Origin of the sequence: Bifidobacterium pullorum DSM 20433, from assembly GCF_000771405.1 — a bacterium.
In the GTDB taxonomy this organism is placed as follows: domain Bacteria; phylum Actinomycetota; class Actinomycetes; order Actinomycetales; family Bifidobacteriaceae; genus Bifidobacterium; species Bifidobacterium pullorum.
In genome coordinates this window covers 1-55,670 of record NZ_JDUI01000014.1, presented here as the reverse complement: position 1 = coordinate 55,670, position 55,670 = coordinate 1, and the positions used below count along the sequence as shown (strand labels likewise).

Genomic DNA, 55,670 nt, shown 5'->3' with positions numbered 1-55,670 from the left:
GCTCCGGCCGCTCCCGCGGCCCCCGCCGGCGCCCCGTCCGGCGCCGCCGTCGCGGACATCCCGTTCAAGGCCTCCGACGCGATCGCGACCCTGCTGGCCTACTCGGCCAAGGTCCGCCCCGATCAGATCGGCGACAACGACACCACCGACACCCTGACCAACGGCGTCTCCTCGCGCCGCAACCAGCTGCTCATGGACATCAGCTCCGAGCTGGGAGTCGCGAGCGTCGACGGCGCCGCCGAGGCCTCGATCTCCGCGCTGAGCGCCCTGGTCGACAAGGTGGCCCCGAACTACAAGGCCTTCGGCCCGGTGCTGGCCGACATCGTGCGCGACCGTGTGCGCGGCATGTTCGGCGCGGCCGGACTCAAGATGGCCGGCATCGAGAAGCGCGTGACCGACGTCTGGCAGCTCGGCGCGGGCTGGGCCGCCAACGTGGTGGCCACGCTCGTGCTCGAGACCCGCGAGGGCGCCTCCGCCCGCGGCGGCGATCTGGCCGGCATCGGCAGCGAGCCCGCGTCCAACGCGGCCGCCGCCAACGCCATGATCGACGCGGCCGTGCAGAAGGTCGCCGCCAACCACGGCGTCTCCGTCGCCATGCCGTCCGCGGGCGGTGCGGCCGGCGGCGGCGTGGTCGACTCAGCCGCGCTCGACGCCTACGCCTCCAAGGTCACCGGTGCGGACGGCGTGCTCGCTTCCACCGCACGCTTCGTGCTGAACCAGCTGGGCCTCAACGCGCCCGTGGCCGCCGAGGAATCCGACGACAACGCCGCGGTCGTGGCCGCGGTCGAAGCCGAGCTCGGCTCCGACTGGCCCAAGCAGGTCGAGCCGCGCTTCGACGCGAACAAGGCCATCCTGTTCGACGACCGCTGGGCCTCCGCCCGCGAGGACCTGGCCCGCGCGTTCTACAACGGCGACGAGTCCGTGCTGGACTCCAGCTTCAAGGGTCTGGGCAAGACCATCGCCGACGAGGCCTCCTGGTTCGCCGCCAAGGCCAAGGAATCCGGCAAGGACGCGGCTGCGTACGAGCGGATCGCGCGCGAGGCCATGGAATCCGTGGCCGACGACGCCGCAGCCTCCCGCTTCGCGGGCGACGTGGCCGTCGTCACCGGTGTGGCCCCGAACTCGATCGCCGCGCAGGTCGTCAACGGCCTGCTCGCCGGCGGAGCGACCGTCATCGCCACCTCGCACAGCTTCCGCCCCTCCGTCAAGGCGTGGGCCAAGCAGACCTACCGCGAGCACGCGGCCGGCGACGCCCGGCTGTGGCTCGTCCCGGCCAACCTGTCGAGCTACCGCGACGTGGACGCCCTCGTCGAGTGGATCGGCAACGTGCAGAAGAAGACCACCGGCGCGACCACCACGATCTTGAAGCCGGCCTACCAGCCCGACCTGTTCTTCCCGTTCGCGGCCCCGCCGGTGCGCGGATCGCTGGCCGACTCGGGCGAGCTGTTCGAATCGCAGGCCCGCCTGATGCTGTGGGGCGTGGAGCGCGCGATCGCCGGCCTGTCCGCCATCGGTGCGGACACCGACGTGGCGCACAAGCTGCACGTCGTCCTGCCGGGTTCCCCGAACCGCGGCATCTTCGGCGGCGACGGCGCGTACGGCGAGGTCAAGAGCGCGTTCGACGCGATCGTCAACCGCGCCCGCGCCGAGAAGGTGTGGTCCAGCCACGTGACCTTCGCCCACCCGAAGATCGGTTGGGTGCGCGGCACCGGCCTGATGGGCGGCAACGACCCGCTGGTCGAGGTCGTCGAGCGCCATGGCCTGAAGACCTACTCCACCGCCGAGATCGCGGTCAAGCTGCTCGAGCTGTCCGACAAGTCCGCCCGCGAGCAGGCCATCAAGGCCCCGCTCGACGTGGACCTGACCGGAGGCCTGGGCTCCGAGCCGATCGACATCAAGGCGTTGCGCGCCGAGGCGATGGCCGACGCCGCCGCCAAGGCCGAGGCCGGGACTCCGGCCGGCGAGCCGACCGAACCGGTCGCCACGATCAAGGCGCTGCCGACGCCGCATGTGCCGCGTCAGGCCGAGATCGACCTCGATCAGTGGCAGGGCGTGACCGCCCGCCCGGAGGATGAGGTCGTCATCGTCTCGATCGGCGAGCTGGGCCCGTGGGGCTCCGGCCGCACCCGCTTCGAGGCCGAGCTGGGCATCCACTCGGACGGCACGGTGGACCTGTCCGCCGGCGCCGTGCTCGAGCTGGCCTGGAACATGGGCCTGCTGACCTGGCAGGATTCCCCGAAGCCGGGCTGGTACGACGTGGACGGCAACCTGGTGCCCGAGGAGGACATCGCCGAACGCTACCATGACGAGGTCGTGGCCCGCTCCGGCATCCGTCCGTTCGACGAGGGCATGGGCAACGACTACAAGGACGGCGCCGACGAGGAGGAGGCCGAGGTGTTCCTCGACCACGACGTCGAGTTCTCGGTGCCTGCCCGCGACATCGCCGAGGAGTACGTCAAGCTCGACGAGGCCCACACCTCGGTGCGCGCCGACGAGGAGTCCGGCGAGTGGATCGTGACCCGTCACGCCGGATCGATGATCCGCGTGCCGCGCCGCGCCACGATGACCCGTACCGTCGGCGGCCAGTTCCCGAAGGGCTTCGACCCGCTCAAGTGGGGCATCCCGGCCTCGATGGTCGGCGCGGTCGACCCGATCGCGCAGTGGAACATCGTCACCACCGTGGACGCGTACCTCAACGCCGGCTTCACCCCGGCCGAGATCCTGCAGGCCGTGCACCCCTCCAAGGTCGCCAGCACGCAGGGCACCGGCTTCGGCGGCATGCAGTCGATGCGCAAGCTGTACCTCGACCGGTTCCTCAACCACGAGATCCCGACCGACATCCTGCAGGAGGCGCTGCCGAACGTGGTCGCCGCGCATGTGATGCAGTCCTACATCGGCGGCTACGGCAACATGATCCAGCCGGTCTCCGCCTGCGCCACCGCCGCGGTGTCGCTGGAGGAGGGCTTCGACAAGATCGCCCTGGGCAAGGCCGACTTCGTGGTCACCGGCGCGATCGATGACATCGGCGTGGAATCCGTGATCGGCTTCGGCAACATGAACGCCACCGCGAACTCCCAGGAAATGTACGACAAGGGCATCGACGCGCGCTTCTTCTCGCGTGCGAACGATCGTCGTCGTGGCGGCTTCCTCGAGTCCCAGGGCGGCGGCACGATCCTGCTGACCCGTGGCGACATCGCCTTGAAGCTTGGTCTGCCGGTCGCCGGCGTGGTGGGCTACATCCACTCCTTCGCCGACGGCGCGCACACCTCCATCCCGGCCCCGGGCCTCGGCGCCCTGGCCGCGGGCCTCGGCGGACGCGAGTCCAAGCTGGTCAAGGACCTGGCCGCGCTCGGCGTGACCGCGGACGACATCGCCGTGGTCTCCAAGCACGACACCTCCACCAACGCGAACGACCCGAACGAGTCCGAGCTGCACAACACGCTGGCCCACGCGATCGGCCGTACGGACGGCAACCCGCTGTTCGTCATCAGCCAGAAGACCGTGACCGGCCATGCGAAGGGCGGCGCCTGCATCTTCCAGGTCAACGGCCTGACGCAGCTGTTCAAGTCCGGCGTGATCCCGGCGAACGCGGCGCTGGACTGCGTGGACCCGAAGCTGGAGCGTGACGACCACATGGTGTGGCTGACCAAGCCGCTGCACGTCGGCGCCGTCAAGGCGGGTCTGGTGACCTCGCTGGGCTTCGGCCATGTCTCCGGATTCGGCGCGATCGTGAGCCCGGGTGCCTTCGAGGCCGCCGTGGCGCACACCGCGGGCGTCGAGGCGCTGGAGGAATGGCGTCATCGTGCCAACGAGCGCCTGGCCGCCGGCCAGCGCCGTCTCGAGGAGGGCATGATGGGCCATGAGGCGCTGTACGAGCCGATTGACAACCGCCGCTTCCATGAGACCCGCCGCGGCTACGACGCGCACGAGGTCGAGAAGGCCATGCTGCTCGATCCCGACGCCCGTCTGGGTGGGTCCGGCTACTACGAGATCTGATCGGTCCACTGACCGGGCCGTGACCGCATGATGAGGTCCCCGTCGTCCTGAGGATGGCGGGGACCTCATCGTTCTCAGGTGAGTGTGTCTTGGGCGAGGCGTGGCGGCGGCGTTGCCGGGCGTGGTACGACACGCCATCATGGTGGCAAACCTCCCCCAAAAGTTTTGCCGAGAATGGCGGAAACAAGCCAATCCCGGCAAACTTTCGGGGTAGGTTTGCCACCACCTCGGCGTGTCGCGGGGCGGGATGCCGTCGGCGCGGGCCGCCATTTTGCGTCGAACCGGTTTGAGACGGCGGTTGTTCGGCGTTACACTATGGGTGGAAGCGAATAAACGAAGGAGTTTCACCATGGTTTCCGCTGCAATCGACAGCACATTCGGCAATCGCCTGGCCCGGCACCATGACGAATTGGACCAGCTGTTCATGAGTCTGTACGATGACCGCGCCGCGCTCGAGGACCTCGAACAGGCGATGGCCGCCGCCTACGAGGCCCGCCCCGACGATCTGAAGCAACTCGACAAACAGCGTGAGTCCGACCCCGACTGGTACAAGCGCGGTTCGATGTTCGGCATGACCATGTACACCGACCTGTTCGCCGGCAGCCTGCGCAAGCTCGCCAACCGCATCCCCTACCTGGAGGAGCAGCACCTGAGCTACCTGCACCTGATGCCGCTGCTCAAGATGCCGCACCCGCAGAACGACGGCGGCTACGCGGTCGAGGACTTCAACACCGTGGACCCCTCGCTCGGCACCAACGCCGACCTGGCCTCCCTGACCAAGAAACTGCGCAAGGCCGGCATCAGCCTGTGCCTCGACTTCGTGATGAACCACACCGCCTCCACCCACGAGTGGGCCATGAAGGCCAAGGCCGGCGACCCCGAATACCAGGACTACTACTTCTGCTACAACGACCGCACGATCCCCGACGAATACGAGAAGACCACCCCGCAGGTCTTCCCGAACACGGCGCCCGGCAACTTCAGCTGGTGCGACGAGATGCACAAGTGGGTGCTCACCTCGTTCTACCCGTTCCAGTGGGATCTCAACTACCGCAACCCCAAGGTGCTGGTGGCCATGCTGACCAGCGCGCTGAACCTGGCGAACCTGGGCGTGGAGGTGCTGCGCATCGACGCCGTGCCCTACATCTGGAAGCAGCTGGGCACCACCAGCCGCAACCTGCCGCAGGTGCATACCATCGTCCGCATGCTGCGCATCGCCCTCGAATGCGTCTGCCCGGCCGTGGTGCTCAAGGGCGAGGTGGTCATGGCCCCCAAGGAGCTCGCCGCCTACTTCGGCACCCCGGAACACCCCGAATGCCACATGCTGTACAACGTCTCGACGATGGTCAACCTGTGGAGCGCGCTCGCCAACGGCGACACCCGCCTGCTCAAGGCCCAGATCGATGCGCTGGACGCCCTGCCCGAGAACTGCTGGTTCGTCAACTACCTGCGCTGCCATGACGACATCGGCTGGGGTCTGGACGAGCCGCAGGAGTGGAAGCTCGGCATCGATCCGTTCCGTCACAAGGAATTCCTGTATCACTTCTACGAAGGGTCCGTCCCCGGCAGCTGGTCGATGGGCGAGCTGTACAACTACGACGCGGCCAGCGGCGACGCCCGCAGCTGCGGCACCACCGCCAGCCTGTGCGGCATCGAGAAGGCGCTGTACACGCATGACAAGCCCTCGCTGGAGCGCGGCATCGACCGCGACCTGCTCATGCACAAGGCCATGGCCTTCCTTCGCGGCTTCCCGATGCTCAACTGCGGCGACGAGATCGCCCAGCTCAACGGCTGGGATTACAAGGATGACCCGGACCGCGTGGAGGACAGCCGCAACCTGCATCGCAGCAAGTTCAATTGGCGTGCCGCCGAAAAGCGCCACGAACCCGGCACGCTGCAAAACCGCCTGTGGGAGGGAATGGCCGAACTGCGTACGATGCGCGATGATCCCTGCTTCGCCCCGGACGCCTGGGTGACGACTTGGGATACCTGCAACCAGTCCGTACTGGCCATCGTGCGCAAGTCTGGGGACGCCGTGCTGCTGGGGCTGTTCAACTTCTCGCAGGCCGACCAGACCGTCCACCTTGACAGCATCGAAGGCGTGGCGCTGCCTGCCAGCGAAACCCTCAAGCCGTACGAGGCCCGCATCATCCACTGCTGAGCGTTGGACTCGGCGGCATGCGGTAGCGTGGCGGTATGGATACTGAACGGATCGCGGGAATGCTGCCGCCGAGGTCGAACATCATCGGCGTGGGGCATGATGTGGTGGAGGTCTCGTCCTTCGCCGCGCAGCTGGCCGAGCCCGGCACCCGGATGCTCGCGCTGTTCTCCGTTCGCGAGCGGCGGCAGTGCGCGGCGCGCGCGCAAGCCAAGCATGACGCCCAATCCACGCACCTGGCCGCCCGCTGGGCCGGCAAGGAGGCGGTGCTCAAGGCGTGGTGCGACGCGTTGGGGGAGCGGCCTGCCCCCTATACGGTGGATACGTTCCCGTGGGCGTGCATCGAGATCCTCGACGATTCCCAAGGCCGACCGCATGTCGTGCTCGCCCCCGACGTAAGGGATCGGTTGGCTCAATCCTTAGGGCTGACCGGCCCCACCGATGCCGGTCGGATCGCATGTTCCGGCCATGGCGACGGCACGTCGTCCGCCGGCGCGCCGCACGATGCCGCCGAATCGACGGGACGGGGGCGGTCGCCCCGGGAACGGCCGACCTGGCATATCTCCCTGAGCCATGATGGTCCGGTGGCCTCGGCGGTCGTGTTGCTTGCCAAAGACGCATAGTCATGTATAATGGCTCACGTTGTCTCGCAAGAGGCGGCACGCGGACGTAGCTCAATGGTAGAGCCTCAGTCTTCCAAACTGATTACGCGGGTTCGATTCCCGTCGTCCGCTCCACTCGAAAGGCCTCGGATTGTGTCCGCGGCCTTTTCCTTTTCATACGGTGCGGCCGGGCCGGCACAGCGCGCCCCGGCTGCCGATGTGTCGCGGTAAGGTGGAGTGCGACGACCACAAGCCGACAAGACATCGAGGACTGGAAATGGGCGAGGATCGCAGCACGCGCGACAGGCGGGGACGTACCGACGGCAATGGCGGGGAGGGCGTCGACCCGGCGGCCGACGGCGTGTCCAGGCATCCCGTCGCCTCCATTCCCACCGCCGACCTGTCCTTTGCGGACATCGAGCGCAGCCGGTCCCATCCGGTGCGTTGGGTGTGCGCCATCGTCGCCGTGTTGGTGGCGATCGTCGCCCCGTATTGGCTGGGCCGCATGATCGCTTCGGAGCATACCGAGTGGCTGGTCGCGCATCTGAGCGCCTTCGAGCCGCGTGGCGTGGCGTTGGTGTCCTGGTCGGTCACGGTGCTGGCGCTGGCCGGGTTGGGGATGATCATTGTGGAGTCCCATAACTGGCTGGGGCGGATCATCTTCTTCCTGGGATTGGTGGCCGAACAGTTCATCGCGGGTCTGTGCCTGCTGCGGCTCGACTTCTGGTATGCGACCTATGTGGTGTACGGCGACAATGCCGCGGTGCCGAACGCCGCGAACCTCGGCATCATCGCGGCGGGCGCGGCCGTGGCGGTGTATGCGGTGGTGTTCGTGGGACTGCTGGTGGTGATCCGCAAGGATTCGCCGCTGAACGTGCTCACCCGCAGCTGGGCCTCGTTCATCCTGTTCTTCGCGATAGAGGCGGTCGCGTTGCTGATCGTGCTGTTCGGCGGTCTGCTGACGGCGATGTGAGTTGGTCGCCCCCTCCTGTATACTGTTCATTTGGCGTGTTTCGCCCGCGGATCGAGAGCGCCGCGACATTGGGTCGCCGGCACCGCGCAACGAGAACATAAGGAGGATGCCGTGGCACTTACGGCTGAACAGAAGCAGCAGATCATCACCGAGTACGCGACGCACGAGGGTGACACGGGCTCCCCGGAGGTCCAGGTCGCGCTGCTGAGCAAGCGCATCGCCGACCTGACCGAGCACCTGAAGCAGCACAAGCATGATCACCACTCCCGTCGTGGTCTGCTGCTGATGGTCGGTGACCGTCGCCGTCTGCTCGATTACCTCAAGCGCGTGGACATCAACCGTTACCGCTCGCTGATCGAGCGGCTGGGTCTGCGCCGATAATTGAATTCTTCCGCCCGGGCACGTGTGCTCGGGCGTTTTGCATGTCGTCTTTCTGACGAGGGATAACAGCAGCTGCAGGCCCCGGAGCGGGCACGTATGATGATGAGGAATCTGACACGAGGAACGCGCGGCCAGGTACGCCGCGCACGGCATGCACAATGTGAAGGCAAGACAAGCAGCAAGTAGGAATTAGACAACGAAGGAGAAACCCTTGGAGGGTCCCGAAATCAAGGCCGTTGAGGCCGTAATCGACAATGGTTCGTTTGGCAAGCGCACGCTGCGCTTCGAGACCGGCCGCCTCGCCCAGCAGGCCGATGGCGCCGTGGCCGCGTATCTGGATGATGACTCGATGGTGCTGTCCACCACCACCGCTGGTTCCAGCCCGAAGGAGAACTACGACTTCTTCCCGCTGACTGTGGACGTTGAAGAGAAGATGTACGCCGCCGGCAAGATCCCGGGCTCGTTCTTCCGTCGTGAGGGCCGCCCGAGCTCCGAGGCGATCCTGGCCTGCCGCATCATCGACCGCCCGCTGCGCCCGCTGTTCCCGCACACGCTGCGCAATGAGGTGCAGGTCGTCGAGACGATCCTGGCCGTCAACCCGGATGACGCGTATGACGTGATCGCGCTGAACGCCGCTTCGGCGTCGACGATGATTTCCGGCCTGCCGTTCGAGGGCCCGGTCTCCGGCGTCCGTCTGGCCCTGATCGATGGCCAGTGGGTCGCGTTCCCGCGTTGGAGCGAGCGCGAGCGCGCCGTGTTCGAGATCGTGGTCGCCGGCCGTGTGGTGGAGAACGGCGACGTCGCGATCGCCATGATCGAGGCCGGTGCCGGCAAGAACGCCTGGACCCTGATCTATGACGAGGGCCAGATCAAGCCGGACGAGGAGGTCGTCGCCGGCGGTCTGGAAGCCGCCAAGCCGTTCATCAAGGTCATCTGCGAGGCCCAGGCCGAGCTCAAGCGCATCGCCGCCAAGGAGACCAAGGAGTTCCAGCTCTTCCCGGAGTACACCAACGAGCTGTACGCCCGCATCGACGAGATCGCGCACGCCGACCTCGACGAGGCGCTCTCGATCGCCGAGAAGCTGCCGCGTCAGGATCGCATCGCCGAGATCAAGCAGCACGTCAAGGATGTGCTGGCCGGCGAGTTCACCGACATGGACGAGGCCGAGAAGGAGAAGGAACTCGGCAACGCGTTCAAGGAGCTGCAGCGCCAGATCGTGCGCCGCCGCATCCTGACCCAGGATTACCGCATCGACGGCCGTGGCCTGCGTGACATCCGCACCCTGTCCGCCGAGGTCGACATCGTCCCGCGCGTGCACGGCTCCGCCCTGTTCCAGCGCGGCGAAACCCAGATCCTGGGCGTCACCACGCTGAACATGCTCAAGATGGAGCAGCAGATCGACGCGCTGTCCGGCCCGCAGTCCAAGCGCTACATGCACAACTATGAGATGCCGCCGTATTCGACCGGCGAGACCGGCCGCGTCGGCTCCCCGAAGCGCCGCGAGATCGGCCACGGCGCCCTCGCCGAGAAGGCCATCGTGCCGGTGCTGCCGGGTCGTGAGGAGTTCCCGTACGCCATCCGTCAGGTCTCCGAGGCCATCGGCTCCAACGGTTCGACCTCGATGGGCTCCGTGTGCGCCTCGACCCTGAGCCTGCTCGCCGCCGGCGTGCCGCTGAAGGCTCCGGTGGCCGGCATCGCGATGGGCCTGGTCTCCGGCGACGTGGACGGCCAGCACATCTACAAGACCCTGACCGACATCCTGGGCGCCGAGGACGCGTTCGGCGACATGGACTTCAAGGTGGCCGGCACCTCCGAGTTCATCACCGCACTGCAGCTCGACACCAAGCTCGACGGCATCCCCGCCGACATCCTGGCCGCCGCCCTGCAGCAGGCCAAGGAGGCCCGCACCACGATCCTCGAGGTCATCAACGAGTGCATCGATGGTCCTGCCGAGATGAGCCCGTATGCGCCGCGCATCATCACCACCACCGTCCCGGTCGATAAGATCGGCGAGGTCATCGGCCCGAAGGGCAAGATGATCAACCAGATCCAGGAGGACACCGGCGCCGAGATCTCCATCGAGGACGACGGCACCGTCTACATCGCCTCCGAGGGTGGCGAGGCCGCCGAGAAGGCCAAGCAGATCATCGACCAGATCGCCAACCCGCATGTGCCGGAGGCCGGCGAGACCTACAACGGCAAGGTCGTCAAGACCACCAGCTTCGGCGCGTTCGTGAACCTGACTCCGGGCACCGACGGCCTGCTGCACATCTCGCAGATCCGCAACCTGGCCAACGGCGAGCGCATCGACGCCGTCGAGGACGTGCTCAAGGAAGGCGACACCGTCGAGGTGATCGTGCAGGGCGTCGACGACCGCGGCAAGATCAGCCTGGCGATTCCGGGCTTCGAGGATCAGGAGTCCTCGGCCCCGCGCCGTGAGCGTGGCGACCGTGAGGACCGCCGCGGTGGCCGTGGCCGCCGTGACGATCGTCGTTCCGACCGCGACGACCGCCGTTCCGACCGTGACGACCGTGGCTACCGTTCGCGCCGCGACTATGACGACGATCGTGATTATGACGATCGTCCGCGTCGTCGCCGCGACCGTGACGACCGCTACGATGATCGTGATTATGACGATCGTCCGCGCCGTCGCCGCGACTATGACCGTGACGATCGCGACGACCGCCGCGATGATCGTGATGATCGCCGCAACTATCGTTCGCGCCGTGACGACCGTAACCCGCGGTACGCCGCCGACGAGAACTACGACGAGTACCGCGCCGATCGCGAGGAGCGTTCCGAGCGTCCGCGCCGCCGTGTCCGCCGCGACTTCGATCTGTTCGAGGACTGATTCCGCGATTGCTGTGACTGGATTTATCCAGGAACGGATTTCACGACACCACTGTGTCTGTGATCCATCTGGGAATGGATCACAGACACGGCAAGGCCGATCCCATTGGCCTGAACGTGTGACGGGAGCCCGCCGGTTACCAGCCGGCGGGCTCCCGTCGTATCAGTGGTGCGGGTTGTGCCTTATGGGCGGACAGCCCATATAGGCGTTGTAGGTTGCAGGATGCTCGCTGAGGGTGGCGTGCGCGGCTGTTGCCAAGGTGGTCTTCACAGGGTTTGCGTATCGCCCTGCATGATTCCAAAAACCCATCAATAATCTTCAAAATGCACAACGCCAATGGTCGATATGTGATAATTCTGAGACTTCTCGGCGTGTTTTCTGCAGAAAACTGCAGACGAGCTTGACGGATGACGGCGGATTGTGGAACCTATAACAAGTTTGGGATAGGGGAAGGCTGGACAGGGGAACGGAAGGCATCGCAGCGCCGCGCGCGGGAGGGCGCCGCGTCACTCGGTGGGCATGATTGTCGCCAATGTCCAATTGCGTCCGTGCTCTTCGACCTGCCAGGTGCCGCCCGCCTCGGTGATGCGCCTGCGCAGCCGGGCCAATCCCGTGTTCATGCCCGGCGTCGAATGCTCGGCATGGCAATCGGTGACGGCGATATGCAGCTGCGAAGGGGTGGCGGCGATCGTCATCGTGTAGCCGGCGGCGGGGTCGGCGTGCTGGACGATGTTGGAGAACATCTCCCGGACCAGGCTCAGCGCGAGTGTGGCCTGGGCCTGCGAACAGTGCGCGAACGGGTGCTCGCCGATCAGCACCGATCCCTGATATCCGTAAGTGTCCAGAAGCGTGCGCTGCTCCTCCGCCACGGCGAACAGCTGCTGTTCCAGATCGGATGCCGTGGGCTGGTACATGGTGTGCTCGTCGGCGTCATCGTCATGTTCCAGCGCGGCGATGGCCAGACGCGTCTGCTTGAGCGCGTCCTTCGCCAGGCCGCGGACGCGTTCCAGTGTGTCCGGCGCGGGGCTGTCCGGCTGGGTGAGCGCCAGGTCGGTCAGCATGAGGATGTTGTTCAGGTCGTTGGTGGTGTAATCATGCAGGTATTGGGCGATGGCCATGTCATGTTCCAGCCGTTCGGCGCGCCGGGCCCGCCGTTGCGCATCGTCCCACTGGCGCATCAGCCATCCGCCGGTGCAGGCGATGAGGCAGAAGACGCCCAGGGAGAGCGCCCCACCGCTGGCCATGGCGGAATCGTGATACAGGATGCCGGATATGACGCTGGCCGCCACCATGACGACCACGGCGGCGATGCCTTCCGCCGTCCGCCGGAACGTCAGGATATTGATGGCGAGTATGACGGCGAACAGCATGGAGAAGGTCGCCGCCGTGGGGATAAGCATCGAGGCCACCGCAAGGATCACGGTGAGTGCCGCGCCGAGACGCGCCTTGCGGAGCATCACCGCCGTGGCGCCGATCTGCGCCACGGTGAGCGCCGCGGTCGTGGCGATCGACGTGTCGTCCTTCGCGATGACGGCCAATCCTATCAGTTCCGCGATCGCGGAGATGACGATGATGACGCAGATCGAGATCAGCCACCATCGGTGGATGGAGGATACGCGCCGCACCGGCGCGGAGGCGGGTGCGCTATCGGGGGTTACAGGATGTGCAGTGTACGGCATCGTTCGATGACCTCATGCCATTCGTTGACGGCGAGTTTGCGTTTGATGTTGCGTCTGTGCGAGAACACGGTGTCGACGGATACGCCCAGTTCGTCGGCGATCTGCCGTGAGGTGAGATGTCCCATGCTGAGGGCGAGGATGCGCTGCTCGGCCGCGGTCAGATGGATGCCCGCCGGATTCGGCGCGTCGGCGGAGGTCGACACGTCCGGGAACATGTCGTCCTGCGGATAGTGGCGGCCCGCGGCTGCCGCCGTAATCGCGTCGGCCAGCGTGGTTCGAAGCGAGCTTTTGTCGAGCAGGGCCTGCGCCCCAGCCTCGGCCAGCGACTTGCGATACGCGTCCGGGGTGTACGAGGTGATGCCGATGATGCCCGTGCCGGGCGAGATCTTGCGGATCTCCGCCGCCACCTGCGCCCCGGTCAGCCCGTTGAGCGCCATGTCGATGATGACGACGTCGGTGTGCTGTCCGAACCGGCACTCCTGGATCGCCTGGGTGGGTCTGCTGTAGGACCATATGTCGGCCGTGCAGATGTCCGTTCCCGAAAGCTGCCTGAGGATGGCCACGATGCATTCCAGCGCGCAGGGGTCGTTGTCCAGTACGCCGATGCGCAGGCGGCGTTTGCCGGTGTCGAGTGAATCATTCATCCGGTGCCCCCTTCCTGACTTCGACTATAGCCCACGGGGCGAAGGACCGCCGTCGCCGGTGTCTCACCTGGTGCGGCGCGCATGTCCGCGCGCATCCCTACCTGTTGAGAGAATGGGGGCATCATACTACGGAAAGGATTCCCATGATCGTCGCTATCGTCATCGCAGTCATTGCGGTCCTGCTCATCCTGTGGGCGGTCGGCGCGTACAACTCCCTGGTGTCGCTGCGCAACCGCGTGGCGAACGGCTGGGCGCAGATCGACGTGCAGCTCAAGCAGCGCGCGGATCTGGTGCCGAACCTGGTGGAAACTGTCAAGGGCTACGCCGCGCACGAATCCGAGGTGTTCACCCAGGTCACCGAGGCCCGCGCCGGAGCGCTCGCCGCGGCGGCCGATCCCAAGGCTGGCGCCGCCGAGCGTGCCGCGGCCGAGAACAAGCTGAGCCGCGCCCTGGTCAACCTGCAGGCCACCGCGGAGGCCTACCCGCAGCTGCAGGCGAACCAGAACTTCATGGATCTGCAGAACCAGCTGAGCCAGCTGGAGCAGAAGATCGCCTACGCGCGCCAGTTCTACAACGATGTGGTGATGAAGTTCAACACCGCCATCGAAACGGTGCCGTCCAACATCATCGCCGGCTTGTTCCATTTCACCCAGGCCCAGTACTTCGAGGCGGACGAGCAGTCGCGCCAGGTGCCGCAGGTCAGCTTCTCCAAGTGAGTGGCCGGTGCCGGCGGCGTCGCACCGGCTGAAAGGGGATGACAATGTCCGGGAAGCATGCATTCGGTGCCGCCGCGGCCGCGGCGGTGATCACGGCGATTGCGGCCCTGCTCGCCACGTTCATCATCGTGTTCGGCGATGACGATGCCGCCATGAGCTACCGTTCGCTCGATTACGAGGTCACGGTGCAGCCCGACGGCGATCTGGAGATCACCCAGCATGTGGATTTGCGGCTCAACGAGCGCGAGGACGATGACGACAACACGGTGCCGTGGAAGCAGCTGTACCAGCAGTACCGTCTCAACCCCGACAACCTGACCGCCATCACCGGCGTCAGCGTCACCGACGCCTCCACCGGCGAAACCTACGCGCAGACCGACCCGCGCACCCCGTCCGGCATCGGCGACGACGAGTGGAACACGTCGTACGCGCGGCACTGGTACATCGCCGACGTGACCGATGGCGCGGACGACCCGCAACCCTATACGCCGGACGGCGACATCCGCGAGGAACGCGTGGTGGAGATCGGCTGGAACATCCCCGTCACCGTGGAAGCCGACAGCATACGCTTCGACATCACGATGACGTTCGAGGGTGTGACGACCGCGTACGACGACGTCGCCACGTTCCAGTGGGAGCCGTTCGGGCCGTCCAACCAGATGCCGATCGGCACCGTGACCGGCACGGTCCGGTTGCCGGACGGCGGCGACGGGAGCCTGACACGCGCCTGGCTGCACTTCTCCGGCACGTCGGAAACCTCGCGCAGCAACAACGTGCTGCAGTTCACCGCATACGACGTGCGCGCCGGCCAGCATCTCGACCTGGTCGCCATGGTCGACGTGAACGCCACCGACGGCGTCGTCCGCACCGCATCGGAGCGGGCCGCGGACCGCATCATCGACGACGAGAGCCGGCAGGAGCGCCAATGGCGCGAATCGCAGCAAGCTGCAGCCATCCGTCGGGTGGTGATTTGGGCGGTGCTGGCCGTGGTCGGCGTCGCGCTGATCATCTGGGGCGTGATCGCCTCAATCCGCAGCAACCGTGAGGCCGACTCCCGTGGCGGCATCGAATACTGGCGGGATCCGCCCGAGATCAGCCCCGCTTCGGCGGCGCGGCTGCTGTCGATCGTGCAGCCCGATGCCGCAGGGGATCTGCAAACCCGGCAGATGTCCTCCAGCGTGCTGTCGTTGGCGGACAAACACGTGATCGGCGTGCGTCCGGGCCCCGCCGACCTGTACGATGGCAGCGCCGCTGGCGACCGGTCGGCCGCGATATCCGCCGCGCAACGGTTCCCCGCGTTCTCGCAGACGGGCGGGAAACTCGACGACACCGCCACCATCACGCTCGATCCGGCGGTCGCATCCGGCGGAGTTCCGGAGGCGGATCTCAGCCAGTCCGAGGAGGCGGCGCTGAGCATGCTACAGGCCGCATCCAAACGCTGCGGGTCCGCGACGTTCGACCTGGAACGGATGAACGCGGCGTTCGAGGACGATGAGGACGGCTACGAGCTGCAGGAGGCGTTCGACACGGCCTGCGCCAACGAGTTCGCGCTGCTGGGCGCCACGCGCGCTGTGGGCGGACAGGCGCTGACGGCGGGCATCCTCGGCGTTGCCGTGGCGTTGGCCACGTTCCTGTTCAGTGGCGCCGAACAGCAATTGGCCGTGGCCCTGGTGCTGGGATGCCCGCTGCTGTTCGGGTCGGCGTTCGTGCTGTGCAGCATGCGCCGCACCGGGCTGACCGAGGAAGGCCGGCGGTTGGCCGGACAGGTGGTCGGTCTGAAACGGTATCTGGAGGATTTCAGCGATTTCTCCGACCGCGGCGTGGCCGATCTGACCCTATGGGACCGCTATCTGGTCTATGCAGCCGCCTTCGGCATCAGCGACACGGTGCTGCGGCAGCTGGCCGAAGCCTATCCGGAACTCTGCGACCCGAGCTGGCTGGACTCGTACGCCGCGGGACATGTGGTGTACTGGGCCTACCGACCCTACTGGTATGCCCACACGTGGAGCGCTGGAGCCGCGGCCCCCGTGACCGACATCGCCTCGTTCAGCGCCAACGTGGGCAACATCGGCGCCCACCTCGACGCCGGGTTCGCCGATATCGCGAGCACGTTCCAGGCCGCCGCGCCGGGGTCGTCCGGCGTCTCCGGCGGCTCGTTCTCCGGCGGCGGCTTCGGCGGATCCTCCGGCGGTTCCGGCGGCGGATCGTTCGGAGGACGATGACCGCGGATTCCGCGCCGGCAAGGGTAATCTGGACGAGGACGATCATCTATCGACGAAGGAGCAACCATCATGGTGATGCATCGCAATCTGGGGCCGTTCGACACCACGGCCATCGGTCTGGGCGAGATGCCCCTGACCATCGAGAACAACCTCGGCTGGGCCAAGGGCATCGAGACCATCCACGCCGCGCTGGACGCCGGCTGCCGTCACATCGACACCGCCTGGTCCTACTACTGCTCGGGCGGCGAGGAGCAGACCGGCGAGAAGCTGGTGCGCGAGGCGATGGACAGCTGGAAGGGCCCGAAGGACGAGGTGCTGATCGCTACCAAGGTCGGCCATTATCGCAACTTCACCGACGGCGTGCCCACCTGGGGCAAGGACGGCAAGCCCGAACACCTGATCCGCTACGCCAAGCAGTCCGCGCAGACGCTCGGCGTGGACACCATCGACCTGCTGTACTTCCACCGTCCCGACCCCGAAGTGCCGTACAACGAGTCCTGCGAGGCCATCAAGCAGTTGCTCGACGAGGGCGTGGCCCGCTGGGCGGGCATCTCGAACGCGTCGGTCGAACAGATCGACATCGCGCGCGGCATCCTCGGCGACAGGTTCGTGGCCGTGCAGAACCAGTATTCGCCGATCTACCTGGATACGCAGGATACGCTTGAGCACTGCGCGAAGCTCGGCATCGCCTTCGTGTGCTGGAGCCCGCTCGGCGGTTTCCGCAAGGCCAAGGACGAAACCAAGTTCGACCCGTTCCGCGAGGTGGCGGCCGCCCACGGTGTCAGCTACCAGCAGGTGGTGCTCGCCTGGGAGCTCGCCAAGGGCGACCATATGTTCGTCATCCCCGGCGCTCACCGGCCCGAGACGATTCTCGACAGCCTGAACGCCGGCGACCTCGAACTGACCGACGAGGAGCTCGCCAAGCTCGGCTGACGGCAGGGGAGAGCCCAACCCGTGGTACGCAACCGTATGGTTTAGGATTGCCTGCGCCATCGCCTACACTGGGATGCGCTATGAACGAGGAACACGTGATGCGCACCCGCAACAAGCCTGAAGTACTGGCCCCCGCCGGCAACCTGCGCGGCCTGAAGACCGCCGTGGACTACGGGGCGGACGCCGTATACTGCGGCGGCAAGGCGTTCGGCATGCGTTCGGCGCCGAAGAACCTGAGCCTGGAGGATTTCGAGGAGGGCTCGCGGTACGCCCATGAGCGCGGCGCGCGCGTGTACGTGACCTGCAACGTGCTGCCCCGCAACGCCGAGGTCGAGGAGCTCAAGGATTACTTGGGCCAGCTCAAGGACACCGGCGTGGACGCGCTGATTGTCACCGACATCGGCGTGATGATGGCCGCGCGCCGCATCGCCCCGAACCTGGAGATCCACATCTCCACGCAGGCCGGCGTCACCAACTATCTGGCCGCCAACGCCCTGTACGAGCTGGGCGCCAAGCGCGTCGTGCTCGCCCGTGAGATGGACCTGCAGGCCGTGCGCGACATCCGCGCGAACATCCCCGAGGACATGGACATCGAATGCTTCGTGCACGGCGCGATGTGCATGGCGTTCTCCGGGCGCTGCCTGTTCTCCAACTACCTGACCGGCCGCGACGGCAACCACGGCGAATGCGCCCAGCCCTGCCGCTGGAAATACTCGATCGTGGAGGAGAAACGCCCCGGCCGCTACTTCCCGATCGAACAGACCCAGGACGGCGCCTACCTGTTCAACTCGCAGGACATGAACATGCTCGAGCACCTCGACGACCTGATCGACGCGGGCGCCACCAGCCTCAAGATCGAGGGCCGCTCCAAGAGCGCCTACTACATCGCCGCCATGACGAACGCCTACAAGAGCGCCGTCAACGAGTACATGGTCCAGCGCGGCTTCGAGGACGAGGACGGCAACGAACTCGCCCCGTTCCACGATCGCGTGCGTCGCACGGCGCCGGGGGAGAGCCCCCGCGTCGGCGAGGCTGCCATCGAAACGGCCACCCCGGCGCCCGCCCCGGTCGACCTGCCGCAGTGGCTGCGCGAGGAGCCGTACAAGGTCGCCCATCGCGACTACAGCACCGGCTTCTACTATCCCGAACACCCCGTCACCCAGAACACCGACCGCAGCCACTACTTCCGGGAGTGGCTGGTCGTCGGCGAGACGCTCGGGTGGTCCCCGGAGGAGGGCGGCCGCCTGACCATCATGAGCCGCAACAAGATCGAAGCCGGCCAGTTGGTGGAATTCGTGCTGCCCGGCCGCGCCCCCTACGCCTACACGGTGCCGGAGGGCGGTTTCCGCGACGAGCACGGCATGTGGGTGCAGGAGATCAACAACCCCGCCCACGTGTTCTCCATGCCCTGCCCCGAACCGGTGCCGGTGAACGCCGCCATGCGCTCGCGCACCAGGCAGGCCACGATGAAGGCCGCATGAGCCGCCGCCACGCCTGCCGGACGCACGTCGAACGCGAGTCCCACGGCATGGCGCGGCCGGCCGACGGACGTCAGACCCATTCACGATAAGGAGCAACCGATGACCCAGTCCGAGTACGCGGACGAAATCCTGGACAGCAACGCGATCAGCCCCACCGACAAGGACGGCCGCCCGATTCCGGTGACCATCCCCGTCATGCTGGCCCCCGGCGTCAAGGTGGTCTACACCACGCGACTGGGCGGCGTGAGCCAGGGCGACGCCGCCGGACTCAACCTTGGCGGCAAGAACGGCGACGATCCGGCTCATGTGGCCGCCAACCGCGCCGCGCTCGCCGACGAGATCGACGCCCGGCTGTCGCTGGTCAGCCAGATTCACTCCGGCGTCGCCGTCGATGTGGACGAGACGTATGCGGACAACCGTGCGTATGGGTTCGACGCCACCGGCGGCACCGTGCCGGAGGATGAGGACGGCGAGGTGACGGTCGTCGAGGCGGACGCGCAGGTGACGACCCGACGCGGCGTCGCCCTGGGCGTGTTCGCCGCCGACTGTCTGCCGGTGCTGCTCGCCGACGCCGAGTCCGGTGTGGTCGGCGTCGCCCACTGCGGCCGACGTGGCCTGCAGCAGGGCGTGATCGGCGAAACCGTGCGGATGATGACCGCCAAGGGCGCGCGGGCCGACCGCATCGTGGCCACGCTCGGCCCGTGCATCTGCGGGGACTGCTATGAGGTGGGCGAGGCGATCGCCTCCGAATTCGACGCCCAGTTCCCCGGCACCGCCACCACTACGCGGTTCGGCGGCCCCGGCATCGACATCGCCGCGGCCGCGTTGCGGGAACTCGCCGCCGCTGGCATCGCAGGCGATCGCATCGTCGAATCCCGCCCGCGCGTGGCCGCCGCCACCCAGTACCTGTCCGAGGACGGGGAACTGGCTGAGCTGTGCCGCACGGACGGGGAGGGCGCGACCGAGCTGGCCGAGCGCATCGACGGCGTGCGCCACAGCCTGTGCACGCTCGAGAACCCGCTGTGGTATTCGCATCGCCGCGCCTCGCTGGCGAACAAGAACGGCGAGGGGCGCATGCTCGCCCTCATCGTGATGGAGTAGCGTGAGCGGCGCAGTGCGGTCGCGTGCCGGCACATTGAAGCCGGTCGCGCTGTGAACGGGACGCGGTCCCACTGTGCAGTCGGGCCGCATGGATTTGGTGCAGAAGCTGTCCGGCGATGTGACCGGGCGGCGGACAAGGCCTTACGGTGGTGGATATGAGTCAGAGAGAGCAGAGCGCGGTGCCCGTGGTGGCCGTGGTGTTGGCGGCGGGGTTCGGCACGCGGTTCGATCCGAACAATCCCAAGCAGCTGGTGTCGGTCGGCGGCAAGCCGATCGTGTGCTGGAGCATCGAGGCGTTCGAGACGAATCCGCGGATCACGGATATCGTGGTGGTGGTCAACCCGCAGGTGCGTGACGCCGTGGAACGGCTGATCGACGAGGCCGGATACCCGAAGGTGCGGATGATCCTCAACGGCGGCGCGGAACGTGCCGACAGCACCGCGGCCGCGTTGGAGGCGCTCGCCGCGGCCGGCATCCCCGGGGATGCGAAGATCCTGATCCATGATGCGGTGCGGCCGTTCGTCGCGCAATCCTCGATCGACGGGTGCGTGGCGGCGCTCGACCGGTTCACTGCGGCCACGGTGGCGTTTGCCTCCACCGATACGGTGCTGCTCACCCGCGATCTGGGCGACGTCAAGGTCGTCCGGTCGGTGCCGGAGCGCCCCCAGACGTTCCGGGCGCAGACCCCGCAGGCCTTCCGGTTCGCCACCATCCGCCGCGCCTACGCGCTGGCCGCCGGCGATCCGGATTTCCACCCGACCGACGACACCCGCGTGGTCGTCGACTACCTGCCGGACGAGCCTGTGGCGATCGTGGCCGGTAGCGAGACCAATCTCAAGGTCACCACGCTGGCCGACATGCCCACGGCCGAGCGCATCGCGGCGGGGATTCTCACCCAGCGCCGGTAGACTGGTCGGTATGCAGCAGTTCAGTGTGGTGATCTCCGGTTTCGACCATTACGAAGGCATCGACATCAACCCGTCGGCCGAGGCGCCCAGACTGTTGGCCGAACAGGGGCTCGGCATCTCAGCGGACATCGACGACCCGTTGTCGGGCGTGTCGGTGGACATCCATACGGTCGGGCTGCCGATCAGCTTCACCGACGCATGGCCCGAGCTCGAGCGGGTGCTGGACGCCGTCGAACCGGACATCGTCATCGCCACGGGACTCAAGCGTTCGGCGCGCGGCATCGCATTGGAACGGTGCGCGACGAACCTGATGGACGCTTCCGGGCGGGATGACGACGGCGTGGAGACGCGCCGCACCCCGATCGACCCCGACGGTCCCGCCGCCTATTGGACGCGCCTGCCGTTGCGCGCGATCCTGCGGGACTTCACCGCCGCGGACATCCCCGCCACCCTGAGCTCGGACGCCGGCACCTACGTGTGCAATTCGCTGTTCTACCACCTGATGCATTGGAATGCGGGACGGCGGCGTGTGCTGTCCGGATTCGTCAGCTTCCCCAAGGTCGCGCAGTCGGCCCATTCCCAGCAGGGACTGACGTTGGAGTGCCAGGTGGCGGCCTGCCGTTCCGTGGTGCGTGAGACGATCCGATACCATCTGAGCCCTTCGTCGGAGGAGATTCTGCTGGACTGAACGGCACGTCTGCGATTCTTGCGCGCCCTGTAAGAATATGGGCGTTTGCGGCGGTTGTACGGGCCGATTCCGCTAAAGTACACACCGGAACCCGTCCGAGGGGCGGGGCGGTGTGGAAAGGATACAACGATGGCGGAACGGTTCCCGGTCACATTGCGCGGTTACGACAAGGAACGGGTCGACGAGGCGTTCGACACGGCGCAACGGACGATTGCCCGGCTTCGCGAACAGGTCGAGGCCAGCGACAAGACGATTCTGCAACTGCAGGCGCGTCTGCAGGAGGAACGCAACAAGAACGAGGGACGGTCGGGCAGCTACGCGTCGCTGGGGGCGAGCGCGCAGCAGGTCCTGGCCTCAGCCGAACGGACCAGCACCGACCTGTTGGACAGGGCGAAGCGTGAGGCCGCGTCCACCAAGGCCGCGGCGCAGGAGCAGGCGTCGACGCTGCTGAACAACGCCCAGATGGATGCCCGTCGCGTGCTGGACGAGGCCAACGCCAAGGCCGCCACCCTGCTGGCCAACGCACGCAACGAGGCCGAGACCACCATCACCTCCGCGCAGGAGGACGCCGGGCAGCTGCGCGCGCAGACGGCCAAGCTGGTGAGCGAGCAGCGCCAGGCGATCGATCTGGAACTGACGAACACGCGCGAGGAGCAGGAGAAGCAGCTGGCTTCGACGCGCGCCACGCAGGAGCGCGAGATCGCCGACATGCGCGCCGAAGCCACCCAGCAGATCGCCGACCAGCGCAAGGCCGCGAACGAGGAGATCACTCGGCTGAAAAGCGAGAACAACGATCAGATCGAATCCGCGCTCTCGGAGGCGAACAGGAAGCTGGCCGAGGTGCGCGAACAGGTGACCAAGCTGATCGCGGACGCCCAGCGCAAGGCTTCGGAGATCGTGGATGAGGCCAAGGCCAAGGCGCAGGAGATCACCGACGATGCCGAGGTGCAGCGCACCAGGACGATGAGCCAGGTCACCGCCGAGGTCGAGCAGATCCGCGCGGATATCGCATCGCAGCAGGAGGGTGCCACCTCCAAGGTTCAGGAGCTGCTGGCCAGTCTGGAGGAGCGGCGCGAGCAGGCTCGGAAGGAATCCGAGGAACTGATCGCCCAGGCCAAGACCGCGCGCGACCAGGCCGATGCATACGCCGCCTCCAAGCGTGAGGAAGCCGACGCGCAGGCGTTCGCCATCCTGAGCAAGGCGGAGGAGCAGGCCGACTCCGACGTGGAGGAACGCCGCCGTGCCGCGCAGTCCGAGCTGGACGGCATGCAGGCGCGTATCGCCGAGATGCAGGAGCAGGAGTCCACCATCGCGCAGCGTGTGGATGAGCTGCGGGCGCTGTTCTCGAACGCGTTCAGCGGTTTCGGGGGCGAGGCGCAGGCGCCGGACGTGCCGGTGGTCAACGCCGTGGCCGGCGAGCCCGGCGCCGCCGACGGCGAGGACGTCCCCGCCGGGGGCGCCGACGAGACGGCGGTGTCCGAGAACCCCTCGGATGGCGGCGGCATGCAGTGACGACACCACGTCGGCCGGTCCTGTCGTTTCTCGACGAGTGAGGCTAGACTCGTAGCGACTGTTGCATCGCGGCATCATGCCTCCCGAAGGCGGGTGCCGCGAAACCATGTGTCGTGGCCGGGTCACGCCGGTCCGTCATATCTCTAGGAAAGGAACGACATGGCTGAACTCACGCCGCTGAGCGCCGAGACTCTCGGCGAACTGTGCGCTGATTTCGATTCCAACGCTGCGAACCGTCTGGCGATGAACGCCGTCACCGCCGCGGGCATCGACAAGGTGGCCCGCAACTATGACCGCGCCCGTCTGCTGCAGCGTCGATTCTCCGTGACCGTGGACAACGGCACGGTGACGCATCAGGATCGTTCCGGCCGCTGCTGGCTGTTCAGCTCCCTGAACGTGGCCCGTTTCGTCGCCAAGAAGAACATGGGCCTCAAGGAGTTCGAGTTCTCGCAGAACTACGCGATGTACTTCGACAAGCTCGAGCGCATCAACTACTTCCTCAAGGACATGGCCGCGCTGGTCGAGGCCGGCGAACCCGCCGACTCCCGTCTGGTGCAGCACCTGCTCGCCGATGTGATGGGTGACGGCGGCCAGTGGACGATGGCGATGAACATCTACAAGAAGTACGGCGCCGTACCCAAGGACCTGTTCCCGGAGACCGAGTCCTCCAAGAACACCGGCCCGATGAACACCCAGCTGCGTTCGATGCTGCACACCGAGGTGGCGCGCATGTTCGCCGACCCGTCGAAGATCGACGAGATCGTGGCCGAGGGCGTGGCCGCCGGCCACCGCATCCTGACGATCCACCTGGGCGAGCCGCCGAAGAGCTTCGACTGGGAGTGGACCGACGAGCAGGGCGAGTTCCATCGCGACGGCGAGATCACGCCCGTCGAGTTCTGGAACAAGTACGTGGACGCCGGTCTGGAGGACTACGTGTGCCTGGTCGACGATCCGCGCACCGAGCATCCGAAGGGCAAGAAGATCGCCATCGAGCATCTGGGCAACGTGGCGGGTGGCGACCCGACCGAGTACCTCAACGTGCCGAACCAGTTCATGAAGGACTGCGTGCGCCGCATCCTGTCCGAGCAGGGCATCCCGGTGTGGTTCGGCGCCGACTGCGGCCCGATGATGGATCGCGAATCCGGCGCCTGGGCCACGGACCTGTTCGAGTACGGCCATGTCTACGGCTTCGACTTCGACCTGGACAAGGAGCAGCGCGTGCGCTTCGGCGACTCCGCGATGAACCATGCCATGGCCTTCGTCGGCGTGGACGTTGACGACGACGGCACCACCACCCGCCGCTGGCGCGTGGAGAACTCCTGGGGCGACAAGATCGCCGACAAGGGCTACTTCACGATGAGCGACGACTGGTTCACCGAGTTCGTCTACGAGGTGGCCGTGCCCAAGAGCATGCTCCCCGAGGAGTATCAGAAGGCCCTCGAAGAACCCGCCATCGCCCTGCCCGCTTGGGACCCGATGGGCGCGCTCGCCTGAAGGCGAGCACGCCTGAGCCGACGCGCCGTGAAGCGGACGCCCCAGTGGGGCGTCCGTAGGCGCGGCCCACGATCGTGAGATCGTGGGGAACGGCGAAGGTCGGATTGAGCCCGGCCGTAGGCCGGTCCATAATTGCAGGGGCCGGAGGCCACTTGCGTGAAACGCCAGACCGCCTGAGCCTTTTGACCCGCCGGTTGCATCCCACGATGCAGTCGGCGGGTTTCCGTATTCCGGGCCCATCTATTATGGTGGGGTGTTCAGTATGACCGTAGGCGGTGCGTCGCGTCGCCATGATGAAGAGAGGTGAAGGATGGCGGGTCTGCGTGGTCCGGACAGTTCCGAGGACGAGCATCGTTTGGATGAGCGCGCCGTCTTTCCCGAGACGGTCGACGTCAACATCCGCCAATTGGATCCGATCCCCGCGCCGCGTGCGTTCCTGCGTGAACTGCCGCTGACCGACGAGATGGGCGATCTGGTGCTGCGCTCCCGTCAGGAGATCCGTGACGTGCTGCACGGCCGGGACGACCGCCTGCTGGCGATCGTGGGCCCCTGTTCGATCCATGATCCGAAGGCGGCGCACGAGTACGCCGAACGGCTCGCCGCCGTGAACCGGGAGCTCAATGACCGTCTGGTCATCGTCATGCGCACGTATTTCGAGAAGCCGCGTACCACGATCGGATGGAAGGGGCTGATCAACGATCCCGATCTCGACGGCCGGTTCAACATCCGCAAGGGCATGTGGCTGGCGCGCAAGGTGCTGACCGATGTGCTGTCGATGGGCCTGCCCACCGCCATCGAATGGCTGGACCCGATCACCCCGCAGTACCTGTGCGACCTGATCTGCTGGGGAGCGATCGGCGCGCGGAACACGGAAAGCCAGGTGCACCGCGAGCTGGCCAGCGGCCTGTCGATGCCGATCGGCTTCAAGAACTCCACCGACGGCTCCATCAAGGCGGCCGCCGACTCCTGCTACACCTCGGCGTTCGAGCATCATTTCCTGTCCATCAATCTGGACGGCCGCGTCATCTCCGCGGAGACCAAGGGCAATCCCGACTGCCATCTGGTGTTGCGCGGCTCCTCCCACGGTCCGAACTACGATCCGGAATCGGTCGCCGCGGCCCTCGAGGCGCTGAAGGCGTCCAAGGCGTCCGGGCCGAGCGAACACGGTCTGGTCATCGACGCCGCGCACGGCAACTGCGGCAAGGACGAGAACCGTGAGGCCGAGGTGGTCGAGGAGATCGCCGCCCGCATCGCCCAAGGCGAGCAGGGCATCCTCGGCGTGATGATGGAAAGTTTCTTGAAGGGCGGCCACCAGAAGCCGGCCCCGCTGGACCAGCTGGTCTACGGCCAGTCGATCACCGACGCCTGCGTGCCGTGGGAGCGCACCGAGCAGCTGCTGCGCACCCTGGCCGATGCCGTCACCGCCCGCCGCGCCCTGGCCTAGGTCCCGTCCCCGTCCGTGTTGTCGCCTTCGTGTGACAACTCGGCGATATGGGTGTTGCCTGGTGTCCGTGTTGTCGTCTTCGTGCGACAACACGCGCATGGGACGCGGGTTGTGGCGAATGGTGTGACCTCAGGCGGAAGGCCAGTGGGCTTGTATTGGGGCTGCTATTGTGGTGGCAGATGCAAGGAAGAGGGTGTGCATGCAGCAGGAACCGCAGCCGTTGAACAGTCCTGAGGACGTCGAGGCGATCCGTAAAGTCATCCGCGAGGGCGGCAATCCGCTGATCGAGACCGACGTGCCGCGTTGGGAGGATCAGGTCGGCGTCAGCCGTATCGTCAACCGCCGTGTGGTGGAGATCGAGCCATTGCCCACACCCGCCCAGGTGCTTGCCGATATGCCGCTGTCCGAGGACGCGCAGCGCGTGGTGGTCGAATCCCGCGACGCGATCCGTGACGTGCTGCACGGCCGCGACGACCGTCTGCTGGTGATCGTCGGCCCATGCTCGGTCCATGACCCGAAGGCCGCACTCGACTATGCGCGCCGACTGGCCGCGTTACATGGCGAACTTAAGGACGAGCTGCTCATCGTCATGCGCGTCTATTTCGAGAAGCCGCGCACCACGGTTGGTTGGAAGGGTCTGATCAACGATCCGGACATCGACGGCAGCCACAACATCCGCAAGGGACTGCTGCTCGCCCGCCGCGTGCTACTGAGCGTGCTGGACGAGGGCGTGCCCGCCGCCACCGAGTTCCTGGAGCCCACCAGTCCGCAGTACATCGCCGATGCGGTGAGCTGGGGCGCGATCGGCGCCCGCAACACGGAAAGCCAGATTCACCGTCAGCTGGCCAGCGGCCTGTCGATGCCGATCGGCTTCAAGAACGCTACCGACGGTTCGGTCAAGGCCGCGATCAACGGCTGCTACGCCGCCTCGCAGCAGCACGGGTTCTTCGGCGTGGACCATTTGGGTCGCGCCTGCGTGGTCGAAACATTGGGCAATCCCGACTGCCATGTGGTGCTGCGCGGGTCGAGCCATGGCCCGAACTATGACGCCGGTTCGATCGCGGCGGCGATGACCGAGGCGCGCGCCGAGATGCCGGAGGGTGCGGCCGCCGTCTGCGGCCTGGTGGTGGACTGCTCGCATGGCAACTCCGGCAAGGACGAGCACCGGCAGGCCGAGGTCGTGCGTGAGCTGGCCGCCCGCATCGCGGCGGGGGAGCCGGACATCGCCGGCCTGATGATGGAGAGTTTCATCGAAGGCGGCAGTCAGCCCGCCGGTCCGCTGGACACACTGATCTACGGCCGGTCGATCACCGACCGCTGCATCTCCTGGCCCGACACCGAGGCTCTGCTGCGCGAATTGGCGCAGGCGGTCAAGACCCGCCGCGGCTGACGTGGCACTGAACAATCAAAAACCGATATACGCCCGTTCCGTACCGCGGGCAACTCGCGCGCCAGGCTCCGGTGTAGGCTGAACGCAGCGAAACCCTACCAACCGAGAACAGGAGCCACCATGACCACCGTCGCCATCATCGGTGCTTTGGAGGAGGAAGTCGCGCATATCGCCGACTCCCTCGAGGACGCCACTCACATCGCCGCCGCCAGCCTGGACGTGGTCCGCGGCACGCTGACCGCTGAGGACGGCGGAACAATCAATGTCGCCGCCACCGTCGGCGGCATGGGCCTGGTCAACGCGGCGGCCACCACGCAGTACCTCATCGACCTGTGCCATCCCGACGCGGTGATCTTTTCCGGCATCGCCGGCAACCTCAACAAGGCGTTGCACATCAACGACGTGGTCCTCGGCGGCACGCTGCGCTACCTGGATACCGACATGCGTCTGGTCGGCCAGTGGAAGCCCGGCACCCCGGACCGGCAGGTCACCGAGTTCCACTCCGACCCGCGCCTGCTCGCCGTGGCCGGTGCCGCGCTCGAACGGATGGGCATCACCCACATCGCCGGCACCATCGCCTCCGGCAACTACTTCGTCGACACCCCGGAACAGGTGAACGCCGTCATCGAAGCCACCGGCGCCGACGCGGTGGAGATGGAAGGCGCCGCAGTGGCGCACGTGGCCGCCCGCAACGACGTGCCCGCACTGGTCATCCGCGCGCTGAGCGACAACGCCGACACCGACTACGAGGAGTTCCGCACCTTCGACATCTCCGCCTACGCCGACACAGCCGCCAAGCTGACCGTCGACATCCTGCGTCACCTGTGATTCGCCCGTACCATCGCCTGCGGGGTTCGCGCCAACGGCATGGTGTGGCCGTGATGCAATCCATCCGCGTGTCCGGGGCGGGTATGGCCGTCGGTAGGTGAACTTTCGGCAAACCGACGGTGGATATTCGGTACCGCGCTCGCACCCGGTCCCGCACCCCGCTACGCTGGTCTCAAGACTACGTAGTGCATCGGGGAAGGCTCATCGACGATGGAGAACTGGCAGATCGCGCTGCTGATCGCGGCCATGGTGGCCGTGGTCCTGCTCGCCGCGGCCGTGGCGTACGGTCGCGGGCGCGAACGAGGCGAGCTGGACGCGCGTCCGGCGGCGGGAAACGGCGGACACAGCCTGTTCGACTCGGACACCTCGGCATCGCAGACCGAACGACGGTTCGTCGAGGTGATGCCGGACGCGCTGATCGTCGCCGACGCCGGTGGGTCGGCGGCCTATGTCAGCGACAAGGCCGCGGCGTTGAATCTGGTGCGTCAGGGCCGGCTGGTGTCCGAGGATATCGGCGAGGTGCTGGCGTTGGTCGCCGCCGACGGCCGTGTGCGCGAACGCGAGATGCGGATCACGCTGCCGGGCGTCGGAACACGCGGCGAGGCGGACGGTCGGGGCCTGCGCGCCGGCGAGACGGTGCCGACGGACACCCTGTATCTGCGGGTGCGCATCGGCGCCATCTCGGACGGTATGTATGCGATCTTCCTGCGGGATATGGGCGAGCAGCGGCGGTTCGAGGTGATGCGTCGCGATTTCGTGACGAACGTCTCCCACGAGTTGAAGACCCCGTCCGGAGCGATCTCGCTACTGGCCGAGACGATCGGCGACGCCGCCGACGATCCCGACGCCGTGCGGTACTTCGCGGGGCGGATCGAGAAGGAATCGCATCGTCTGACCGAGCTTGTGCACAAGCTGATCGAGCTGCAGCGCGCGCAGGACGCCTCGGCGATGGCGGACGCCAGGCCGCAATCGGTTATCGCGATGGTGCGCGAGTCGATTGCCGCGAACGAGGTGCAGGCCGAAGCCAAGCACATCGGCATCGTGTTGTCGCTGAACGGGCGTGTGCTGCCGCTCGATACGGCGGAGAGCCCGACGGACGACGTGACGGTGGTGGTCGGACACGAGCCGTTCACCACGGCCATCAAGAACCTGGTCGAGAACGCGATCCACTACTCGCCGGAACACACGACGGTGAGCGTGGGCGTCGACGTCTCCGATGGCAAGGTACGCATCCGCGTGGTCGATCAGGGCATCGGCATCCCCGCGCATTCGCTGGACCGCATTTTCGAGCGGTTCTATCGGGTCGATCCGGCGCGCTCGCGCGAAACCGGAGGCTCCGGGCTGGGGTTGGCGATCACCCGGCATTGCGTGCAGGAGTGCGGCGGCACGATCGCCGTATGGTCGCGCGAGGGGGAGGGGTCCACCTTCACCGTGGAACTGCCGGTGGCACCGAATCCGGGACAGGCCGAACAAGCCGAACGGACCGAGCAAGGGGAGACGCCCGAACAGGCCGAACAGCCCGAAAGGACCGAACGGGTTGGGCAAGTCGAACAGACCGAACGGGCTGAACGGGTTGGACAGGCCGAACAACCTGCGGGCGGCGATTCGCCCACCGCGTAGCCCGGGCCGAAAATTACGTAGTTCGCGGAACGATGGATACCGCGCCGCAACGGCCGGTACGATGACACATATAAGACAGGCATTACAGCAACTATCGAGGGACAATACATGACGCGCATCCTGATCGTGGAAGACGAGGAATCCTATCGCGAGCCGCTGGTCTACCAGCTCACGCGCGAAGGGTATGGCGTCTCGGCGGCGGCGACCGGTGAGGAGGGCTTGGAGCTGTTCACCAAGGGCGGCATCGACCTGGTGCTGCTCGACCTCATGCTGCCGGGCATCGACGGCATCGCGCTGTGCCGGCGCATCCGCGAACAGAGCCGCGTGCCGATCATCATGCTCACCGCCAAGAGCGCGGAGATCGACAAGGTGGTCGGCTTGGAGATCGGCGCCGACGACTATGTGACCAAGCCGTACTCGTTCCGCGAACTGCTGGCCCGCATCCGTGCCGTGCTGCGCCGCAACCAGCTCGCCGGCGAGGGGGCGGGGGCCGCGGATGACGACGTGCCGCTGGTCTGTGGCGACGTCTCGATGCTGGTGGGGCAGCATCAGGTCACCGTGCGCGGCGAGAACGTGTTCTTCCCGCTCAAGGAGTTCGAACTGCTCGAATACCTGATGCAGAACAAGGGGCGCGTGATGACGCGCCACCAGCTCATCGACCGCATCTGGGGCTCGGATTACGTGGGCGATACCAAGACGCTCGACGTGCACGTCAAGCGCGTGCGCGCCAAGATCGAGGAGGATCCGGCGCATCCGAAGTATCTGACCACCGTGCGTGGCCTCGGCTACAAGATCGCCGATCCCGAGTAGTCCCGTGAAGCCAATCGTGCGTGACGGCCCCTCATCATCATCGGGTGAGGGGCCGTCACGCGTATGGGGGGATGACGTGCAATCCGGACGGTCGCGCTGCCGTGGCGGCGTCGGCGTAGCCGCGGGCGGTACCGGAGCATCGGAACGACGCCATTGCGCGCCTCCGTGTGTAGCCTTGCCGGACGGCTACGTCATTCCCGGCGGCCGAGCTTGTCTAACTGTTCATCTTCCGTTCACCGATTTCGGTCATCGACTCGCGAAAACGCCCATAGGCTGGATAGTGCCATGAAGAAAAGCGCCGCGGCCGAGGGCCGCAGGCAAGAATCTGATAAGAGGGAACACATCATGCGCAAGAATCTTCTGACCCGCTCCATCGCCGTGCTCTCCGGCGTGGCCATGCTGACCGCCCTGGCCGCCTGCGGCGACAACACCGCCGCTCCGACCGGCGACAACGCGAGCAGCACCACCTCCGGCGAGGCCATCTCCGGCGAGTTCAAGGGTGCGGGCGCCTCCTCGCAGCAGGCCGCCGTTGAGGCTTGGGTCGCCGGCTTCCAGGGCACCAATCCGGATGCCAAGATCGGCTACGATCCGTCCGGCTCCGGCGCGGGCGTGAGCACCTTCCTGACCGGTGCCACCGCGTGGGCCGGCTCCGACGCCGCGTTGAGCGCCGACCAGATCGAGCAGTCCAAGAGCGTGTGCGCCAGCGGCACCGCGTTCGATATCCCGGTTTACATCTCCCCGATCGCCGTGGTGTTCAACCTGAAGGGTGTCTCGGACGAGGGCAAGCACGTGAACATGGACGCCGAGACGATCGCCAAGATCTTCGACGGCAAGATCACCACTTGGAACGATCCGGCCATTCAGGACCAGAACCCGGATCTCGAACTGCCGGCCACCCCGATCACCGTGGTGCACCGCTCCGACAAGTCCGGCACCACCCAGAACTTCGTCAGCTACTTCATCGACACCGTGCCGGACGCTTGGCCGTATGAGCTGAGCGAGAACTGGCCGAACGAGGTCGGTCAGGGCGCCAAGGGCACCTCGGGCGTGATCTCCACCGTGCAGCAGGCCGATGGCACCATCGGCTACGCCGATTTCTCCCAGGTCGGCGATCTGGGTACCGTGGCCGTCAAGGTCGGCGAGGAATATGTGGAGATCTCCGCCGAGGCCGGTTCCAAGGTCATCGACGACTCCGAGCTTGATTCCTCCGCCGAGGGCGAGAACCGCGTCGTGGTCAAGCTGAACCACAACACCTCCGCCGAAGGCGCCTACCCGATCGTGCTGGTCTCCTACGACATCGCCTGCCCGGCGTACGAGGATGCCGACACCGCCAAGTTCGTCAAGTCCTGGCTGACCTATGTGGTCAGCGAGGAAGGCCAGCAGACCGCCTCCCAGAACGCCGGCTCCGCGCCGCTGCCGGACTCGCTGCGCGAGACCGTGATGCAGTCCATCGACGCGATCGAAACCGAGTGACATAAGAATGGTTGCCGCTATGGTTAGACCCAGGTGACAACCATTCGCTTCAGCCCAGGGCCGCAGTCGCTATCGGCGGCTGCGGCTCGAAGCGAGTCAAACCACAATGCGGCGCGGGCCGCCGATATGTCCGGAGCCCGCCGCAGATTGAAGGAGAACCTGTGAGTTCACAAGTCAAATCGGCCGAACCGGCCGGTGGCAAGACCGCGGATAAGGTGTTCAAGGGCGTCGCCTACGCCTGCGGCATCCTGATTCTCGTGGTGCTCGCCGCCGTCGCCGTGTTCCTGCTGTTCCGCGCCTGGCCGCTGATCGGCGGCGACCAGCAGGCCAACAGCGAAACCATCTCCAACTTCACCGGCGGCAAGGCCAGCAACTTCTGGACCTACGTGGGTCCGCTGCTGTTCGGCACCGTGCTCGTCTCCGCGCTGTCGCTGATCATCGCGTTCTTCATCTCGATCGGCATCGCGCTGTTCATCTCCCATTACGCCCCCAAGAACCTGGCCACCGTGCTGAGCTACGTGGTCGACCTGCTCGCCGCCATCCCCTCCGTCATCTACGGTCTGTGGGGCGGCCTGGTGCTGGTCCCCGCCATCTTCCCGTTCTGGAATTGGGTGGCCACCTATCTGGGATGGATCCCGCTGTTCGCCGGCCCTGCCGCGAACCCGTCGCGCACCGTGGCCACCGTGTCGGTGGTGCTTGCCGTCATGATCCTGCCGATCATCACCTCGTTGTCGCGCGACATCTTCCTGCAGACCCCGCGTCTCCAGGAGGAGGCCGCCCTGGCCCTCGGCGCCACCCGCTGGGAGATGATCAAGCTCGCCGTCCTGCCGTTCGGCGCCTCCGGCATCGTCTCCGCCTCCATGCTCGGCCTGGGTCGCGCCCTCGGCGAGACCATGGCCGTGCTGATGATCCTGTCGCCGGGACTCAACTACTCGTTCAAGATCCTGCAGGCCTCGCAGAACCAGACGATCGCCGCCAACATCGCGGCCCAGTACCCCGAAGCCAACGACCTCGGCGTGTCCGTACTCATCGGCACCGGCCTGGTGCTGTTCGTGATCACCTTCGTGGTCAACTACGTGGGCCGTAAGATCACCGAGAAAGCGAGCGCATGATGACCGCAGCACAGAACACCCCCATGGATAAGGCCCCCGTCATCGACTTCGACAAGTTTAAGCCGACCCGCTCGTTCATCGCCGCGCGCAAGCGCAAGGACATGGCGATGCGCGTGCTCATCGCGCTGGCCTTCATCATCGCGCTGATCCCGCTGGTCTCGGTGCTGTGGACCACGATCGCCAACGGCATCAAGCGGTTCAACCTCGACTTCCTGAGCCACAACATGACCGGCGTGGTCGGCGGCAACCCGACCCCGTCCGGCGGCTACGGCGGCGTGCTCCACGCCATCATCGGCACGCTGGAGATCACGCTGGGCGCCATGGTCATCTCGATTCCGATCGGCCTGATGTGCGCCGTGTACTTGGTCGAGTACTCCAACCGCGGCAAGCTCGCCAAGTCGATCTCCCTGCTCGTCGACGTCATGAGCGGCATCCCGTCCATCGTGGCCGGTCTGTTCGCGTTCTCGATGTTCACGATCCTCATCGGCCCCGGCTCCACCAGCGGCTTCCAGGGCTCCGTGGCCCTCTCGCTGCTGATGCTGCCGACCGTGGTCAAATCCTGCGAGGAGATGCTCAAGATCGTCCCCGGCGATCTGCGCGAGGCCTCCTACGCGCTGGGTGTCACCAAGCAGCGTACGATCACCAAGATCGTGCTGCGCACCGCCCTGCCGGGCATCGTCTCCGGCGCCATCCTGGCCATCGCCCGCGTGGTCGGCGAGACCGCCCCGCTGCTGATGACCGCCGGCTACATCGTGAACACGAACTTCAACCTGTTCGGCGGACAGATGACCACCCTACCGGTGTACGTCTACCAGGAGTACAGCAAGCTCAACGCGAACTGCCCGGCCAGCGCCGACGCCAGCTGCGTGACCACCATCCCGATGGAACGCTCCTGGGCCGCAGCCCTGGCCCTGATCCTCATCGTGCTGATCCTGAACCTGATCGGCCGCATCGTGGCGAAGGTCTTCGCCGTCAAGACGGAACGGTAAGCCGTAACAAGCTGCCCTAGGAAATAAGGAAAAACAATGGGACAACGCATTGATGTCAACCATCTGAACATCTATTACGGCGACTTCCTGGCCGTCGAGGATGTCAACCTGAACATCGAGCCGAACAAGGTCACCGCCTTCATCGGCCCGTCCGGCTGCGGCAAGTCGACTGTGCTGCGCACGCTCGACCGCATGCACGAGATCATCCCCGGCGCCCACGTCAAGGGCGAGGTGCTGCTCGAAGGCCGCAACCTGTACGCCAAGGACGTCGACCCGGTCGAGGTCCGCCGCGACGTCGGCATGGTCTTCCAGCGCCCGAACCCGTTCCCGACGATGTCCATCCGCGAGAACGTGCTCGCCGGCGTGCGCCTGAACAACCGCAAGATCTCCAAGTCCGACGCCGACGATCTGGTCGAGTGGGCCCTGCGCGGCGCCAACCTGTGGAACGAGGTCAAGGACCGTCTCGACAACCCGGGCATCGGCCTGTCCGGCGGCCAGCAGCAGCGTCTGTGCATCGCCCGCGCCGTGGCCGTGCACCCGCAGGTCCTGCTGATGGACGAGCCCTGCTCCGCTCTGGACCCGATCTCCACGCTGGCCGTGGAGGACCTGATCAACGAGCTGAAGAACGAGTACACGATCGTCATCGTGACCCACAACATGCAGCAGGCCGCCCGCATCGCCGACTACACCGGCTTCTTCAACCTGAAGGCCGTCGGCCAGCCGGGCCACCTGGAGTACTTCACCGATACCGCCACCATGTTCAACAACCCGCAGAACGAAGAGGCCGAGCGCTACGTCTCCGGCCGTTTCGGCTGATCGGCGCCCGCAACCAGGCTTGGGCGGCCGCATGGCCGTCCATGTTTGCCCAAACCGCCCTGTTCCCGCAGGGCGGTTTTTCTGTGTTATACCGCCTGACCCCGCCCGGTGCTATGGTGAAGCTCGTCCCGGGACGGTTCCCGGGGTGAGTCGCAGCAACCTCACGCGGGCTGGCTGCCCGCTCAAATCCAAGGAATCACAAGAAGAAGAGAGCACAATGGAGAAGTTCTTCCATTTGAAGGAGAACGGCACGACGGTCTCGACCGAAATCCTGGCCGGCCTGACCACGTTCTTCGCCATGGCGTACATCATCGTCGTCAACCCCCAGATCCTGAGCCAGACCGGCATGCCGTGGGGCGGCGTGTTCCTCGCCACCATCATCGCGGCGATCATCGGCACCCTGGTCATGGGCCTGTTCGCCAATGTTCCGTATGCCCAGGCCGCCGGCATGGGCCTGAACGCGTTCTTCACCTACACCGTCTGCTTCGGCCTGGGCTTCACCTGGCAGCAGACGCTGTGCATGGTGTTCCTGTGCGGCATCATCAACATCATCATCACGGTCACCAAGATCCGCAAGATGATCATCAAGTCCATCCCGCCGATGCTCCAGCATGCGATCGGCGGCGGCATCGGCCTGTTCGTGGCCTATGTCGGTATGCTGAACGTGGACCTCATCACCTTCACCCCGGACGCCGAGACCACTTCCGCCGTCGGCGCCACCCCGGGCCTGGCCACCTTCAACAACCCGGTGCTGTGGGTGTTCCTCATCGGCCTAGTGCTCGCCATCGCCTTCACCGTGCTCAAGGTCAAGGGCGGCCTGCTGCTGGCCATCGCCATCACCACCGTGGTCGGCATCCCGTTCGGCGTGACCTCGATGGCCGACTCCGTGTCGATCTCCGACACCTTCTCCCAGCTGCCGCAGACCTTCGGCGCGATCTTCTCCGCCGAAGGCTTCCCGGCTCTGTTCTCCGACCCGGCCAAGCTCCCGCTCGTGCTCGTGACGATCTTCGCGTTCTCGATGTCCGACACCTTCGACACCATCGGCACGTTCATCGGCACCGGCCGCCGCACCGGCATCTTCTCCGAGGAGGACGAGCAGTCGCTCGAGTCCGGCCACGGCTTCAGCTCCAAGATGGACAAGGCCCTGTTCGCCGACTCGATCGCCACCTCCATCGGCGCGATCTGCGGCACCTCGAACACCACCACCTACGTCGAGTCCGCCGCCGGCATCGGCGCGGGCGGCCGCACCGGTCTAACCTCCGTGGTCGTGGCGGCCTGCTTCGCGATCTCCGCGTTCCTGTCCCCGGTGATCTCCGCCGTGCCGTCCGCCGCCACCGCCGGTGTGCTGGTGATCGTCGGCTGCATGATGGCCTCGAGCCTCAAGGAGATCGACTGGTCGGAAATCTCCGAGGCGATCCCGGCGTTCTTCGCCGCCGTGTTCATGGCCTTCTCCTACTCGATCAGCTACGGCATCGCCGGCGGCTTCATCACCTACTGCATCGTGATGAGCTGCAAGGGCAAGGCCAAGGATGTGCACCCGGTGATCTGGACGGTCGCCGTGCTGTTCGTCCTCGACTTCATCCTGCAGGCCGTGCTCGTCTGAGCCCGGCATGCCTGTGGCCCCGTGGCGGGAATCGTCCCGTTGCGGGGCCTTTGCGTTGTGGCTGCGCTGGCCTTCGCGTGATGATGGGCAAAGGGTGGCGCGGGTGCCGTCTGGCGTCGTCACAACCGCAACCAGAACATGTCGCAGTGCCGCCCCCCAGCGGGCGCGACACGCCCGGGTTGCGCGCTGTCGCCGCTCCCGGGTACATTAACAGACTTGTAAACCACAGACCGTTGGTTGGAGTGCGCGCAAGCGGATTCCCGAAGTTTGGTTCGCCAAGCCAGCGCAGGTTGAGAGATATCGGCCCGCAAGGGTCACGCAAGTGAGCTTGCGGATGGTTATTGCTCTGCCTGTGCGCAGGGCTTTTTTGTTGCCTGAACGGCACAAGCCCCGGCAAATGCGTTCCGGACCGGACAAGTCAACGGCCGACTTAGGAAGGAACGCCATGAAGAGGCCCGAAAAGGAAGCGGTGGTCGCGCAGCTTACGGAGCAGTTCCGTAACGCTGACGCCGTCTACCTGACCGAGTACCGCGGGCTTACCGTTCCGCAGATCTCCGATCTGCGCGAAAAGCTAGGCCGCGATACTTCCTACACCGTGGCTAAGAACACGCTGGCTCGCATCGCCGCCAAGGAAGCAGGCATCGAGGGCCTCGACGAGATTCTCGCCGGCCCGACCGCCATCACCTTCGTGAAGGGTGACTTCATTGAGGCTGCGAAGATCATCCGTGACTTCGCCAAGGAAAACAAGGCCCTGGTCATCAAGGGTGCCGCCGCTGACGGCACTGTCTACGATGCCGAGGGTGCTGTGAAGCTGGCGGATCTCAAGTCCCGCCCGCAGCTGCTCGCCGAGTTCGCCGGCGACGTCAAGGCTACGATGGCCAAGGCCGCGTACCTGTTCAACGCCCTGCCGACCAAGGCCGTGCGTACGATCGACGCGCTTCGCGAGAAGCAGGAGAAGGCTGCCTGATTCACCTGCGGCTCGCCGCATGAATCACCACGCTTCAACAACTGAAAAACAACAAGGTTTATTCGGTGGCGGGTTCCACTTCACCGCCGCCAAGTATTGAAAGGAAGCCATTATGGCTAAGTACACCAATGAAGAGCTGCTCGAGGCTTTCGGTGAGATGACCCTGGTCGAGCTCTCCGAGTTCGTCAAGGCCTTCGAGGAGAAGTTCGACGTCGAGGCTGCCGCTCCGGCCGCCGTCGCCGTTGCCGCCGCTCCGGGCGCCGCTGCCCCGGCCGAGGAGGAGAAGGATGAGTTCGACGTCATCCTGTCCGCCGTCGGCGACAAGAAGATCCAGGTCATCAAGGCCGTGCGTGCCATCACCTCCCTGGGCCTGGCCGAGGCCAAGGCTCTCGTGGACGGCGCTCCGAAGCCGGTTCTCGAGAAGGCCAAGAAGGAAGACGCCGAGAAGGCCAAGGCTCAGCTGGAAGAGGCTGGCGCCACCGTCGAGCTCAAGTGATTTGCGCGGTCGCAGACCGCAACATTTCACATGGTGTGACCCCGTTCGCATGCTGTATGCGGCGGGGTCCGCTCGTATCCGGGCCGGGCGCGCCGCACGCGCGGATGGAACCGTCCGCTTGGGGTATCTACAATGGACGGAAGTTGTTAATGATGGGCCGATAATCCGCCACGGCGCGGTGAAGCATGACACAATGGCAGATAGTGTGGCCACGTGTGTCTTGGCGAAAGGAAGGCGAACCGGTGAACGACGGAACGATGCAGCAGTGGGTGATCAGCGTCAATGGCGCCGAAGTCGGGCACCTCGAATGCTCGCAGAGCGTGGAGATCGGACGCAAGCCCCTGCGTCCCCTCGCCGACGATGGCATGTCCCGGTTGGAGATACCGGACGACACCCGGTCGATGTCCAAGCGTCACGCGGTGTTCAGCGTGTCCGAGAACGGTTCCGCGAGTCTGCGCGACCTCGGTTCCACGAACGGTACATACGTGGTGCGTGAGGATGGCGAGCTGATGCGCCTGCCGGAGAACGTGGAGTTCCTGCTGCCCGGTTCGCCGGCGCGCATGCAGTTCGGTGACGTGCCGGTGGTCTTCACGAGGACCGAGTCGCCGGCGGAGAGCGAATCCGCCTCCGCCGTGCCGGACCTGTTCGACTATGTTGTGGGCGAGGTGCATCAGGAGCCCGACGCGGCCGATATGTCCGTCGACGATATCCTGAACCTGCGGGCCGGGGAACCGACCACCATGTTCCGCGCCGACCGTGTGCGTGACCGCGCGCACGAGCTGGACGTCGCGCAGTATCAGGCGTTCCGTCCGGCGGCGATGGACGAGGCCGTGCCGTTGGCGATCTCGCCCGAGACTCCGGAGGACGAAGCCCCCCGCGATCTGTTCGTGGACGCGCAGAACGTGGAGGAACCCGAAGCCGACGACGTCGAGCCCCAAGGCCAGGAGCGCGCCGTGACCGATTCCGTGTGGGATCTGACCGACATCCGGAACGAGACCGCCAGGGATGATGACGGGCAGGCCGAGCCCGCGCAGGACGGCGAAGCCGTGGAAGAGGCCGGGCAGATGCCTGCGCAGGCGCTGCCGGACGTGCAGGATCCGCAGCCGTCCGCTGACGGCGAGGCCGCGCGGGACAGCGCCCCGCTGGTGTTCACCGCGATGACCGCCACCGAACCCGCCACCGAGCAGACGATGGAGGACGGGCCGGAGGCGGACGAATCGTCCGAGGCGGAGGTCTCCGCCGAACAGTCCGACGAGGCGTACACGCCCGCCTTCGAACCGGGGTCCGTGTTCGAACGGGTGTCGCAGGGGGGATTCGCCCAGGCCGAGCAGTCCGTGGAGGTCGACGGCCTGACCTCGGACGAGGCCAAGCGGACGGGGGACTTCACCGTGCAGTTCGAGATGGCGCGGCATCCGCAGCTGCTGCCGTTCCTGGCGATGAACCCGTCCCTGTACGACGATCTGTATGCGTGGCTTGCCGCGCAGGGCAACAGCGACATCGATGCGGCCCTGGAGCGCAACGAAGGTTATCAGGAATACCGTAAAGCGGTAGGGAAGTGAGAGAGGGAACAGTCATGAGCGAGAATACGTCGCAGACCGGCGTGGCGCTGGAGCGGTTACGCCTGTGGCGGGAACGGTTCCGCGAGAAGCTGGCGCCGTCGCCGTTGGAGGATGCCAACCAGCTGACCGCACGGCTCGACCTGACCCAGGCCCATCCCTCGGGCATCGCCAAGCTGTTCGCCAGCGGTCAGGTGTCGTTGGATTCCCTGTTCCGTGACGGCGGGCTGCTGCGTGCCGCGGGGCGCCGTCTGGAACGTGTGCTGGATGACCGCGCGGCCAAGGCGCGTGTCAGCGGCATGGCGGAACTGTCGCTGGTGGTGGGCATCGCCCTGTGGGAGGGCAAGCAGATGCCGGTGCTGCTGTACCCGGTCGAGGTCGAGCGTCACGGCGAGTCGGTGATCAAGGGGACCGTGATCCGTTTCACCGGGCGGGTTCATCTGAATTCCGCGTTCGTGCATGAGATGCAGGCCGGCGGCGTGCGCATCGACGAGAACGAGCTGTTCGACGGCTCCCATTACGCCACCGGTTCGCCGGAGACCTCCACGGTGTTCGCGGCGATCACGGACCTGGCCTCCCGCGCGTTCACCGACTTCGCCATCGAACGGCATATCGTGCTCGGCTGCTTCTTCGACCCCTCCACGCAGATGCTGCTGGAGAACCAGCGCATCATCGAACGGTGCGAGCAAGGGGCCACCGGCAACACGATCCTGGATGCGATCGCAGGCGACGAGGGCGCCGTCGAGGCGCTGCGCGGGGACAAGCTGCCGGAGTACAGCCCGTTCGACGGCGACCCCCATGCAGAGTTCGAGGCGGGCGACGTGGACAACACGACACGGTACGCCGCCGCGATGGCCGCGTCCGGCCATTCGCTGTTCCTGGACTGCGCGGCGGGCTCGAACACCGCCGAACAGGCCGTCGCCATCGCCTCGCGCTGCGTGATGAACGGCCGGTCGGTGCTGTACGTATCCTGCGTGGCCGACCAGAAGCGCCGCTTCATGCAGGCGATGCGCGCCAACGAACTGGACGCGCTGGCTCTGGATGTTTCGGAGTCGAACGCCAACGCCGCCATCGACCGTCAGCTGATCTCCGCCGTCGGGTTCCAGGCCGGTGTGGCCACCTCGCGATTCGACCAGCTTTCCGACGAGCTGGTGGGCGTGCGCTCGCGTCTGACCCGGTACCTGGGCGACCTGCACGGCGTCAACCAGGAGTGGGGCGTGTCCGCCTACCAGACCATCCAGAACCTGGCGGATATCGCCGAACTGCCGACCCACCCGGCCACGCGTGTGCGCCTGGCGCTGGATACGGCCCGTTCGCTGAAGGACCACCTGGACGAGTGGTCCGCCAAGCTGCGCCGCGCGGGTGAGCTCGGCGAATTCGTGACGGGTCCGGCGGATACGGCATGGTACCGGGCGTCGCTGTTCACCGAGGAGGAGGCGGTGACCGCCTATCAGCGGGTCAACGACGTGCTGCTCAAACTGCTGCCCGCCATGCGCGAGCAGGTGACCAGCGTGGTGCAGACCTGCGGATTCCCCGTGCCGAACACGGCCAACGAGTGGAGCCGCCAGGTCACCGTGCTGAAGAATCTGCGCCGGGTGCTGGATGTGTTCCAGCCGGAGATCTTCGAGCGCGACATCGACGCGATGATCGAGGCGAGCAAATCGAAGGCCGCACGCAAGGCCGAGGGCACGTCGTTGGGCTTCTGGGAGCGTCGTCGCCTGGTCAAGGAGGCCAAGAGCCTGCTGCGTGTCGGCGCGCAGGTGGAGAACCTGCACGACGCGCTGCAGGTGGTCGCCCGTCAGGCCGACCAGTGGCGCCTGTTCGTGCCGCATGGCGGCTGGCCGGTGCTGCCGCCGCATCTGGACGCCATCATCGAGACGCAGGAATCGCTGTCCGGCAACCTGACGGCGCTGAACACCGTGCTGAGCACCACGCCGCAGGGCGGCGAACTGGAGGCGTTGGACCTCAACCAGGTCGAGGAACGGCTCAAGGCGTTGTACGACGACCGTTTGGCATTGGATACGCTGCCGGAACGCAGCCGTTTGGAGCGTGATTTCCGGACCGTCGGGCTGAACGAGCTGGTCGCCGATTTCAACAACCGCCGCATCGACGTCAAGGCCGTGGACGGGGAGCTCCAGCTGGCCTGGTGGACCACGGTGTTCGAGGACATCGTCCGCTCGTCGGCGATCATCTCGAACCAGGACGGTCTGGCCATGCAGGCCGCCTCCGACCGGTTCACCCAGGTGGATATCGAGCATGTGCGCTCGATCGGCCCGATGGTGGCGCAGGAGTCGATGAGGCGGCTGTGCGACATGCTGTTCGCCCGCACCCAGGAGTCGAACCAGCTGCACACCACGCTGGCCGGCTCCCATAAGGTGCCGCTGAGCCGCATCCGCCGCGACCATCCCGAGATCCTGGCCGCCGCCAAGCCGGTGCTGGTGGCCACGCCGGCCGCGCTGACCATCGCCACCGATCCCGAACCGATCTCGGACGTGGTGCTGATCGACGCCGGCGCGCACATCCATCCCGTGGAGCTGCTGACGATCCTCAGCCGCGCCCGGCAGGTGGTCGTTCTGGCGCATTGCCCCACGATCAGCTGCGAGGGACTGACGATGCTGGCGGACATGCTGCCCCATGTCGAGACCCGGCCGCTGCCTTCCCGCAGGTCGCCTCAGCTGACCGCGCTGCTGGAACGCGAAGGCTACGGCACGTTGTCCTATGACGCGACCCGCGGCGATCAGCGGGGGCGGGTGCGGTTCCACCGCGTCGAGGCCAACGGCGTGCCGGTGCTGTCGAGCGGCCTGGTGGAGAGCAGCCAGCAGGAGATCGACGAGGTTGTGCGCCTGATCACCGAACGGGCCTCCGATTTCACGATCGTGCCGGCCGGCTACACACTGACCGTGGTGGCGCTGACCGAGTCGTTCCGCACGCGGCTGGGGGCCGAGCTGAAGTCCCTGGCGACCAAGAACAAGTCGATGGAGCGGTTCCTGCGCCATGTCCGACTCGTCGACATCCGTGAGGTCACCGGCGCCTACACCACGGACGTCATCCTGTCGATGAGCTACGCCAAGACGACGCATGGCCGACTGCTGCAGCAGTTCGGCGCCATCAGCACCGATGCCGGCAAGGGCATGCTGCTGGACGCGCTGGCGCTGACGAACCGCCATCTGGACATCGTCGCCGCGTTCGGCGCCGATGAGCTGGACGATGAGCGTCTTCACCAGCCCGGCCCCCAGCTGCTCAAGACGGTGCTGCAGTGGGCCGAGCATCTGGATCCCGAGGAGGAGACGCCCGAGGTGCTCTTCGGCGGCACCAACGTGCTGTTCAACGACCTGGCGGAGCGCATCCGCAACCGCGGCCTGGAGGTGGCGGTGAACTACGGGTTCAAGAAGGGCATCCGCATCCCGATGGTGGTGGGCCTGAAGAACCGTCCGTACGCGTTGGCGGTGCTGACCGACGACACCGGGTTCATGAGCATCCAGTCCACCCGTGAGCGCCACCGCGTGCTCATGCAGCAGATGCAGGGGTTGGGATGGTCGGTGATGACGGTCTGGAGTGTGGGCGCGTTCGTCAATCCGGATAAGGAAGTCGACCGTATCATCGCCCGTCTGGCCGAGCTGTATCGGGACGTGCGATGAGCGCGGAATACTCGGCGGAACGACGCACGCCGCGCCGTCACAAGCGCGTCGTGCGTCAGGGCACGGAACGCTTCGACGCCGACGGCGTCAAACTCGAACCGGGCGACATGCAGACCGAACGCCAGCGTGCCGCCGATGACGACAAACGCATCCTGGGCGAACTGCCTCCGCATTGGGCCGTGTTCGACACCCCGCGCAGGTAGTTCCCCGGTCTCACGCCGCCCCGGCGACGGCGACGATCATGCCCTGCTCCTGGATCCCCAGCAGGCGCAGCGCCTCGTCGGCCGGCAGCGCGAGCGGCATGAGCGCGGTCCCGGTCTCATCCTGCGAGGCCGGGCCCATGATGATCGCCCGCTCGGCCACAACGCACACATCGGCCGTGGTCCCGGCCCCGGATGCGCCGGTCGGGTCGGTCTGCCCGCACACCCCTGCCGCGGATAACCCCACCTTCTGCCCGACGATCAGCCCGGACCAACCGCCGGCGAGCCGGACATCGACCACGGTGTACCCGGGCGGGGCCACCGGCTGGTCGGCCACATGCTCCCGCAACAGCGGCGAACCGCGTGCGATGTCGGCCTGCGCCACCCGTCCCGTCGCCTCTTGTGCCGTCTCGAGCGCCCGTGCAAGCGGATCGGACACCGGTGCCTCACGGACCGCCACGGATTCGGCGCGAATCGTCTCGCCGCGGCGGATGTCCGCCACGGCCACCAGCACCGGGCGCGTGGCCACGGTGCCCAACACGCATTGCAGCGCGGCGAACACGGCCGTGCCCGCCAGCAGCGCGGCCAACAGCCGGCGGCAGCGCTCACGGAACCGTCGGCGGCGCAGGGTGTCTGCCGACTGCGACCAGATATGAAGAAAGCCCATCATGCTGTCATGATGGGCTCTGGCATGTCTCCGGCACAAGCCGGAGGCGGGGGTGTGGTCGAACGGTTCCGGTTATCCACACCGCCGCGTGTCGCTACTTCGACGACTTGGACGCGCCGTCGGTGCGGTAGAAGCCGCTGCCCTTGAATTCGATGGGCACGGCCGAATAGATCTTGCGCACTTGCTCCTGTCCGCATTCGGGGCAGACCGTGATCGGGTCGTCCTCGAACGACTGGTGCTCGGTGAAATCATAGGAGCAGTTCTTGCAACGGTAATGATAGGTAGGCAACGCTCATCCTCCACAGGTGTTCCACGGGTGCGGCTTACGGCCGACCCGTTCATATCCTAGTCGCCGCCCTGACAGCGCGTCCCGCGGTCACGCCGTCAGGCTCCGTGCGATTGCGCGTGTGGCAGAATGGAGCCGTGTCCGTGTTCCAGAAGGTACGTCAGAATCTCAGGCCGGTGTTGTCCGGCAACGCCATCCGCATGCCGCGGTATCTGTCCGCGCCGCCGGGGTGCCCGGACATCCGTTTGCGTCCGTTGAGGGCGGAGGATTCGTCCGAGTGGAACGAGGTGCGCTGGCGCAACGACGAATGGCTGTCGCCATGGGAATCGGGCGACCCGATGCACGGTCCGGGACTGACCTACAACGCGTGGATCGCCCAGTTGCGGCGCAACGAGCAGGCGGGCACAGGCGTGGTCTTCGCCATCGAACATGACGGGCGCATCGTCGGGCAGATCTCGATCGGCGCGATCTGCTACGGCGCGATGCGCACCGGCGTGGTCGGCTACTGGGTCGACCGCGACCGGATCGGCCACGGGTATGCGCCCGCCGCGGTGGGCGTGCTGGCCGACTGGGCGCTGACCGACCCGACCGGCCCCAGACTGCACCGGCTGGAGATCGCGGTCCTGCCGGAGAACGAGCGCTCGCTGGCGGTCGCTAGGAAAATCGGCGCGCGATACGAGGGGCGGCGCACCGCGTATATGTATGTGCGGGGGTGCTGGCGCGACCATGAGACGTTCGCGCTGCTGGCCGAGGACGCCGGCGACGGTTTCGCCCGCCGCATATCTGCCCGACACGCCCGGAACGATATGGAGCGAGTTTGAATAAAGTCCCCTATTCTTGTGGAATATGGGTTACGAATCGCTGAGCACCGTCGTCGTGCTGGTGGTCGTCGTACTCATCCTCGCCGTATGGCTGCCTCGCAGGACGGCCAACGGTATGAAACGTGTGATGGAACATCGCGGGGACCGATACTCCTCGTCGTTGCACCTGGTGGACGCGGACAGCGGGACGAAGTTCTCGGATGTGCGTACGCCGCAGGCGAAAGGGGCAATCATGCAGCCAACCCAGCCGCAGAGGACCACGGCGATGAACGAGCATATTGCGCAGGTGCGGCGGATGCGTCGTGCCGCGGCGCGGCGTCGCGCCATCATCGCGTCGGCGCTGCTGGCCGCCACGATCCTGGTGGCCGTGCTGGCGGTGGTGCTGCACTTCAGCCCCTGGTTCACGTTGATTCCGGCGGCGCTGCTGGCCGCGGTGGTGGCGCTGGGCGCCAACGCCGCCCGTCATGCCCGCGCCTGGGAGCGCAAGGTGGCCGAACGTCGCAAGAAGGGCGCAGGCCGTCCCGCCGGGCCGGCCGATCGCACCGTGCCGTCCGCCGTCCAAGCGTCCAAGGAGGAGCCCCGCAGGGTCGAGGCCGCGGACTTGCCGACGGAGTCGATGGCGCAGAGCGATATCCGTCGCGTCCTCGAGGAGGCGGAACGGGAGAAGGCCCGTGCCGAGGGCCGCCGCCATACCGACGTGGTGGACGTGGAGTCCGTGGTCGTCGAGGAGCGTGCCGATGCCGACGATCGGATTCTGAAGCAGGATGCCGCCGCCGTGGTGCCGGTGCAGGACGCGGTGGAGCAGCCGATGCCGCAGGACGATGCCGACGTCGAAACGGACCGGACGCAGGACGCCGCCGGTGCCCCGGATCTGATCTCCTTCTCGCTGGGTGCGCCCCGTGACGGCTATGACGCCGCGCCTGCCGCGCCGGAGAGCCTGGAGATCCGCTCGACCCGTCAGGTGGCCAAGGCCGTGCCGCAGACCCCGGCCGATGAGGACGGGGAGGACGTGACCGATGCCGTGGAGCCCGATCGGACCGTGACCGACGCGCAGGTCGAGCCCTCCTTCCACGAGGCTGAGGTCGTGTCCGAAGTGGACGCGCCGGCGGCGAGCGGCGACTCGCTGGGGACCGGTCTGGACGCCATTCTGGCGCGCCGTGGAGCCTGATCTCCGACACTGTTCACTCTCAGCGTTAGCACTCGAGTTGGCAGAGTGCTAATAATCGCGCTACGATGAGTCCTAGCGCGAAGGAACGGCGGCGCGAGTGATCGTCAGCCTCTCGTCCGGAGCTCCGTCGCGGAAGACCATATCGACTCTCTGAATCAAGAAAGAGGAGGTCCACAGTGTCGATCTCACTCACACCGTTGGAAGACAAGATCATCGTCAAGCAGGCCGAGGCCGAGACCCAGACCGCATCCGGTCTGTTCATCCCGGACAACGCCAAGGAGAAGCCGCAGCAGGGCGAAGTCCTGGCCGTCGGCCCGGGCCGTCGCGACGACAAGGGCGAGCGCATCCCGATGGACGTCAAGGTCGGCGACAAGGTCCTGTACTCCAAGTACGGCGGCACCGAGGTGCACTACGAGGGCGAGGACTACCTGATCGTCTCCTCGCGTGACCTGCTCGCCATCATCGGCTGAGCCGCGTCACCAACCGGAACTGCAAGGGACGCTCCGCTGCGGCGGGGCGTCCCTTTGTCCGTATCCGGGGCCGGTCGTCGCTCTTATGGCGAGAACGGACGTCGGCGTCGCCCGGGGCGGGACTAGGATGGTGCCATGACTTTCAAACATCGCAGCATCCTTGACACCATCCCCGGATACAAGCAGGGCAAGCCGGCGCCGGCCAAGCCCGGCCAGCGCACGTTCAAACTGTCCAGCAACGAGAACGCCTTCGAGCCCCTGCCCAGCGTGGCCCAGGCCATCACCGAGCAGGCCACCTGCCGCATGAACCGCTATCCGGACATGCGCGGCTGGGCCGTGGTCGAGCGGCTGGCCGAGCGCTACGGCGTGGAGGCGGAGAACGTCATGCTCGGCTGCGGGTCCACCGAGGTCATCACGATGCTCGTCAACCTGGTCGCCGGGCCGGGCGACGAGGTCGTCTATCCGTGGCGCAGCTTCGAGGCGTACCCGCTGATCGTGGCCGGCGCCGGCGCCGCCAGCGTGCAGGTGCCGAACCTGCCGGACGGATCGCACGACGTGGACGGGCTGATCGCGGCCGTCAACGAGCGCACCCGCCTGGTCATCGTCAACAACCCGAACAACCCCACCTCCACGTCGATCTCGGACGCGGACGCGCGCCGCATCATGCAGGCCGTGCCCTCCGACGTGCTCGTGCTGTTCGACGAGGCCTACATCCAGTTCAACACCGCCGCCGGCACGAGCGTGGCGATGGACCTGTTCCGCGAGTATCCGAACGTGGTCGTGGCCCACACCTTCTCGAAGGCGTACGGGCTGGCCGGTCTGCGCATCGGCTACGCCATCGCCCCCGCCGACGTGGTGGAGGGCATGAGCAAGGTGGCGCTGCCGTTCGGCGTGACCGAAACCGCGCAGGTGGCGGCCGTCGCGTCGCTGGACGCGCAGGACGAGCTCGACGAGCGCGTGAAGGCGATCATCGCCGAACGTGACCGTGTGGTGGCCGCGCTGCGCGGGCAGGGGTGGGAATTCCCGACCCCGTACGCGAACTATTTCTGGCTGCCGCTGGGGGAGCGCACCGACGAGTCCGCCGCCGCGTTCGTGGAGCGGGGCCTGTCGACCCGCGTGTTCCCCGGTGAGGGCATCCGCATCTCCATCGGCGAGCCCGAGGCCAACGACCTGGTCATCGAGGTCTGCGCGGAGCTCAAGGCTCGCGAGCTGTGACCCGACACGCCGAGGACGCCGTCCGGCATGCGCCGGTGGATGCCCCGACACCCGGAATCCGCCGGCGCGACACGCTGAACACACGGGGTGCGACACGCTGAAGGCAATATCCTGAAAAGGGCATTATTCCAAGGATTTCATGTGATGTGCCCCGATGCTTGGCGCGCGGACGACTTGCGGATTTCCTCAGGCTGTGCCATGATAGCCAAGTTGCCGGTTGAGGCCACGGTCGCTTGCGGTAACACGGCGGATTTCCCAAGCGGTCAAAGGGACCTGACTGTAAATCAGGCGCTTCGTGCTTCAGTGGTTCGAATCCACTATCCGCCACGCCTCGGTAGCTCAGTGGTAGAGCACTTCCTTGGTAAGGAAGAGGTCGTGAGTCCGATTCTCACCCGAGGCTCTCTGGCGGGGTAGCTCAGCTGGTTAGAGCGTACGACTCATAATCGTAAGGTCAAGAGTTCGAGTCTCTTCCTCGCTACAAGAGCCGGCAACCGCCGGCGAACAACGAACACAGAGGTGAATGACAATGGCAAGCAAGAGCGCCGACATCCGTCCGGGCATCACGCTGGCATGCACTGAGTGCAAGGAACGTAACTACATCACGACCAAGAACCGTCGTAACACGCCGGATCGCCTGGAGCTGAAGAAGTTCTGCTCCCGCTGCGGCAAGCAGACCGTGCATCGCGAGACCCGCTGAGCGCGTACAGACTTTCAAACCCGACCGATACGGTCGGGTTTTTTCGTATAGGATGACAGACATGACGACTTTTGCGGAACTCACCACCATCGGCGTGGGCGGCCCCATCGCCCGCTTCATCGAACCCACCACGCGCGTCGGCGTCATCGAGGCCGTCGAGGAGGCCGACGCCAAGGGCCTGCCCCTGTGCGTGATCGGCGGCGGCTCCAACATGCTGGTGTCCGACACGCCGTTCCCCGGTGTCGTGGTGCGTGACGCCCGCCGCGCCATCACCGTGCCGGACGAGGCCGCCCCCGTGGAAGGCGGCGACCGCACCGTGCACATCAACGCCGAGGCCGGCTGCAACTGGGATGATTTCGTGGCGTTCACGGTTGAGATGGGCCTGGAGGGCGTCGAGGGGCTGTCCGGCATCCCCGGCACGGTCGGCGCGTCCGTGGTGCAGAACATCGGCGCGTACGGCCAGGAGGTCGCCTCGTCCGTGGAATCTGTGGAGGCCTGGGACCGCAGGGACAAGCGCACCGTCGAACTGACGCCGGACGACCTGCGGTTCGGCTACCGCTCGTCGGCGCTCAAATCCAGCATGTATGCCGCGCCTGCGACGCCTGCCGCCGAGTTCTTCCCCACGCCCCGGTACGTGGTGCTTTCCGTCACGTTCGCGCTGCGGCACAGCGCCACCGGTACGGTCGGCTACGGCCAGCTCGCCAAGGCGCTCGGCGTACAGGTCGGCGACCGCATGGAGACCCGCGCCATCCGCAACGCCGTGCTCAAGGTGCGCGCCTCCAAGGGCATGCTGGAGGATGCGGGCCGATACCTGACCCCGGTCATGGACGGCACCAAGCGCGCCGACCAGGTGGCCGTCGCGCTGCGGGCGCAGTATGGCGACGTCGCTGATTCCCTCGCCGTGCCGGAAACCCCCGGATCGGACTCTGACACATCTGTCGCGGCGGAACGGCTTGTTTCCAACACCGCGGATACCGAACTTGTGTCACAGTCCACGGCGGCGTCTGCCGTGACCGTCGACTCGGGTATCGCGCCGGATTATGACCGTCACAGCTGCGGCAGCTTCTTCATGAACCCGATCCTGACCGCGGAACAGGCCGCCCGTCTGCCTGAGGACGCGCCGCGCTTCGACGCCGCGCTGCCCGATGGCACACCCGGTGTCAAGACCTCCGCCGCCTGGCTGATCGACCATGCGGGCTTCCACAAGGGGTTCAAGACCGCCGAGGACGCCAAGGCGGGCCTGTCCACCATGCATACGCTCGCCCTGACCAATCGCGGCGGCGCGCAGGCATCGGACGTGGCCGACCTCGCCCGAGCCGTACAGGACGGCGTCGAGGCCGCGTTCGGCGTGCGTCTGGTCCCCGAACCAGTGGTCGTCGGCATGGACCTGCGCTAACGATACGGACTCTGATCTATCGTGACCGTGATCTATCTCCAAAAGTGGCGGAATAAAGCCGTTTGGGGAGATAGATCAGAGTCACGATGTGTCAGAGTCCGTAGAGGCCGGGCGTGTCGGGGCAACGGGACACCGGGGGCACCACGGGTCTATACTGTCTCCCAGCGAGAAGAAGGACGATCAAAGGGGTGTCCCTGATGCTGCATCTATTCCGTACCAAATCCGTCGAGCAGACCATCGCCGAAACCGGCGAGGAGGGTCACGAGCTCAAACGCAATCTGAAATGGTGGGACCTGGCCATCATGGGCGTGGCCGTGGCGGTCGGTGCGGGCATCTTCTCCGTCGGCGCGCAGGCCGCGGCGTTCCATGCCGGCCCGGCCGTCATCATCAGCTTCATCATCGCCGGGGTGGTCTGCGGCGCCGCCGTCATGTGCTATGCCGAGTTCGCCTCGATGATTCCGGTCGCCGGGTCCGCCTACACGTTCACCTACACCACCGTGGGCGAGATCGTGGCCTGGATCATCGGATGGGACCTGATCCTGGAGATGCTCATGGCCGGATCGGTGATCTCGAAATACTGGGGCGTGTACCTCAACGATTTCTTCGACCTGATGGGCTGGGATTTCGACACGCATCTGGCGATCGGACCGTTCACCATCGACGTGGCGCCGGCGGTCATCGTCGCGTTCTTCACCACGCTGCTGGTGTTCGGCACCAAGCTGGGTGCGCGCGTCGACGGGGCGATGACCGTGCTCAAGATCGCCATCGTGCTGTTCGTGGTCATCGTCGGCTTCTTCTACGTCAAGGCCGAGAACTTCACGCCATTCATCCCGCCGAGCGAGCCGGCCACCTCGTCCGAGGCCGTGATGAACCAGCCCCTGTGGCAGTGGGTCACCGGCATGACCCCGTCGATCTACGGGGTGCCCGGCATCCTGTCCGGCGCGGCGCTCGTGTTCTTCGCGTTCCTGGGCTTCGACGTGGTCGCCACCGCATCCGAGGAGGCTGAGAACCCGAAGCGCAATGTGCCGCTCGGCATCGGCGTGGGTCTCGTGCTCGTGGTCGTGCTGTACATGCTCGTGGCCATCGTGACCACCGGCATGGTCTCCTACAAGGATCTGGCCGCGCAGCCGGACTCGTCGCTGGCCACCGCGTTCGAACTGGTCGGTGCCACCTGGGCGGCCAAGGTCATCAGCTTCGGCATCGTGCTGGGATTGGCCACCGTGATCATGGTGCTGCTGTTGGGTGTGACCCGCGTGGTGTTCGCCATGAGCCGCGACGGGCTGCTGCCGCGCGGCCTGAGCAACACCGGCAGGCACGGCACGCCGGTGGCCCTGCAGATCATCATGGGCGTGTTCATGGCCACCGTGGCCGCCTGCTTCGACATCTCGATGCTGTCCGACATGGTCAACATCGGCACGCTCTCCGCGTTCACGCTGGTGGCGATCTCCATCCCGATCATGCGCCGCCGCCGTCCGGACCTGCCGCGCGTGTTCCGCGTGCCGGGCAACCCGTGGGTGCCGATCCTCATCGCGCTCGCCAACCTGTGGCTGATGGTCAACCTGTCCGTGGTCACCTGGCTGCGCTTCGTGGTCTGGCTGGTGATCGGCTTCGCCATCTACTTCGGCTACGGCTACCGGCATGCGCTGCTCGGCAGGGGCGAGCTGGCGGATGCCGATGCGCGCTGAGTCCCGCATGGCCGCCGGCATGCCCCGTCTTCCGGTGTCCGGCGTAAGCTGGTGGCAATGACCACTACCGGACTGTGACACATCGTGACGCTGATGCAAGCACCATAATGGCGGTTTTCCAAGGTTGTTCTGCACAGTGTCAGGGTCACGAAGTGTCACAGTCACATATCAGCTGGAGGTAACCCATGCCGTACGTGATCGCGCAGCCCTGCGTGGACGTCAAGGACAAGGCCTGCGTGGACGAGTGCCCGGTCGACTGCATCTACGAGGGCGCCCGTTCCCTGTACATCAACCCGAACGAGTGCGTCGACTGCGGCGCCTGCGAGCCGGTGTGCCCCACCGAGGCGATCTTCTACGAGGACGATCTGCCGGAGGAATGGGCCTGGTACAAGGACGCCGCGGTGAGCTTCTTCGCCGAAGTGGGCGATCTGGGCGGTGCCAGCGCCGCCGGTCCGCTGGGCAAAGATCCCGAGCAGGTGGCCGCCCTGCCGCCGCAGAACGCCTGACATCGGCACGATCCGGCAGTCGATTCGCCCGGCTTGGCCCTTGACCCCGGCAGTCCCGTCGTTGAAGGCCGATGCCGAACGTCGATACCGATACCAGCCGTCTTGCATCGGCGTTGCCGCCGTTGTGTTGCCCTTTGGCCGTCGCGAGTGATCGCGGCGGCCTTCGTCGTATGCTGGAATGAGGGTTGTCGCCGTCCGCTGGCGTCGCCGCCGTCGAACAAAGGAGCGTCATGGGGTTCTACGAGTTTTTGTCGCCATACGATTGGTCCCGCATCGCCGAGTACAAGCGCACCGCGGCGTCCGTCCCGGGCGGCATGGTCGACCTGTCGGTCGGCTCGCCGGTCGATTCGGTGCCGCTGTCGGTTCGCGGCGCGCTGACGGCCACCTCGAACGATCCGAACGCCTACGGGTATCCGGCGACTGCCGGCACCGCGGAACTGCGTGCCGCAATCTCCGACTGGTTCCGTGACCGGCGCGGCGTCGACCTCGGTTCGATCAACGCGGGCATCGTGCCGACGGTAGGCTCCAAGGAGGCGGTGGCGTTGATGGCGTCGCTGCTGCACCTGGGCCCCGGCGACGTGGTGGTGCAGCCGCGCGTCTCCTACCCGACATACGAGATCGGCACCCAGTTGGCCGGTGCCACGGTGCTGAAGGTCGACGACATCTCCGACGTCTCGTCGTGGCGGAACGTGCCGAACGTCAAGGCCGTGTGGGTCAACTCGCCCTGCAACCCCACCGGGGAGACGCTGAGCGTGGAATGGCTGTATGAGATCGTTGCGGCCGCGCGTCAGATCGGCGCGGTGGTGCTTTCCGACGAATGCTATGCGATGCTGGATTGGCGCGGCGGGCGCGGCGACGCCGCTCCGTGCGCGCTGAACCCGCAGGTGTGCGAGGGGACCGCGAACGGCGTGCTGGTGCTGTATTCGCTGAGCAAGCAGTCGAATATGGCGGGCTACAGGGCCGCGTTCATCGCCGGCGACTACTCGTTGGTCTCCCGTATGACGGCCATCCGCAAGCAGATCGGGCAGATCATCCCCGGTCCGGTGCAGGCCGCGATGGCCGAGGCCCTGCGCGACACGGACTCGATGCGCGAACAGAAGTCGCGGTACGAGCGGCGTCTGACCGCGCTGGTCCAGGCGTTGCGGGCGTATGGATACGACGCCGAGATGCCGCAGGGCGCGCTGTACGTGTGGGTGAAGGCCCGCAGCGGCGACTGCTGGCAGGATATGGCCGACCTGGCGCAACTGGGCGTGGTGCCCAGCCCCGGAGAATTCTACGGGGCGCCGGATTGTCTGCGGTTCTCCGCCACCGCCACCGATGAGGCGATCGCCGACGCCTGCCGCCGGCTGCAGGCGGCCTGATCACAGGCCGATGCTCGCCGCGCCCTTGCCATACCGTTTGCGGATCGCGTCAAGCGCCTGTTCCGCGTCGCGTAGCCGCGAGGCGCGCGTCTCGCCCTTCGGTGCGTCATCCTGTTCCAGCAGGTCGTCGATCGACAGTTGGATCGGGGTCTGCTCCGCCTGCGCCAGACCGCTGGCGCTGGCCCCCGCCAGCCGTATCCGGCGGGGCAGCGGTGTATCCTCGCCGGCGTCGGGCGCAAGTCCCAGCATCTGCTTGAGCAGGGCGACCGATTGTGGATACAGCACGCTCGCCGCGTCGGTCGGGCGCTCCATGGTGTGGGCCTTGGTGCGGTAGGTCAGGTCGTCGAAGCGGAGCTTGACGGTGATCGTGCGGGCCACCAGCCCGCGCTTGCGCAGCGTGGAGGCCACTTCGTCGCAGCAGCGGCGCAGCAGGGCGCTGACCGTGCGCATGTCGGTGGTGTCTTCGGTGAACGTGCGTTCCGCGCCGATCGACTTCTCCGGCGTATACGGGGTGACCTCGCGCTCATCGATGCCGTGGGAGGCCAGCACCAGGCTGTGCGCCACCGTGGGCGAGCCTGTCGCCTGGGCGAGCGTGGTCTCGGGCGTGGCGGCCAGGTCGGCCACCGAGTTGATGCCCCACGCATTCAGATGCCGTTCCAGCGAGGGGCCGATGCCGGGAATGCCGCGCAACGGCATGATCTGCACGAACTCGGCGTGACGGGCCTTGGGAATCAGCAGCATGCCGTCCGGCTTGGCGTTGGTGGAGGCCATCTTGGCCACCAGCTTGTTGGCGGCGATACCCACCGAACAGGTCACATGGTAGCGTGCCGCCACCTGGGTGCGGATCCACGCGCCGATGGCGCTCGGCGAACTCCATTGCAGCAACGCCCCGGACACATCCATATAGCATTCGTCCACCGACACCTGTTCGATGCGGTCGGTGATCCGGCTGAACACCTCATCGAAGATACGACGCGACATCATCCGGTAATAGCGCATGTCCACGGGCAGAAACACGCCATCCGGGCACAGCTGACGGGCGCGGGCGCTCGCCATCGCCGAATTGATGCCGTAGCGGCGGGCCTCATAGCTGGCGGCCGAGACCACCGAACGCGGCCCGGTGCCGATGATGACCGGCTTGCCTTTGAGTTCCGGATGACGGGCGATCTCCAACGAGGCGTAGAAGGCGTCCATGTCGATATGCAGCACCGTGCAACCGGTCTCGTCATGACCCCAGTCGCGTTTCGCGGCCTCGACCCGTGGTGCTGTGCTCATGGTTCCATCCTACGGCGCGCGAAGCCGCGGGACCAGAGGCATCGAGTTTGCGGCATAGGGCCCGAGGCAAAACAAAAGGGTTCCGGGATGCTCCCGGAACCCTTGATGGCGGAGTCAGAGGGATTCGAACCCTCGAGCCGCAATCAGCGACTAACACCTTAGCAGGGTGCCCCTATCGGCCACTCAGGCATGACTCCTTTTATGTTATTGTGCTCCAGCGGAGCAACAGCAATCTACCATAGCACCCCGGATGGACTCAAGTCACCAAACCACGTTTCGTGTTTCCGCGGACGCCTGATGGCCGGCCGCTTCCGTGCGGCGGGTGCGTGGTCTGGGCACCCGGATGGGTGCTTGCGGGCGTTTGAAGCCGCCGGTGTGGTACGGAATCAATGGCAATCGATTGGGCCGGGTTTGTACCTCGAGGCTGTGGTACGGAATCAAGGGCAAACGATTGGGGTAGGTTTTGTACCTTGTGGTTGTGGTACAGAGTCCTGATATGGGCGGATGTGGCGTTCCGTACCGTACCACGGTGTGGTGGCTGTTTTGGGAAGGTTGATTTTCCGCGGTTTCCGATTCGTCCGGTTGCCTGTGGTACGGTACGGAATCCGGATGATGCCGTTTTCCGGCTTTAGTACCACGATGTTGTGGTACTGAGCTGTTCAAAGGCCCGTTTTGTCATTGTGTACCACGGTGGTACGGTACATAGTCGCTCAAACGAGCTCTAGTTCGTTGCGTACCGCGATGGTATGGTATGCGGTCGTCGGTGATTGTGCGCTTGACGTAGTCCTGCATCGTGTGTGCGGTCGGAGAGCGACGTTCGTCATAATGTTTGAGCGTGAAAT

At 66.2% G+C, this 55,670-nt stretch carries 44 protein-coding genes and 5 tRNA genes; 43 read left to right on the top strand and 6 right to left on the bottom strand.

What is annotated here, in order from left to right:
• From OU11_RS07865 to OU11_RS07835, 7 genes are all read left to right on the top strand, one after another.
• A partial coding sequence (locus OU11_RS07865) for a beta-ketoacyl synthase N-terminal-like domain-containing protein (protein ID WP_033515926.1) occupies positions 1–3,996 on the top strand: 3,996 nt, incomplete at its 5' end.
• Positions 3,997–4,345: 349 nt separating this feature from the next.
• On the top strand, positions 4,346–6,157 hold the full coding sequence (locus OU11_RS07860; protein WP_033515924.1) for an amylosucrase: 1,812 nt from the start codon (positions 4,346–4,348) through the stop codon (positions 6,155–6,157).
• A 35-nt stretch (positions 6,158–6,192) separates the two neighbouring features.
• Complete coding sequence (locus tag OU11_RS07855; protein WP_308747440.1) at positions 6,193–6,777, top strand: holo-ACP synthase; 585 nt, start codon at positions 6,193–6,195, stop codon at positions 6,775–6,777.
• A gap of 40 nt (positions 6,778–6,817) precedes the next feature.
• Positions 6,818–6,891: transfer RNA gene (locus OU11_RS07850), tRNA-Gly, on the top strand.
• Positions 6,892–7,033: 142 nt separating this feature from the next.
• The gene (locus tag OU11_RS07845) at positions 7,034–7,729 is read left to right on the top strand and encodes a hypothetical protein (protein WP_033515921.1); all 696 of its coding nucleotides are present in this window, start codon (positions 7,034–7,036) and stop codon (positions 7,727–7,729) included.
• A gap of 111 nt (positions 7,730–7,840) precedes the next feature.
• A complete protein-coding gene (gene rpsO / locus OU11_RS07840; RefSeq protein WP_033505335.1) occupies positions 7,841–8,110 on the top strand; it encodes a 30S ribosomal protein S15 in 270 nt (89 codons plus the stop codon).
• Between the two features lie 211 nt (positions 8,111–8,321).
• Positions 8,322–10,961 carry a polyribonucleotide nucleotidyltransferase gene (locus OU11_RS07835; RefSeq protein WP_033515919.1) on the top strand — a complete coding sequence of 880 codons (2,640 nt, stop codon included), beginning with the start codon at positions 8,322–8,324 and terminating at the stop codon, positions 10,959–10,961.
• A 506-nt stretch (positions 10,962–11,467) separates the two neighbouring features.
• Here OU11_RS07835 and OU11_RS07830 read toward each other — a convergent pair.
• Positions 11,468–12,640 carry a histidine kinase gene (locus tag OU11_RS07830; protein ID WP_152597120.1) on the bottom strand — a complete coding sequence of 391 codons (1,173 nt, stop codon included), beginning with the start codon at positions 12,638–12,640 and terminating at the stop codon, positions 11,468–11,470.
• Entirely contained in the window at positions 12,616–13,284 is a 669-nt protein-coding gene (locus tag OU11_RS07825) for a response regulator transcription factor (RefSeq protein ID WP_033515915.1), read from the bottom strand. Before OU11_RS07825 ends, OU11_RS07830 begins: the two co-directional genes overlap by 25 nt.
• 143 nt (positions 13,285–13,427) lie before the next feature.
• On the opposite strand from OU11_RS07825, the gene OU11_RS07820 reads away from it, so the two are divergent.
• From OU11_RS07820 to OU11_RS07705, 24 genes are all read left to right on the top strand, one after another.
• Positions 13,428–14,000, top strand: coding sequence for a LemA family protein (locus tag OU11_RS07820; protein ID WP_033515914.1), 573 nt, complete (start codon positions 13,428–13,430; stop codon positions 13,998–14,000).
• A 44-nt stretch (positions 14,001–14,044) separates the two neighbouring features.
• Positions 14,045–16,222: a DUF2207 domain-containing protein gene (locus tag OU11_RS07815; RefSeq protein ID WP_052122789.1), complete on the top strand. Its 2,178-nt coding sequence runs from the start codon at positions 14,045–14,047 to the stop codon at positions 16,220–16,222.
• 69 nt (positions 16,223–16,291) lie between these two features.
• Complete coding sequence (locus tag OU11_RS07810) at positions 16,292–17,155, top strand: aldo/keto reductase (RefSeq protein ID WP_033515910.1); 864 nt, start codon at positions 16,292–16,294, stop codon at positions 17,153–17,155.
• A 98-nt stretch (positions 17,156–17,253) separates the two neighbouring features.
• Positions 17,254–18,636: a peptidase U32 family protein gene (locus tag OU11_RS07805; protein ID WP_033515938.1), complete on the top strand. Its 1,383-nt coding sequence runs from the start codon at positions 17,254–17,256 to the stop codon at positions 18,634–18,636.
• A 99-nt stretch (positions 18,637–18,735) separates the two neighbouring features.
• Positions 18,736–19,737 (top strand): purine nucleoside phosphorylase YfiH/LACC1 family protein, encoded by a 1,002-nt coding sequence (locus tag OU11_RS07800; protein ID WP_033515908.1) that lies wholly within the window; start codon positions 18,736–18,738, stop codon positions 19,735–19,737.
• Positions 19,738–19,892: 155 nt separating this feature from the next.
• Positions 19,893–20,645 carry an IspD/TarI family cytidylyltransferase gene (locus tag OU11_RS07795; protein WP_052122788.1) on the top strand — a complete coding sequence of 251 codons (753 nt, stop codon included), beginning with the start codon at positions 19,893–19,895 and terminating at the stop codon, positions 20,643–20,645.
• 10 nt (positions 20,646–20,655) lie between these two features.
• The gene (locus tag OU11_RS07790; protein WP_033515906.1) at positions 20,656–21,333 is read left to right on the top strand and encodes a pyroglutamyl-peptidase I; all 678 of its coding nucleotides are present in this window, start codon (positions 20,656–20,658) and stop codon (positions 21,331–21,333) included.
• A 129-nt stretch (positions 21,334–21,462) separates the two neighbouring features.
• The gene (locus tag OU11_RS07785) at positions 21,463–22,845 is read left to right on the top strand and encodes a DivIVA domain-containing protein (RefSeq protein ID WP_052122787.1); all 1,383 of its coding nucleotides are present in this window, start codon (positions 21,463–21,465) and stop codon (positions 22,843–22,845) included.
• Between the two features lie 159 nt (positions 22,846–23,004).
• Positions 23,005–24,339, top strand: a complete 1,335-nt coding sequence (locus tag OU11_RS07780; RefSeq protein WP_033515904.1) for a C1 family peptidase — start codon at positions 23,005–23,007, stop codon at positions 24,337–24,339.
• A gap of 310 nt (positions 24,340–24,649) precedes the next feature.
• The gene (locus OU11_RS07775) at positions 24,650–25,783 is read left to right on the top strand and encodes a 3-deoxy-7-phosphoheptulonate synthase (protein WP_033515902.1); all 1,134 of its coding nucleotides are present in this window, start codon (positions 24,650–24,652) and stop codon (positions 25,781–25,783) included.
• A 199-nt stretch (positions 25,784–25,982) separates the two neighbouring features.
• Positions 25,983–27,173 (top strand): 3-deoxy-7-phosphoheptulonate synthase, encoded by a 1,191-nt coding sequence (locus OU11_RS07770; protein ID WP_052122786.1) that lies wholly within the window; start codon positions 25,983–25,985, stop codon positions 27,171–27,173.
• A 120-nt stretch (positions 27,174–27,293) separates the two neighbouring features.
• Positions 27,294–28,001, top strand: a complete 708-nt coding sequence (gene mtnN, locus OU11_RS07765; protein WP_033515898.1) for a 5'-methylthioadenosine/S-adenosylhomocysteine nucleosidase — start codon at positions 27,294–27,296, stop codon at positions 27,999–28,001.
• Positions 28,002–28,211: 210 nt separating this feature from the next.
• The gene (locus OU11_RS07760) at positions 28,212–29,621 is read left to right on the top strand and encodes a sensor histidine kinase (protein ID WP_081963533.1); all 1,410 of its coding nucleotides are present in this window, start codon (positions 28,212–28,214) and stop codon (positions 29,619–29,621) included.
• Positions 29,622–29,729: 108 nt separating this feature from the next.
• On the top strand, positions 29,730–30,431 hold the full coding sequence (locus OU11_RS07755) for a response regulator transcription factor (protein WP_033515896.1): 702 nt from the start codon (positions 29,730–29,732) through the stop codon (positions 30,429–30,431).
• A gap of 345 nt (positions 30,432–30,776) precedes the next feature.
• Positions 30,777–31,904, top strand: a complete 1,128-nt coding sequence (gene pstS, locus OU11_RS07750) for a phosphate ABC transporter substrate-binding protein PstS (protein WP_033515894.1) — start codon at positions 30,777–30,779, stop codon at positions 31,902–31,904.
• A gap of 161 nt (positions 31,905–32,065) precedes the next feature.
• The gene (gene pstC, locus OU11_RS07745) at positions 32,066–33,016 is read left to right on the top strand and encodes a phosphate ABC transporter permease subunit PstC (protein ID WP_033515892.1); all 951 of its coding nucleotides are present in this window, start codon (positions 32,066–32,068) and stop codon (positions 33,014–33,016) included.
• Positions 33,013–34,005: a phosphate ABC transporter permease PstA gene (gene pstA, locus OU11_RS07740; protein WP_033515890.1), complete on the top strand. Its 993-nt coding sequence runs from the start codon at positions 33,013–33,015 to the stop codon at positions 34,003–34,005. Before pstC ends, pstA begins: the two co-directional genes overlap by 4 nt.
• A gap of 36 nt (positions 34,006–34,041) precedes the next feature.
• Positions 34,042–34,821, top strand: coding sequence for a phosphate ABC transporter ATP-binding protein PstB (gene pstB / locus OU11_RS07735; protein WP_033515888.1), 780 nt, complete (start codon positions 34,042–34,044; stop codon positions 34,819–34,821).
• Between the two features lie 217 nt (positions 34,822–35,038).
• A complete protein-coding gene (locus OU11_RS07730; protein ID WP_033515886.1) occupies positions 35,039–36,424 on the top strand; it encodes an NCS2 family permease in 1,386 nt (461 codons plus the stop codon).
• 445 nt (positions 36,425–36,869) lie between these two features.
• On the top strand, positions 36,870–37,391 hold the full coding sequence (gene rplJ / locus OU11_RS07725; RefSeq protein WP_033515884.1) for a 50S ribosomal protein L10: 522 nt from the start codon (positions 36,870–36,872) through the stop codon (positions 37,389–37,391).
• 112 nt (positions 37,392–37,503) lie between these two features.
• Positions 37,504–37,887, top strand: a complete 384-nt coding sequence (gene rplL / locus OU11_RS07720; protein ID WP_033505302.1) for a 50S ribosomal protein L7/L12 — start codon at positions 37,504–37,506, stop codon at positions 37,885–37,887.
• Positions 37,888–38,144: 257 nt separating this feature from the next.
• Entirely contained in the window at positions 38,145–39,446 is a 1,302-nt protein-coding gene (locus OU11_RS07715; RefSeq protein ID WP_033515930.1) for an FHA domain-containing protein, read from the top strand.
• Between the two features lie 14 nt (positions 39,447–39,460).
• Positions 39,461–43,081 carry a helicase gene (locus OU11_RS07710; protein WP_033515883.1) on the top strand — a complete coding sequence of 1,207 codons (3,621 nt, stop codon included), beginning with the start codon at positions 39,461–39,463 and terminating at the stop codon, positions 43,079–43,081.
• Entirely contained in the window at positions 43,078–43,284 is a 207-nt protein-coding gene (locus tag OU11_RS07705) for a hypothetical protein (protein ID WP_033515882.1), read from the top strand. The genes OU11_RS07710 and OU11_RS07705 overlap by 4 nt, the downstream gene beginning before the upstream one ends.
• A 10-nt stretch (positions 43,285–43,294) precedes the next feature.
• Here the strand turns inward: OU11_RS07705 and OU11_RS07700 are convergent, their stop codons facing one another.
• Both OU11_RS07700 and OU11_RS07695 read right to left on the bottom strand, forming a co-directional pair.
• A complete protein-coding gene (locus OU11_RS07700) occupies positions 43,295–43,951 on the bottom strand; it encodes an SAF domain-containing protein (RefSeq protein WP_033515881.1) in 657 nt (218 codons plus the stop codon).
• A gap of 91 nt (positions 43,952–44,042) precedes the next feature.
• Complete coding sequence (locus OU11_RS07695) at positions 44,043–44,237, bottom strand: FmdB family zinc ribbon protein (protein ID WP_033515879.1); 195 nt, start codon at positions 44,235–44,237, stop codon at positions 44,043–44,045.
• Between the two features lie 134 nt (positions 44,238–44,371).
• Here OU11_RS07695 and OU11_RS07690 point away from each other — a divergent pair, with 134 nt between their 5' ends.
• The 12 genes from OU11_RS07690 to dapC all read left to right on the top strand — a co-directional run bounded on the left by OU11_RS07690 (position 44,372) and on the right by dapC (position 53,553).
• Positions 44,372–45,055: a GNAT family N-acetyltransferase gene (locus OU11_RS07690; RefSeq protein ID WP_033515877.1), complete on the top strand. Its 684-nt coding sequence runs from the start codon at positions 44,372–44,374 to the stop codon at positions 45,053–45,055.
• 25 nt (positions 45,056–45,080) lie between these two features.
• A complete protein-coding gene (locus OU11_RS07685) occupies positions 45,081–46,223 on the top strand; it encodes a hypothetical protein (protein ID WP_033515875.1) in 1,143 nt (380 codons plus the stop codon).
• Between the two features lie 176 nt (positions 46,224–46,399).
• A complete protein-coding gene (gene groES / locus OU11_RS07680; protein ID WP_033515873.1) occupies positions 46,400–46,693 on the top strand; it encodes a co-chaperone GroES in 294 nt (97 codons plus the stop codon).
• Between the two features lie 135 nt (positions 46,694–46,828).
• Entirely contained in the window at positions 46,829–47,908 is a 1,080-nt protein-coding gene (locus tag OU11_RS07675; protein WP_033515870.1) for a histidinol-phosphate transaminase, read from the top strand.
• A 245-nt stretch (positions 47,909–48,153) separates the two neighbouring features.
• A tRNA-Tyr gene (locus tag OU11_RS07670) sits at positions 48,154–48,235 on the top strand.
• A 1-nt stretch (position 48,236) separates the two neighbouring features.
• Positions 48,237–48,308 (top strand) — tRNA-Thr (locus tag OU11_RS07665).
• Between the two features lie 4 nt (positions 48,309–48,312).
• Positions 48,313–48,386 (top strand) — tRNA-Met (locus OU11_RS07660).
• A 48-nt stretch (positions 48,387–48,434) separates the two neighbouring features.
• Positions 48,435–48,605: a 50S ribosomal protein L33 gene (rpmG, locus tag OU11_RS07655; RefSeq protein WP_003807891.1), complete on the top strand. Its 171-nt coding sequence runs from the start codon at positions 48,435–48,437 to the stop codon at positions 48,603–48,605.
• A 61-nt stretch (positions 48,606–48,666) separates the two neighbouring features.
• Positions 48,667–50,001 carry a UDP-N-acetylmuramate dehydrogenase gene (locus tag OU11_RS07650; RefSeq protein WP_033515868.1) on the top strand — a complete coding sequence of 445 codons (1,335 nt, stop codon included), beginning with the start codon at positions 48,667–48,669 and terminating at the stop codon, positions 49,999–50,001.
• Positions 50,002–50,201: 200 nt separating this feature from the next.
• Positions 50,202–51,686: an amino acid permease gene (locus tag OU11_RS07645; protein WP_033515928.1), complete on the top strand. Its 1,485-nt coding sequence runs from the start codon at positions 50,202–50,204 to the stop codon at positions 51,684–51,686.
• 185 nt (positions 51,687–51,871) lie between these two features.
• Positions 51,872–52,192, top strand: a complete 321-nt coding sequence (gene fdxA, locus OU11_RS07640; RefSeq protein ID WP_033505282.1) for a ferredoxin — start codon at positions 51,872–51,874, stop codon at positions 52,190–52,192.
• 230 nt (positions 52,193–52,422) lie between these two features.
• Positions 52,423–53,553 (top strand): succinyldiaminopimelate transaminase, encoded by a 1,131-nt coding sequence (gene dapC / locus OU11_RS07635; RefSeq protein WP_033515866.1) that lies wholly within the window; start codon positions 52,423–52,425, stop codon positions 53,551–53,553.
• Here dapC and dinB read toward each other — a convergent pair whose 3' ends face one another.
• Both dinB and OU11_RS07625 read right to left on the bottom strand, forming a co-directional pair.
• Positions 53,554–54,828 (bottom strand): DNA polymerase IV, encoded by a 1,275-nt coding sequence (dinB, locus tag OU11_RS07630; protein ID WP_033515864.1) that lies wholly within the window; start codon positions 54,826–54,828, stop codon positions 53,554–53,556.
• A gap of 106 nt (positions 54,829–54,934) precedes the next feature.
• Positions 54,935–55,025, bottom strand: a tRNA-Ser gene (locus OU11_RS07625).
• Positions 55,026–55,670: the final 645 nt, after the last annotated feature.

Coding starts and splice junctions, on each gene's coding strand:
- OU11_RS07860 (WP_033515924.1), top strand. CDS start 4,346: ATGGTTTCCGCTGCAATCGACAGCACATTCGGCAATCGCCTGGCCCGG.
- OU11_RS07855 (WP_308747440.1), top strand. CDS start 6,193: ATGGATACTGAACGGATCGCGGGAATGCTGCCGCCGAGGTCGAACATC.
- OU11_RS07845 (WP_033515921.1), top strand. CDS start 7,034: ATGGGCGAGGATCGCAGCACGCGCGACAGGCGGGGACGTACCGACGGC.
- OU11_RS07830 (WP_152597120.1), bottom strand. CDS start 12,640: ATGCCGTACACTGCACATCCTGTAACCCCCGATAGCGCACCCGCCTCC.
- OU11_RS07825 (WP_033515915.1), bottom strand. CDS start 13,284: ATGAATGATTCACTCGACACCGGCAAACGCCGCCTGCGCATCGGCGTA.
- OU11_RS07820 (WP_033515914.1), top strand. CDS start 13,428: ATGATCGTCGCTATCGTCATCGCAGTCATTGCGGTCCTGCTCATCCTG.
- OU11_RS07815 (WP_052122789.1), top strand. CDS start 14,045: ATGTCCGGGAAGCATGCATTCGGTGCCGCCGCGGCCGCGGCGGTGATC.
- OU11_RS07810 (WP_033515910.1), top strand. CDS start 16,292: ATGGTGATGCATCGCAATCTGGGGCCGTTCGACACCACGGCCATCGGT.
- OU11_RS07805 (WP_033515938.1), top strand. CDS start 17,254: ATGCGCACCCGCAACAAGCCTGAAGTACTGGCCCCCGCCGGCAACCTG.
- OU11_RS07800 (WP_033515908.1), top strand. CDS start 18,736: ATGACCCAGTCCGAGTACGCGGACGAAATCCTGGACAGCAACGCGATC.
- OU11_RS07795 (WP_052122788.1), top strand. CDS start 19,893: ATGAGTCAGAGAGAGCAGAGCGCGGTGCCCGTGGTGGCCGTGGTGTTG.
- OU11_RS07790 (WP_033515906.1), top strand. CDS start 20,656: ATGCAGCAGTTCAGTGTGGTGATCTCCGGTTTCGACCATTACGAAGGC.
- OU11_RS07785 (WP_052122787.1), top strand. CDS start 21,463: ATGGCGGAACGGTTCCCGGTCACATTGCGCGGTTACGACAAGGAACGG.
- OU11_RS07780 (WP_033515904.1), top strand. CDS start 23,005: ATGGCTGAACTCACGCCGCTGAGCGCCGAGACTCTCGGCGAACTGTGC.
- OU11_RS07775 (WP_033515902.1), top strand. CDS start 24,650: ATGGCGGGTCTGCGTGGTCCGGACAGTTCCGAGGACGAGCATCGTTTG.
- OU11_RS07770 (WP_052122786.1), top strand. CDS start 25,983: ATGCAGCAGGAACCGCAGCCGTTGAACAGTCCTGAGGACGTCGAGGCG.
- mtnN (WP_033515898.1), top strand. CDS start 27,294: ATGACCACCGTCGCCATCATCGGTGCTTTGGAGGAGGAAGTCGCGCAT.
- OU11_RS07760 (WP_081963533.1), top strand. CDS start 28,212: ATGGAGAACTGGCAGATCGCGCTGCTGATCGCGGCCATGGTGGCCGTG.
- OU11_RS07755 (WP_033515896.1), top strand. CDS start 29,730: ATGACGCGCATCCTGATCGTGGAAGACGAGGAATCCTATCGCGAGCCG.
- pstS (WP_033515894.1), top strand. CDS start 30,777: ATGCGCAAGAATCTTCTGACCCGCTCCATCGCCGTGCTCTCCGGCGTG.
- pstA (WP_033515890.1), top strand. CDS start 33,013: ATGATGACCGCAGCACAGAACACCCCCATGGATAAGGCCCCCGTCATC.
- pstB (WP_033515888.1), top strand. CDS start 34,042: ATGGGACAACGCATTGATGTCAACCATCTGAACATCTATTACGGCGAC.
- OU11_RS07730 (WP_033515886.1), top strand. CDS start 35,039: ATGGAGAAGTTCTTCCATTTGAAGGAGAACGGCACGACGGTCTCGACC.
- rplJ (WP_033515884.1), top strand. CDS start 36,870: ATGAAGAGGCCCGAAAAGGAAGCGGTGGTCGCGCAGCTTACGGAGCAG.
- rplL (WP_033505302.1), top strand. CDS start 37,504: ATGGCTAAGTACACCAATGAAGAGCTGCTCGAGGCTTTCGGTGAGATG.
- OU11_RS07715 (WP_033515930.1), top strand. CDS start 38,145: ATGCAGCAGTGGGTGATCAGCGTCAATGGCGCCGAAGTCGGGCACCTC.
- OU11_RS07710 (WP_033515883.1), top strand. CDS start 39,461: ATGAGCGAGAATACGTCGCAGACCGGCGTGGCGCTGGAGCGGTTACGC.
- OU11_RS07705 (WP_033515882.1), top strand. CDS start 43,078: ATGAGCGCGGAATACTCGGCGGAACGACGCACGCCGCGCCGTCACAAG.
- OU11_RS07700 (WP_033515881.1), bottom strand. CDS start 43,951: ATGATGGGCTTTCTTCATATCTGGTCGCAGTCGGCAGACACCCTGCGC.
- OU11_RS07685 (WP_033515875.1), top strand. CDS start 45,081: ATGGGTTACGAATCGCTGAGCACCGTCGTCGTGCTGGTGGTCGTCGTA.
- OU11_RS07675 (WP_033515870.1), top strand. CDS start 46,829: ATGACTTTCAAACATCGCAGCATCCTTGACACCATCCCCGGATACAAG.
- rpmG (WP_003807891.1), top strand. CDS start 48,435: ATGGCAAGCAAGAGCGCCGACATCCGTCCGGGCATCACGCTGGCATGC.
- OU11_RS07650 (WP_033515868.1), top strand. CDS start 48,667: ATGACGACTTTTGCGGAACTCACCACCATCGGCGTGGGCGGCCCCATC.
- fdxA (WP_033505282.1), top strand. CDS start 51,872: ATGCCGTACGTGATCGCGCAGCCCTGCGTGGACGTCAAGGACAAGGCC.
- dapC (WP_033515866.1), top strand. CDS start 52,423: ATGGGGTTCTACGAGTTTTTGTCGCCATACGATTGGTCCCGCATCGCC.
- dinB (WP_033515864.1), bottom strand. CDS start 54,828: ATGAGCACAGCACCACGGGTCGAGGCCGCGAAACGCGACTGGGGTCAT.